General features: G+C 35.6%; 49 protein-coding genes, 1 tRNA gene and 3 pseudogenes. 13 read left to right on the top strand and 40 right to left on the bottom strand.

Translation table 11 applies throughout. From position 1 onward, the window contains the following. Positions 1 to 282: 282 nt before the first annotated feature. Positions 283 to 429: a helix-turn-helix domain-containing protein gene (locus tag G577_RS11965; protein WP_155988475.1), complete on the bottom strand. Its 147-nt coding sequence runs from the start codon at positions 427 to 429 to the stop codon at positions 283 to 285. Positions 430 to 842: 413 nt separating this feature from the next. On the opposite strand from G577_RS11965, the pseudogene G577_RS11735 reads away from it, so the two are divergent. The 4 genes and pseudogenes from G577_RS11735 to G577_RS12405 form a co-directional block, all read left to right on the top strand. Then, positions 843 to 1,253 (top strand): annotated as a pseudogene (locus G577_RS11735) (sigma-70 family RNA polymerase sigma factor); the annotation flags it as partial. Further along, entirely contained in the window at positions 1,233 to 1,466 is a 234-nt protein-coding gene (locus G577_RS12410; RefSeq protein WP_342341848.1) for a helix-turn-helix domain-containing protein, read from the top strand. The pseudogene G577_RS11735 and the gene G577_RS12410, both read left to right, overlap by 21 nt. A 20-nt stretch (positions 1,467 to 1,486) precedes the next feature. Then, positions 1,487 to 2,428 (top strand): site-specific integrase, encoded by a 942-nt coding sequence (locus G577_RS10925; protein WP_231556833.1) that lies wholly within the window; start codon positions 1,487 to 1,489, stop codon positions 2,426 to 2,428. Then, a complete protein-coding gene (locus G577_RS12405) occupies positions 2,429 to 2,926 on the top strand; it encodes a tyrosine-type recombinase/integrase (RefSeq protein WP_280453004.1) in 498 nt (165 codons plus the stop codon). A 279-nt stretch (positions 2,927 to 3,205) separates the two neighbouring features. Here the strand turns inward: G577_RS12405 and G577_RS0102755 are convergent. From G577_RS0102755 to sfsA, 9 genes and pseudogenes are all read right to left on the bottom strand, one after another. Next, positions 3,206 to 3,279: transfer RNA gene (locus G577_RS0102755), tRNA-Arg, on the bottom strand. A gap of 148 nt (positions 3,280 to 3,427) precedes the next feature. Beyond that, positions 3,428 to 4,597, bottom strand: a complete 1,170-nt coding sequence (locus G577_RS0102750; protein WP_028789861.1) for a GNAT family N-acetyltransferase — start codon at positions 4,595 to 4,597, stop codon at positions 3,428 to 3,430. Between the two features lie 71 nt (positions 4,598 to 4,668). Continuing rightward, positions 4,669 to 5,392, bottom strand: a pseudogene (locus tag G577_RS11730) (PTS transporter subunit EIIC). A gap of 28 nt (positions 5,393 to 5,420) precedes the next feature. Then, positions 5,421 to 5,741 carry a PTS lactose/cellobiose transporter subunit IIA gene (locus tag G577_RS0102740; RefSeq protein WP_028789860.1) on the bottom strand — a complete coding sequence of 107 codons (321 nt, stop codon included), beginning with the start codon at positions 5,739 to 5,741 and terminating at the stop codon, positions 5,421 to 5,423. A gap of 114 nt (positions 5,742 to 5,855) precedes the next feature. Then, on the bottom strand, positions 5,856 to 6,173 hold the full coding sequence (locus G577_RS0102735) for a PTS sugar transporter subunit IIB (protein WP_028789859.1): 318 nt from the start codon (positions 6,171 to 6,173) through the stop codon (positions 5,856 to 5,858). Between the two features lie 136 nt (positions 6,174 to 6,309). Continuing rightward, positions 6,310 to 9,024: pseudogene (locus G577_RS10915) on the bottom strand (sigma-54-dependent transcriptional regulator). Between the two features lie 19 nt (positions 9,025 to 9,043). Next, the gene (locus G577_RS0102725) at positions 9,044 to 10,312 is read right to left on the bottom strand and encodes a DEAD/DEAH box helicase (RefSeq protein WP_028789858.1); all 1,269 of its coding nucleotides are present in this window, start codon (positions 10,310 to 10,312) and stop codon (positions 9,044 to 9,046) included. A 9-nt stretch (positions 10,313 to 10,321) separates the two neighbouring features. Next, positions 10,322 to 11,329: a Gfo/Idh/MocA family protein gene (locus tag G577_RS0102720; RefSeq protein ID WP_028789857.1), complete on the bottom strand. Its 1,008-nt coding sequence runs from the start codon at positions 11,327 to 11,329 to the stop codon at positions 10,322 to 10,324. Between the two features lie 22 nt (positions 11,330 to 11,351). After that, positions 11,352 to 12,083, bottom strand: coding sequence for a DNA/RNA nuclease SfsA (gene sfsA, locus G577_RS0102715; protein WP_028789856.1), 732 nt, complete (start codon positions 12,081 to 12,083; stop codon positions 11,352 to 11,354). 136 nt (positions 12,084 to 12,219) lie between these two features. Here sfsA and G577_RS0102710 point away from each other — a divergent pair, with 136 nt between their 5' ends. Then, complete coding sequence (locus G577_RS0102710; protein WP_028789855.1) at positions 12,220 to 13,509, top strand: serine hydrolase; 1,290 nt, start codon at positions 12,220 to 12,222, stop codon at positions 13,507 to 13,509. A 260-nt stretch (positions 13,510 to 13,769) separates the two neighbouring features. On the opposite strand, the gene G577_RS0102705 is transcribed toward G577_RS0102710, so the two are convergent. Then, on the bottom strand, positions 13,770 to 14,252 hold the full coding sequence (locus G577_RS0102705; protein WP_028789854.1) for a GyrI-like domain-containing protein: 483 nt from the start codon (positions 14,250 to 14,252) through the stop codon (positions 13,770 to 13,772). A gap of 119 nt (positions 14,253 to 14,371) precedes the next feature. Here G577_RS0102705 and G577_RS0102700 point away from each other — a divergent pair, with 119 nt between their 5' ends. Then, positions 14,372 to 15,574, top strand: a complete 1,203-nt coding sequence (locus G577_RS0102700) for a YdcF family protein (RefSeq protein ID WP_028789853.1) — start codon at positions 14,372 to 14,374, stop codon at positions 15,572 to 15,574. A gap of 92 nt (positions 15,575 to 15,666) precedes the next feature. On the opposite strand, the gene G577_RS0102695 is transcribed toward G577_RS0102700, so the two are convergent. Together G577_RS0102695 and G577_RS0102690 are read right to left on the bottom strand one after the other, a co-directional pair. Further along, positions 15,667 to 16,170, bottom strand: a complete 504-nt coding sequence (locus G577_RS0102695; RefSeq protein WP_038023597.1) for an HD domain-containing protein — start codon at positions 16,168 to 16,170, stop codon at positions 15,667 to 15,669. A 115-nt stretch (positions 16,171 to 16,285) separates the two neighbouring features. Then, positions 16,286 to 17,047 carry a TrmH family RNA methyltransferase gene (locus G577_RS0102690; RefSeq protein ID WP_028789851.1) on the bottom strand — a complete coding sequence of 254 codons (762 nt, stop codon included), beginning with the start codon at positions 17,045 to 17,047 and terminating at the stop codon, positions 16,286 to 16,288. A 96-nt stretch (positions 17,048 to 17,143) separates the two neighbouring features. Between G577_RS0102690 and G577_RS0102685 the strand changes: the two genes are divergently transcribed. The 3 genes from G577_RS0102685 to G577_RS0102675 all read left to right on the top strand — a co-directional run bounded on the left by G577_RS0102685 (position 17,144) and on the right by G577_RS0102675 (position 19,469). Then, on the top strand, positions 17,144 to 17,416 hold the full coding sequence (locus G577_RS0102685) for an acylphosphatase (RefSeq protein WP_028789850.1): 273 nt from the start codon (positions 17,144 to 17,146) through the stop codon (positions 17,414 to 17,416). A gap of 106 nt (positions 17,417 to 17,522) precedes the next feature. Further along, on the top strand, positions 17,523 to 18,455 hold the full coding sequence (gene yidC, locus G577_RS0102680) for a membrane protein insertase YidC (RefSeq protein ID WP_028789849.1): 933 nt from the start codon (positions 17,523 to 17,525) through the stop codon (positions 18,453 to 18,455). 66 nt (positions 18,456 to 18,521) lie between these two features. Further along, positions 18,522 to 19,469, top strand: a complete 948-nt coding sequence (locus tag G577_RS0102675; protein ID WP_028789848.1) for an AEC family transporter — start codon at positions 18,522 to 18,524, stop codon at positions 19,467 to 19,469. 61 nt (positions 19,470 to 19,530) lie between these two features. Here the strand turns inward: G577_RS0102675 and glyS are convergent, their stop codons facing one another. The 12 genes from glyS to G577_RS0102615 all read right to left on the bottom strand — a co-directional run bounded on the left by glyS (position 19,531) and on the right by G577_RS0102615 (position 31,597). Then, a complete protein-coding gene (glyS, locus tag G577_RS0102670) occupies positions 19,531 to 21,600 on the bottom strand; it encodes a glycine--tRNA ligase subunit beta (RefSeq protein ID WP_028789847.1) in 2,070 nt (689 codons plus the stop codon). Further along, positions 21,601 to 22,515 (bottom strand): glycine--tRNA ligase subunit alpha, encoded by a 915-nt coding sequence (gene glyQ / locus G577_RS0102665; protein WP_028789846.1) that lies wholly within the window; start codon positions 22,513 to 22,515, stop codon positions 21,601 to 21,603. Between the two features lie 299 nt (positions 22,516 to 22,814). Beyond that, entirely contained in the window at positions 22,815 to 23,582 is a 768-nt protein-coding gene (gene recO, locus G577_RS0102660) for a DNA repair protein RecO (protein WP_028789845.1), read from the bottom strand. A 25-nt stretch (positions 23,583 to 23,607) separates the two neighbouring features. After that, on the bottom strand, positions 23,608 to 24,507 hold the full coding sequence (gene era / locus G577_RS0102655; protein WP_028789844.1) for a GTPase Era: 900 nt from the start codon (positions 24,505 to 24,507) through the stop codon (positions 23,608 to 23,610). Between the two features lie 17 nt (positions 24,508 to 24,524). After that, entirely contained in the window at positions 24,525 to 24,932 is a 408-nt protein-coding gene (locus G577_RS0102650) for a diacylglycerol kinase family protein (protein ID WP_028789843.1), read from the bottom strand. After that, positions 24,910 to 25,389 carry an rRNA maturation RNase YbeY gene (gene ybeY, locus G577_RS0102645; RefSeq protein WP_028789842.1) on the bottom strand — a complete coding sequence of 160 codons (480 nt, stop codon included), beginning with the start codon at positions 25,387 to 25,389 and terminating at the stop codon, positions 24,910 to 24,912. Before ybeY ends, G577_RS0102650 begins: the two co-directional genes overlap by 23 nt. Continuing rightward, complete coding sequence (locus G577_RS0102640) at positions 25,389 to 27,590, bottom strand: HD family phosphohydrolase (protein WP_028789841.1); 2,202 nt, start codon at positions 27,588 to 27,590, stop codon at positions 25,389 to 25,391. The genes ybeY and G577_RS0102640 overlap by 1 nt, the downstream gene beginning before the upstream one ends. A 56-nt stretch (positions 27,591 to 27,646) precedes the next feature. Continuing rightward, a complete protein-coding gene (locus G577_RS0102635) occupies positions 27,647 to 28,606 on the bottom strand; it encodes a PhoH family protein (RefSeq protein WP_028789840.1) in 960 nt (319 codons plus the stop codon). A gap of 234 nt (positions 28,607 to 28,840) precedes the next feature. Next, positions 28,841 to 29,290, bottom strand: coding sequence for a GatB/YqeY domain-containing protein (locus tag G577_RS0102630; protein ID WP_028789839.1), 450 nt, complete (start codon positions 29,288 to 29,290; stop codon positions 28,841 to 28,843). A gap of 29 nt (positions 29,291 to 29,319) precedes the next feature. Further along, positions 29,320 to 29,496, bottom strand: a complete 177-nt coding sequence (rpsU, locus tag G577_RS0102625; protein WP_028789838.1) for a 30S ribosomal protein S21 — start codon at positions 29,494 to 29,496, stop codon at positions 29,320 to 29,322. 226 nt (positions 29,497 to 29,722) lie between these two features. Continuing rightward, entirely contained in the window at positions 29,723 to 31,000 is a 1,278-nt protein-coding gene (locus G577_RS0102620) for an HlyC/CorC family transporter (RefSeq protein ID WP_028789837.1), read from the bottom strand. Between the two features lie 156 nt (positions 31,001 to 31,156). Next, positions 31,157 to 31,597: a Fur family transcriptional regulator gene (locus G577_RS0102615; RefSeq protein WP_028789836.1), complete on the bottom strand. Its 441-nt coding sequence runs from the start codon at positions 31,595 to 31,597 to the stop codon at positions 31,157 to 31,159. A 92-nt stretch (positions 31,598 to 31,689) separates the two neighbouring features. On the opposite strand from G577_RS0102615, the gene G577_RS0102610 reads away from it, so the two are divergent. Continuing rightward, positions 31,690 to 32,553 (top strand): pyruvate, water dikinase regulatory protein, encoded by an 864-nt coding sequence (locus G577_RS0102610; protein ID WP_028789835.1) that lies wholly within the window; start codon positions 31,690 to 31,692, stop codon positions 32,551 to 32,553. Positions 32,554 to 32,585: 32 nt separating this feature from the next. Here the strand turns inward: G577_RS0102610 and thrB are convergent, their stop codons facing one another. The 5 genes from thrB to G577_RS0102585 form a co-directional block, all read right to left on the bottom strand. Beyond that, positions 32,586 to 33,461 carry a homoserine kinase gene (thrB, locus tag G577_RS0102605; RefSeq protein ID WP_028789834.1) on the bottom strand — a complete coding sequence of 292 codons (876 nt, stop codon included), beginning with the start codon at positions 33,459 to 33,461 and terminating at the stop codon, positions 32,586 to 32,588. Positions 33,462 to 33,464: 3 nt separating this feature from the next. Continuing rightward, the gene (locus tag G577_RS0102600) at positions 33,465 to 34,721 is read right to left on the bottom strand and encodes a homoserine dehydrogenase (protein ID WP_028789833.1); all 1,257 of its coding nucleotides are present in this window, start codon (positions 34,719 to 34,721) and stop codon (positions 33,465 to 33,467) included. A gap of 340 nt (positions 34,722 to 35,061) precedes the next feature. Next, a complete protein-coding gene (locus G577_RS0102595; RefSeq protein ID WP_028789832.1) occupies positions 35,062 to 35,355 on the bottom strand; it encodes an ArsR/SmtB family transcription factor in 294 nt (97 codons plus the stop codon). Positions 35,356 to 35,471: 116 nt separating this feature from the next. Beyond that, positions 35,472 to 37,199, bottom strand: a complete 1,728-nt coding sequence (locus tag G577_RS0102590; protein WP_028789831.1) for a phospho-sugar mutase — start codon at positions 37,197 to 37,199, stop codon at positions 35,472 to 35,474. A gap of 121 nt (positions 37,200 to 37,320) precedes the next feature. Further along, positions 37,321 to 38,754 carry a 6-phospho-beta-glucosidase gene (locus tag G577_RS0102585; RefSeq protein WP_028789830.1) on the bottom strand — a complete coding sequence of 478 codons (1,434 nt, stop codon included), beginning with the start codon at positions 38,752 to 38,754 and terminating at the stop codon, positions 37,321 to 37,323. Positions 38,755 to 38,973: 219 nt separating this feature from the next. On the opposite strand from G577_RS0102585, the gene G577_RS0102580 reads away from it, so the two are divergent. Beyond that, positions 38,974 to 39,891 (top strand): MurR/RpiR family transcriptional regulator, encoded by a 918-nt coding sequence (locus G577_RS0102580; RefSeq protein WP_028789829.1) that lies wholly within the window; start codon positions 38,974 to 38,976, stop codon positions 39,889 to 39,891. A gap of 246 nt (positions 39,892 to 40,137) precedes the next feature. Here G577_RS0102580 and G577_RS0102575 read toward each other — a convergent pair whose 3' ends face one another. From G577_RS0102575 to tyrS, 5 genes are all read right to left on the bottom strand, one after another. After that, a complete protein-coding gene (locus G577_RS0102575) occupies positions 40,138 to 40,353 on the bottom strand; it encodes a YneF family protein (protein ID WP_028789828.1) in 216 nt (71 codons plus the stop codon). A 94-nt stretch (positions 40,354 to 40,447) separates the two neighbouring features. Beyond that, positions 40,448 to 41,257, bottom strand: coding sequence for an aldo/keto reductase (locus tag G577_RS0102570; protein WP_028789827.1), 810 nt, complete (start codon positions 41,255 to 41,257; stop codon positions 40,448 to 40,450). 89 nt (positions 41,258 to 41,346) lie between these two features. Then, the gene (locus tag G577_RS0102565; RefSeq protein ID WP_028789826.1) at positions 41,347 to 42,237 is read right to left on the bottom strand and encodes a deoxyribonuclease IV; all 891 of its coding nucleotides are present in this window, start codon (positions 42,235 to 42,237) and stop codon (positions 41,347 to 41,349) included. 29 nt (positions 42,238 to 42,266) lie between these two features. Beyond that, positions 42,267 to 43,181, bottom strand: coding sequence for an AEC family transporter (locus G577_RS0102560; protein WP_028789825.1), 915 nt, complete (start codon positions 43,179 to 43,181; stop codon positions 42,267 to 42,269). A 63-nt stretch (positions 43,182 to 43,244) separates the two neighbouring features. Further along, the gene (gene tyrS / locus G577_RS0102555; protein WP_028789824.1) at positions 43,245 to 44,507 is read right to left on the bottom strand and encodes a tyrosine--tRNA ligase; all 1,263 of its coding nucleotides are present in this window, start codon (positions 44,505 to 44,507) and stop codon (positions 43,245 to 43,247) included. A 144-nt stretch (positions 44,508 to 44,651) separates the two neighbouring features. Here tyrS and G577_RS0102550 point away from each other — a divergent pair, with 144 nt between their 5' ends. After that, positions 44,652 to 47,000: a transglycosylase domain-containing protein gene (locus G577_RS0102550; RefSeq protein ID WP_425314961.1), complete on the top strand. Its 2,349-nt coding sequence runs from the start codon at positions 44,652 to 44,654 to the stop codon at positions 46,998 to 47,000. Between the two features lie 419 nt (positions 47,001 to 47,419). On the opposite strand, the gene ccpA is transcribed toward G577_RS0102550, so the two are convergent. Further along, on the bottom strand, positions 47,420 to 48,421 hold the full coding sequence (gene ccpA / locus G577_RS0102545; protein ID WP_028789822.1) for a catabolite control protein A: 1,002 nt from the start codon (positions 48,419 to 48,421) through the stop codon (positions 47,420 to 47,422). A gap of 191 nt (positions 48,422 to 48,612) precedes the next feature. Between ccpA and G577_RS0102540 the strand changes: the two genes are divergently transcribed. Next, positions 48,613 to 49,716: an aminopeptidase P family protein gene (locus G577_RS0102540; RefSeq protein WP_028789821.1), complete on the top strand. Its 1,104-nt coding sequence runs from the start codon at positions 48,613 to 48,615 to the stop codon at positions 49,714 to 49,716. Between the two features lie 174 nt (positions 49,717 to 49,890). Here G577_RS0102540 and G577_RS0102535 read toward each other — a convergent pair whose 3' ends face one another. The 4 genes from G577_RS0102535 to G577_RS0102520 form a co-directional block, all read right to left on the bottom strand. Next, entirely contained in the window at positions 49,891 to 50,520 is a 630-nt protein-coding gene (locus G577_RS0102535; RefSeq protein WP_028789820.1) for a YtxH domain-containing protein, read from the bottom strand. Between the two features lie 14 nt (positions 50,521 to 50,534). Further along, a complete protein-coding gene (locus tag G577_RS0102530; RefSeq protein WP_028789819.1) occupies positions 50,535 to 50,960 on the bottom strand; it encodes a DUF948 domain-containing protein in 426 nt (141 codons plus the stop codon). Positions 50,961 to 51,146: 186 nt separating this feature from the next. Beyond that, a complete protein-coding gene (gene galU / locus G577_RS0102525; RefSeq protein WP_028789818.1) occupies positions 51,147 to 52,073 on the bottom strand; it encodes a UTP--glucose-1-phosphate uridylyltransferase GalU in 927 nt (308 codons plus the stop codon). A gap of 27 nt (positions 52,074 to 52,100) precedes the next feature. After that, a complete protein-coding gene (locus tag G577_RS0102520) occupies positions 52,101 to 53,114 on the bottom strand; it encodes an NAD(P)H-dependent glycerol-3-phosphate dehydrogenase (RefSeq protein WP_028789817.1) in 1,014 nt (337 codons plus the stop codon). Positions 53,115 to 53,461 lie beyond the last annotated feature (347 nt).

The raw sequence follows: 53,461 nt of genomic DNA, 5'->3' as shown, positions 1-53,461 counted from the left end.
AGAGCACGCGCGTCAAGTGCAAATTCACTTATCAAGTACAAATGTTTACAATACACTTTTTTGGGAAGTCCTTACACGAATTCAGCGATTGAATCTCTAGTTTACTTTTGCCCTTTTCATCCTTATAAAAAAGGCTTGGCTTTCATTCTCTAGGAAGAATTTTATCTTTTTTTAGCGTCGTTCGATTATCCCTTCCTATTCTTGATTAAAAAGTGGCGATAAAAAGGGAAAATAACATAAAAGTCACCTCGTTGATCGGTCGAATGCGTTATCCACAAATTTTTATAAATCATTCAGGTTAATTAAATACCTTGGTGCGATTTTAATGATTTCTCCCACTTGCTTACGGGTTAACCCTTGCCTTATTCGAGCTTCTTTTATTGTATGACCAATGGGACGAAAATCAAAATTGTCTTTTCTGTTTCTCAACACCAACCACCCTATCACTTTGAATGAAATTGTACGTTTAAAATTCTATTCGTTATTTTAGAATAATTCAACAACCGAATTTATCTTTGCCTGCATAATATGGAATTATTGAGGTTAACGCTTATGTTCTATTTGTGCTTAACTTTAAATAGACATTTTACAGTGTCGCTAAAAAAAGAATAAACACTCAAAAAGAGAGGAATTGTAAAAAAAGTAGTTTTTTAGTTCCTACGAAGAGAATTATAAAGTCATCTAAACAAATGAAAGTTTTTGTTTGGATGACTTTTTTTGTGTTTATACAAACTTTTTTTCAAAAAATGCAATTTTTTCCCCTTTCGTGTCGGGACATAGTGCGAAAGGGGATAAAAATACTCTTTACCTCCTTTCCACGGATGAAGGGAGGTGAAAACAGAATGAAACCCTCAACTTTTCAAGAAACCACCGAAAATCAATTTGATTACATCTGCAAAAAGGTTATAGAAGATGAACGAAAGGATTATTTTAAGCACCTCACTCGCCTGAAAAAGAAGGAAATCTCTTTTTCTGAAATGGGGAATTATGTATTCAATCAATTAGCTACCAAAGATCAATATACCGTGGATAAACAATTTTTTGAGTTAGATGACGCTAAAATCGGTATCGAAAACGAAAAATTAGGCGCAGCGTTAGATCTTTTGTCGGAGAAAAAAAGAAAGATTATTCTACTTTATTACTTTATGGATATGAATGAAGGAGAAATTGCGGAGGTAATGCATGTAAGCCGTTCAACGGTCAACCGTCAACGAACACAAGCCTTATCTTTAATGAAAGAGTGTATAGAGGAGGTTTATCATATGAAAAGCATTGAAGGAGAAGACACACTGACATTTACAGAGCCTGCTAAAAAAACGTATACGATTAGTGAAATTGCCAGAATATTAAATATAAGTAAAAAATCCGCCTATCGTTTAGTCCAGCAGGAAAGTTTTCATTCCGTTAGAGTAGGTAGATTGATTCGAGTATCTAAATTCTCTTTCGATAAATGGTTAAGTCAATAATCATTTAAGGAGAGATAAATATGGCTTCAATCATTTCTAGAAAAACAAAATATGCTGTTGTTTATTGGTATTTGAATGAAAGCAATATACGGAAACAAAAATGGGATACTTTAGAAACCAAAAAAGAAGCTCAAGCGCGTAAAGCTTTTATCGAATACTATCAAAAAAAGAATGGTTATTGTCTTGTTCCTCATGAGCAAGAAATCATTGGTGTACAAAAACAAGCAGCCGAACAGAATACAACAAAAGAAGATGAAGACATCACAGTACGTGAATTTTTAGAAGTCTTTGTAAATTTATATGGTCCATCGAAATGGTCGGTTTCAACTTTCAGTACAAAACTTTCGCAAATTGAAAATTACATTTACCCACTCATTGGAGACTTGAAACTAAAAGACCTAACAACCAAGAAACTTACGCAATATTATCATGATTTGTTAAGTGTCCCTGAAGTTCCAAGGGGCAATCGTAAAGCAAGTGGGCGCATGGTGCAACCGGCTCTAGTCAAAAAGATTCACAACACCCTTCGTTGTGCACTAAATCAGGCCATTCGCTGGGAGTATTTGGATACAAAAATGCGGAACCCTGCATCCCTAGCTACCCTACCCAAAAGACAAAAGAATAAGCGAAAAGTTTGGTCGATAGAAACCTTCACCGAGGCAATTCAAGTAGCTGAGGATGAGCTATTACTTTTAGCCATGCAGCTTGCTTTTTCTACATCTCTAAGAGTCGGAGAAATTACGGGCCTTACATGGGATAATCTTGTGATTGACGATGAGTCGATTAAGAATAATATGGCTAGACTATCAGTGAAAAAAGAGCTTTCCAGAGTCTACCTATCCGCTATGCAAAAATTGCAGGAAAAAGATATTATTCGTGTCTTTCCCGTACAAAAGCCGCATTGTAAAACAAGACTCGTCTTAAAAACGCCAAAAACAGAATCTAGCGTACGAACAGTATGACTGCCACAAACGGTCGCTAATCTTTTTAGACAATATCAAAAAGATCAAGCGGAGCTACAAGAATTTTTAGGAGATGCTTATAATGATTATAATTTGGTCTTTGCCTTAGATAACGGGAATCCAGTAGAAAGCCGCATTATCCGAGACCGTTTAAAATTATTATGTGATGGACATGGTTTTGAACGAGTGGATTTCCATAGTTTGCGTCACTTGAGCACGAAGTATAAATTAAAAATGACCCAAGGAGATATTAAATCGGTACAAGGTGACACGGGGCATACAGAAGCTGAAATGGTTACCAACGTTTACGCCGAGATTGTTGATGAAGATCGTCGATTTAATGCTCAAAAACTTGAAGAAGCTTTCTATCACAATTTAGGCAAAGCAAAAACCTCAGAAATTTCTTCAACCGAGTTATCAGAAACCGACAAACAACTGATCGCTTTAATAAAAAAATTACCGTCTGAATTAAAAGAAAACCTTTTAAAAGACTCTTAAAACTTCGTAGTTAATGATGCGCTAAAAAGCGAATCTTTTTCTTTGTTAGCAAAGGCAGTAGTTCTGACTATAAAAATCTTGCTAACAAAAAGTGTTAGCAAATTCTTAAAAAATCACAAATTTTTCTTATTTTAAAAGCGAGTGTTAGCAAACTTTAAAAGAAAATAGAATGTTAAAATTCTTATATCAGTAATTTTTATTTTCGTTAACTTGGTTTTACTCCATCTCAATAAAAGAGCTGAATCTTTTGTCAGTCAAAAGATTCAGCATTAACCTAAACGTCCCAGACAGGAATCGAACCTGCGACGTACCGCTTAGGAGGCGGTCCCTCTATCCTACTGAGGTACTGGGACATATAAAATTGGGCCTTAGTTGTAACTACTGCTTAGGAGGCAGTCGCTCTATCCTGCTGAGCTACAGGGACATAAAAAAAGCCACAACCCATTTTATCGTTTTGTCTTAAAAAGAGCAAGGCAATTTAACGACAAAATAGGTTGTGTATTAAAAATAATCTTCTAAAATAGGTGCTTTTTGCGGTGTTAACTGTTTAATGGACTCGATAATTTTTTCATCTACTGAAACAAATTCATGAAAAATCAGGTCATCGATCGAAACATATCCCAAAAGTAATTGAGCCAAACGTTGTACGCTAATTTTTAGTTCCGGTAGTGAGGTTGAAGTAACTTTTTGAATTTGTAACTGTTCATTTTTTTTAAGTTCAAAAGTTCCTTCATTCCAAGGTGCATAGGGATCATTTTCAACTGTTATCGCAAAAGACTCTTTTAAGTTTTTTAAAGGATACTTTTGTAAGAAAGTTTGTACATCAACGATTCTAGCCATCATTTCAGGTCGAACGATCGCCTGAGCTACAGGTTTATCATGGATAAAAAATCCTTCATTTCTGTCGTAACCTTTTTCAAAAGTAATCCGTTCGGTTGAATCTTTATGAGAAAAAATATATCGGTTTAACCCTTTATAAGCTTCTACTGTTAAATTTAGCCAACGGATACAAATAAATTTTCCACTTTCGATTTTGTAGATTAAATAGCCCTCAGGTTGATCTTGTTGGTTATAATAAAGCGCAAAGTAAACATTGGTTTTTTCTTTAAATTTATAATCATACCACCAGTCTTCGCATAATAAGCCACCATATTTATGTTTATCTGATTGTTGATCAATTTGTTTAACGCCATCCTTAGCATCTTCCCAATTCATGCGGTAAACATAGCCTGCAGCTTTAGCACTATCTGGCCACTTTGAACTTTCTAAGTCATAACAAATTCGTTCAAATGTTAATTCGTAACCATATTTTCGATAAAATGGATAGGAAAAGGGATCTAAATAAGAAAGAGTAACTCCGTTTTGGTAACAATCTTCCAGCATTTGTTGCATTAATTGGTCAATATTTCCTTGGCCACGAAATGATGGATCAGACGAAACAAGACCAATACCTGCCATATCAAACACTTGATGAAATAATTGAACTTTAAGTGGAGTAGCAATCACTTGACTAGCTAATTGTTGTTTATAAAAAGCTCCGTATATAGTCGAATGTTTCATTAATTGATAAAATCCGTTACGATGTTGTTGATCATCCGCAAAGCGAAAAGCATACTGAGCTAATTGATAGCTTTGGTTAAAGTGTTCAACAGAAAGTTTTTTTAGTGTCATGAATTTACCTCATTTTCATTTTAAAATGAACGAAGATAGATGTATGAAAACATCTATCTTAGCCTATCTTATTATTGTTCCGTTTCTTTTTTTAATTCTTGATCTACTCCTAGTTTAACAAATGGAATATAAATAACAACGGATAAGATGAGATTTATCGCAGCAAGAATGGCTCCTGCAAAACTTTGTGTTGCTAAGAAGCCTCCAATAACCGGTGGAGTTACCCAAGGAGGCATGAAAGTAGCCACGGGAACAATTCCTAAACTAGTAGAAAAATAAGCAACGGTAACTAAAACTATAGGAACAATAATAAATGGGATAAACATAATGGGGTTTAATACAATAGGTAACCCAAACATCATTGGCTCGTTGATATTAAAGATCCCTGGAGCAACACTTAAGTTATTCACAACCATTCGTATCCATACCTGTAGCTCCGCCAATTGTAAAAAATGAAGCTAAAGAAACAATCCCAGTTGCTACAGGATCTTTACCGTAATCTTTAGCTAAGTTACTAGCTACTAAATAAGCAATCATTACAGATAATACCGCAAAAGTCCCTTCCCAGATCGAATCGCCCACGCCTTTCCAAGATTCATTAGCAAAAATTGAATTCATCAATTCTTGGAATCCAGGGATAGGCAAGTTATTGATCATGGTTGCTAAACCACCAAGGATGAGTAAGGACATAGTAACCATAAAAGCATCGCGAATGGCTCCAAGATGACGTTGTGACCCAATTTTTGAAGCAACGGGGACAAACTTTTCTTCCATAAAACGTACAAATGTATTCATTTTTTCCTCCTGCTACTCAAATTATAGATTATTTATCTTCCAAACGACGATACAAATCAATAATTTCCGTTGCTAAATCTTTAAAAGCAATTGCAGTCATCAGATGGTCTTGTGAATGCACAGTGAGTAAATTAATATCCATATGTTTTCCTTGAGCTTCTTCAGTAAGCATGCTTGTCTGTGATTGGTGAGCTTGATTTAATGATTCATCAGCGTCTTTTAGCTTTTGATCTGCTGTTTCAAAATCTCCCTTTTTAGCAGCAGCAATGGCTTCCATCGCATCGCTTTTAGCATTGCCTCCATACATAATTAATCCCATCACTGCTTCCATATTTTCTTGCTCATCCATATAAAAATCCTCCTCATAGTTTTTCAGAGAGCAGAAATAGTTTTTCCTCCCCATCTTTCTAATCACAGGGAGTAGATTTCTATTCCTTTCCCTAATAGTTTGTAACTATAGCTATCATTCCATCAAATTTTCCGCTTGTTGTAAGACATTTTCACCGTTCATCATGCCATAATCAGACATATTAATCACATCTAATGGAATTCCTTTCGGTGCTAAGCGTTTTTCAAAATCACCTTTCATAAAACGTACTTGCGGTCCTAATAATAGCACATCGACAGAACAGTTCTCTAGGTTTTGATCCGCTTCAGAGGATGAGCACGCAAAAATTTCTGCTTCCATTCCTTTGTCATCTGCTGCCTTTTGCATTTTAGTCACCAATAAGCTGGTACTCATTCCAGCTGAACAAACTAACATAATCGTTTTTTTCACCATTTTCTTCACTCCTTAGTTTTACTTTACATCTTTATAATAAGCAATAAACATGCCAACAAAAAATAAGACCAATTACCTATATCATAAGAATTTGGTCTAATTTTTAACATTACACACTAAAAACAAATCTTACACACTAACTTTGTGTGTAAAGTCTAAAAGGGGTATCCATTTGGTTTTTGATAAAAGCTTCTGTTAAATAAACTATTTCATCCTCTGGAATGTGTATATTGTAATTTTTTTCAATAGAAATCATCGAAGTTTTTAAAATATCAATTTCTAAACGATATTTCTTTTGAAAAACCGCTAAATTTGAAAATTGTCTATTCATACCTGTTGTACGCAGCGTTTCTACTAAAAAAGCCAGATGAATGACTAAGCCTGACTCTACATCAGCTTCTAGAATTATATGCATCTGAGACTGTACTTGTTGCACGATTGTTTTTAACGTTTCTACTAAAACAGGTAAGGAATCTACATGCTTAATACTGCCTTCAAGTGAATTCACAATAGTTTCAGTCGCTATTTCGTCTTTTATAATACTTTTTAATACTTTTAGCTTTTCGTCGTCGAAAACATCGTACGCAGAAAAGAAAGGGATATTTTGATATTCAACTTCTACTGTGCCCGCAATAGCCTTAATTTCATATTCTGCTAATAATTCATCGATATGTTTTTTAAAAGTCTCTCTTTCAATAAATTGCATTGGAATAATTTCAACTTTTGCTTGGTCAACAAATGCTGCAATGCGCTCGTATAATTTAGCTGCAACCCCTTCTCCTGTAAAGCAAGTTACCACGATTGCTTTTTTGCTATGTTTATTATCCTTCAGATCCGTTTGAAACTGTTCACGAACAATCGTTTCAAAAGAGGTTTGGATGTTTTGGTAAATATCTTCTAGACTGCGTCCCATTTCAGACATGCGCAAGGCTTCAATCACAATCATTGTACTTGTCATAGAAACTGCTTTTGTCCGTATCCCTGTTTCTTCATACAACAAAGTTGCAAATGAATTCAAGGAACCCATATCCGTTAATAACAAAAGTCCATTCAAAAACATCGATTGGTTCTCTTGCACATAATTTAATAATTTTTGATACATTTGATTCACTGAAGTGTCTAAGGACATATCCATCGCAATACCTTGAGAAGAGCCTAACAGTTCTTGAGAAGCTGATAAAATACTAGAAGCCGTCGAATTGCCATGCATCAAGACAATAACACCTACTTTATTTTGAGGGAATTGTTCTTTTTGTCCTAGTTGAATTGAAAGAAACATGCTGATAAAACCGATTTCATCAAAAGGAATTTCAAGTTGCATTTCTTCTTCGATTAAAGTAGACAAATCAAGTGCCACTTGAAATTCCGTTTTTAATTTTTTTCTGACTCGATTTAAATCCGGGTGAACAATGGGCACTTCTTTACGAATACGATCGAATGTAAGTTGTAAATGCAAAGCAAAAGCAAAACGTGCTTTTTTATTATAAGTACGATCTAACCTTTGTTCGGCTATATCATATAATCGATCGGTTAGCTCCCAAATGTTTGCAGCAATCAGATCTTTTTGTGTAGAAGTTTCCGCTAGCTCTTCTACATAGCTAGCGAAATAAGCATCTACATCTTGAGAGATCGCTTTTTCCAAATCTGTACTGGCTATATTTTCTCGGTTGAAAGAAGATACCTTATCTTCAATTTCGTGATAAACTTCCATATTTTGTTCTAAATCTTGCGACCAGACAACCTCGGTTCCTTGTGGTTCAAAGGTTAAATAATCGCCTTTTCCTTCAAGAAAATGCTCAAGTCGCTCAGAAACTTCTTTGATTTTAAGTAACCCTTTTTGAACTTGTAAAGGGCAATCTCTTTTTCGAATGAATAGTTCCGACTTCTCCCGTGTACGATAATGTAAAAAGGACTTTGCACAAACAAGTTTTAAGTCGCGTTTTACTTGGCCAATATTGGCTTTTGCGTCATATAACATAAACGCAATCATGGCATCTTTTTTTACCTTAATGGATTGGTTTAAACGATCGGCTTCTTGCCTAATAAAAAGCGAAACCAGTTCATAACGCTCATCTAAAGAACGCGTGGATAAATTAGGTAAAGTAATCGACATAGGGATTCTGCGATTAAATGTATCTAAAAAAGTATCAGAAGTCGCAGTGGTTGCGCCTATAATTTGCACAGAAGCCTCTTAGGTTTGACTACTTTCGCCTAACGGTCGATAAACTCCTTTATCAATAAAGCTAAATAACATTTCTTGACCTTCTGGAGGTAGACGGTGAATTTCATCTAAAAATAAAATCCCACCGTCTGCTTTGGCTAAAAGTCCTGTACTATCAGAATCTGCACCTGTATAAGCTCCTTTTTTCACTCCAAAGATATGCCCAAACAGTAACTGCGGGTTTTGAGCATAATCTGCACAATTAAATGAAATAAACGGAGCACTCTTAGCTATAGATTTAATTTGAATAGCGAACTGGTACATACATTCTGCAAACATTGATTTTCCTGTGCCTGTTTGACCAAAAATAATGGTATGTAGGCCCTTAGGTGGATATAACATCGCTGCTTTGGCCTGCTGAATACTCACTTTTAAAGAAGCGTCCGCACCTACTAAATGATCAAAACGGACTTCATTTGTGGAATTTAAATTTTTTTCTTCAGATAAGATCGGACGATAGATTACTGGACGATTCGTGGATTTTTCAATATTTCCATTTTGGGCCAGCTCATTTAGATAACGACTCACATTACTACGATCAACTTCTAATGTTGTCGCAATTTGTTGAGCTGTGAGCCCTTGAGTATGGTTATTTACCAGTTGCAAAATTTCCTGCTTTCTTGGATTCATAAAACCCTCCTACATCATTTTAACGTCGGGCAGAAGAAGTCTTATTTTTAGGAGCACCTTTATCTTTTTGTTTTTTCTTCTTTTTTTTAGGCTTCTTCGTTTGATCTTTCTTTTTTTGCTGAGTCTTTGGTTTTGTTTTTACTTTTTTCTTAGGAATTTCAGACTTTGTGGGTGCTTCAGTCGTTAATTGACCTTCATACAAGTAGATTTCTTGTAGTGAAAGTTCCAAATTGTTGGCTATTTTTTTAAGGTCCGATAACGTGTCTTCTTGTACAATCGTAATGACTGCCCCAGCCTTTCCCATTCTACCAATACGTCCTGCTCGATGTAGATAGCTTTCCTTAGAGTTAGGCACTTCAGTATTTACCACATAATATAGATCCGCAATATCTAGGCCACGAGAAGCCACATCTGTTGTCAATAATTCAACAATTTTTTGCTGACGAAAATTTTCCAAAGCTTGCTTACGGTCTTGTTTGCCTTGATCAGAAGCTAAACTAGCTACCGGTAAGTGATGATATTGTAGTTTTTCTACAGCACTGCCTAAATCTTGCACCTCATTAAAAAAGACCAGCCCTTGAAAGTTATCGACATGTCCTAGTCTTCTTAAAACATCTACAGTTCTTCTAGCAGGATAAACTAAATAGTAATGATCCACTTGTTGAAGATGATGATCTTCTTTTGTTACATCAATCACTGGTAGCTCTTGTTGAAATAACTGCTTAATTTCTGGCAAAGCGTTAGTCCCTGTAGCTGAAAAGAAAGCATATTGGCTCGTATTAGGAACACTTTTTATAATTGATTGCATAAAACCGAGCGCTTCTTTTTGTAACAATTGATCCGCTTCATCCAATATAACTGTCTGGATGTGTGCTGCTTTTACTTTTTTTTCTTGGATTAACTCAACGAGTCTTCCGGGCGTTCCTACTAAAACTTCTGGTTTTGCTTTTAACTTTTCCATTTGTCTTTTTTTATTGGCTCCACCAATAAGTGATTGCACCTGTAAACCAAGATTTCCAGTCCAAGCTTTAGCAACATTGGTTACTTGCACGCCTAATTCTTGCGAAGGGACAAGGACTAATAACTGATTGCCTTTTTTGGGTTGAACGTTTAATAAAGTAGGCCATAAGTAGGCTAATGTTTTTCCCGTTCCAGTAGGTGCTACACCTACTAAGCTTTCGCCTTGATTTAACTGAGAAAAAACTTGTTCCTGGATAAGCGTTGCTTGACTAAATCCTTCTTCTTTTGCTCTTTGCTGCCATTTTTCTGGCAGAAAATCAATTCCCATAATTCTCCTCTATTCTTGATCGGCGTCAAACACAACGCCAGCTTGTTTTCTTAATTCGTAAATGACATGACTAACATTTCGGGCTAATTCTACCCATTCCTCATATCTTTGGCCATAATTTACATTTGTTGGATTTTGAATAATTTTGGCAAAATCCTCTGCTTCTTCGATCATCGGGTTTTCTTTAGCCGTTACTTCAATTTCAAGAGGCCCTTTTTCATCCGTATGCTTATATAAACTTGCTTGGTTGATCGAATTGACTCCATCAAGCCATAGCGTGCCGTCATCAAAATAAATTTCTGAAGGCAAATGTGCATCGCCAATCTTTCCGTGTTGTAACGTGACATCAAAGTTTTCGTAACGCAAAATAATCACACCCATACCATCAACTCCAGTAGCGATTTTTTGCGCAAAATGATGCACTTCATTAGGAACGCCAAACCAAGCTAAAGCAGCATAAACAAGATAAACACCTAAATCAGCTAAAGAGCCTCCTGAAAATCGCGGAGAAAAGATATTAGGTTCTTCTCCTTGTTGAACTAAATCGTAGCGAGAAGAATATTTCATGTAACTGAAATTAGCGCCAATAATATGATTAGGCGTCGGTAAAAATTCTCGCACTTTTTTGAAACTTTCTTCATGAATATTACGAGCTGCTTCAAAAAAGAAAACTTGGTTTTCGTTGGCTAATTGAATGATTGTGTCCATTTCCTTAGGTGTAGAAAAGGCTGGTTTTTCTACAATGACATTTTTCCCAGCTTGAATGGCTTGTTGAGCTTGAACAAAATGCAGACTATTAGGTGATGCGATATAGACAGTGTCCATTTCTTCTAAAGCAAAAAATTCTACTAAATCATCCATATAATGATGACTTCCTGTATATTGCTCACCAAATTCTTGAGCTTTGGCAAGCTTTCTAGAGTAAACAGCAGTCAGCTCATATTCTTCAGTAGCTAATCCTGCTTGTACGAATTGGTGGGTAATCCAGTTTGTCCCTATAATTCCTAAATGGATCATTGTCATTCCCTCTTTCTTTTTATTATTTTAATGGATCTTTAAACGGTATATCTAACACAAATGGCACTTCTTTTGTCAATTCAAGTTGCGTGGCGCTAACATAAGAGGCGTAACAAAGAAAGTGAACACCGGCTTCTATAGCCCGACGAACAGTCCTTTGCAATTCAGGTTGCATGTCTTCGTGAATGGTGGCAGCTTCAATTAAAGCAAATTGCGCGACAAAAATGACGTAATTTTGCATTCCTTGTGTTTGGGATTGTAACAACTCACGTACATGTTTTAGTCCACGTGCTGTTGGAGCATCAGGAAAAGCGCCCACCCTTTCATTTTCTAAAGTCATTCCTTTCACTTCAATAAACCCTTTTTCTGCTTGTTCGGTCTCAAAATAAAAATCAATACGCGAATTGTCATAAGTGGCTTCTCTTTTAATGAAAGCAATCGAACCTTTTAATCCAGGTAAAACTATCGTTTGGTTTAGTAAGGCTTGATAGACAATTTCATTAGGTGCGCTACTATCTATATTATACCAATAGCCTTGCTTTTTGACCGCAACTAAATCATAAGCCGTTTTTCTTTTTATACTAGAAGAGAAATTTAAAGCAACTATTGCGCCAGATACTAAGACTTCTCTTCCGCGTCCAGTATTTTTCACATGAACATCCACAACTTCATTATTTTCTATTAAACGACAACATGCGACAAAACGATTTTTTCTTTGTAGAAAATAAGCCAATTGAATCTGTTTATATTCCATTATATCACCTGCTAGTAGAATTCTACCATATCTTTTTAACTATAACTTAAAATATCTCTTTCTTTCGCTTTTTCAATTTGAATCTTCTTTGCACATTTGATAAAATGCTCTTTGATAAACACAAAGGAGATTACTCATGAATAAAAAATGTTCTATTCCCTTTATCATAGGGATTATTTTTTTACTTTTTTCACCACTTTCTACGAATGTATCCGCGTCAGAAAGTCCTGATATCAGAGCTGAAGCAGCCATTTCACTGGATTACGATACAGGTAAGATTTTTTATGAGCAAAATAGTGATGAATCAATGGGAATCGCTTCTACCACTAAACTAATCAGTCTTTATCTAGTTCAAAAAGAAATCCAAGATGGCAATCTTGATTGGGATGAGGAAGTTCCTATTTCCCAAGACGTGGCAGAATTAAGTGAAAACCTTGATCTTTCAAATGTTCCATTAGCTGAAAATGAATATTATACAGTACAAGATTTATTTGAAGCAGCTGTTATTCAATCTGCTAATGCAGCCACGATTGCTCTGGCAGAAAAAGTCGCAGGTTCAGAAGAAGAATTTGTCGATCAAATGCGTCAACAAGTAGAAGATTGGGGTATTATTGATGCTAAAATCGTCAATAGTACAGGATTGTCAAATGAATTTTTAGGAGATAATATTTACCCTGGTACCACACAAGAAGACGAAAATGAACTATCTGCTAAGGACTTAGCGATTGTCACGCGTAACTTGTTGCAAGACTTCCCTGAAATTTTACAAGTAAGTCGTATCCCAGAAAAAGAATTTGCTCCGGATTCTTCCACCCCTTTTGACATGGAAAACTTTAATCAAATGTTACCAGGACTGTCTGCTCAAAGAGATGGTGTAGACGGATTGAAAACAGGCACCACTGATTTAGCAGGCGCTTGTTTTGTCGGAACAATTGAACAAGATGGGAATCGTCTAATTACTGTGGTTTTGAATGCAACAGATCATGATGAAATCGAAAATCCGAATGCTCGTTTTGATGAAACAAATAAACTGATTGATTATTCCTTTGACAATTGGAAGCAAGAAACGATATTAGAAGAAAATGATTCGATTCCTAATACATCTTCAATTACGGTTCCTCAAGGGAAAAGACAGTCCCTACCGATTGTGGCTCAAGATGAAGTAAATCTTTGGCTACCAGAAAATAAAAGCAGAGAAGACGTGTCTTATAACGTATCTTTAGAAAATGATGAAGTAGAAGCCCCAATTGAGTCAGACACCACCGTGGGTACTGTCCAAGCACAAGATGAGGACGATGATTTAGGTTATTTGGATAATGAAGAGGCTGAAGAATACTTTGAAAGTCCTCTTGCGACAACCGAAGGTACTGAAAGAGCAAATATTTTCACAACCATTTGGCGCAATATTAAAAATTTCTTTCAATAATTGAAACGAATATTATATAGAAAAGTTATAAAATGTTTTATAATATAGCAATGCTGATTTTTCTTTTCCAACTTAAGCTCCCAAAAAAAGACGAAGCTGGGACATAAATAAAGACAAGACAAAAATACCCGAACGATATTTGATAAGATTTTCTAATTGTCGTGAATTTGCGACAAGGACCTGCTGGACCGCAGGAGCAATCTCTCTTATAGTTCGGGTATTTTATTATTAAGGAGACTTTTGTCCCAGCCTCGTCTTTTTTATAATAGATTTACCGGAAAATATAACTCAACTTCTCCTGCAGTAAAATCTGGTAAGTAATGTTCTTGAATAGCGCCTACTAAATGAAGTTCCTCACGCGGTAAGATTTCTTCCAACATTTTTTGTGTCATCGAATCTAGATTAGGTGCGTCTGTTTTCACAACCAAGTATTCCATAGCAGGTAGTTCCCAACGTTGCCACCCTTCTGGCGGTTGTACAGATGATGGAAGCTCAATACCCGCTAGATATCTTCCTTGATCTTGCCAAGGCTCAAGCCAATATTTATCATCAGACATTACCCCCCATAAATCTGCTTCACTCGACTGTTTATTCACAAATTCATCTAATTGATCCAAATCTTGATAAACAGCTTTCCATAATTCAGATACCCATTGGGGCGCATCATCTGCTGGTCCTTGCCCTTCTTTTCCTATAACAGTAAAGGCAGGTTTTTTTGTCTGAATGACTTCTCCAAGTTCCAAATAATCATCTCCTTTGTTTTGCGTCCTCTTTATTGTAACGAATTTTTTACAAATGAGCGAATATTATAAGTATTTTTCCAAAAAATTTGCTATACTTATTTCTATAAGGAGTGAATTTTATGGTTTTTGGGCATGTTCCCTGGTTTATACTTGCTTATTTATTACTTATTTTTATTTTAACTAAGCGGTATAAAAAACAACACAAACCTAGGTTATTTTGGAATTTTGTTTATTGGACCTTTTTATATCTGTCCCTTTATTTGGGAATGATTGAAGTTCAAAATGGAAGCTATTTTTTTCTTGTACCCTGCCTTTTTTTTGCTATTTTTGCTTGGGTATTTCAACGTGAAAAAGCGCGTGTGATAAATGGCTTTCTTTTTAATTTTTTTATTGGAATTTTCGGACTTTACTTACTCTATAACTTTTTTATTACTAGCGATATTATTGTTTTTAGTTTAATATTTCTCGTTGGGATTTTATTTTTCGCTGTCGCTTTATTTGGATTCATTGGCTTGATCATTCTATTTTACTGGAATGCTTTAGTGGTTATTAGAAGAGAAACTCATTCATTAGCAAATTTATTAACCTTAATTTTGGCCGTTTTAATGACCATTTGGCTTATCTATGACTCATTCATTATTCAAATGTTACCAGAATGGGCAACACTACTATTGTCGGTTTTACCAGCTATGTTTATCTACTTTGTGATCGCCTTTTTAAATTTTTTCAGCGCTTCAGTTTTATATCAATTTAACCAACCATCTTACAGTCAAGATTTTATTATTGTTTTAGGCGCTGGTTTAGTTGGTGGAGACAAGGTTTCTCCCTTATTAGCGAACCGTATTCAACGAGCAATTACTTTTTATTATCAGCAACGCAAAAATACCCGGCACCCAGTAAAATTTATTATGTCTGGAGGCAAGGGTCATGATGAAAAAGTAGCTGAAGCTGTAGCAATGAAAAAATATGCATTACAGCAGGGCATTCAAGAAGAGGACATTTTAATTGAAACGAATTCAACCACAACTCTAGAAAACATGCAATTTTCAAAAGAAATTATTGATCGTTCAGAAATTACTGATCCTAGTGTCATTTTCTCCTCTAATAATTATCACATTTTTCGTGCTGGAATATTTGCAAAAATGGCGCATTTAAAAGCTGAAGGAATTGGCTCAAAAACAGCATTTTATTATTTACCCAATGCTTTTTTACGTGAATTTATCGCAATCATCGCAATGAAACGAAAATTCCATTTTACTATGGTTACTTTACTTGGTTCAGGATTATTATTACTATCTATTATATCGCAGTTTTCTTCTTAATTTATATTTTATTATTGGAGACAAGCTGATGAAGTTGCCTCCAATACAACTTAGAATAAAAAACTTGGGTTTGAAATTAAACCCAAGTTTTTTTATACTGATTGTTTTTTCTTAAATGTAGTGTTCCAACGATGTTTAATCCGTTCACTCATTGGAAGACTTGCTTCTTGTACAGCACAATATTTATCAACCATCGTCACGATATAACTTTCTTTGTAACGTGGAGGTGCAATGGTCGCACCAAACATGTGCTTGATAATAATATCTTTTTCCATATCAGACAATTCAGTTAATTGCTCAGCGTTTTTACAAGCGACGCGTGGATGTACATAAGCATGACTTCCTTCATCAAACTTGGTTGTACGCCAATCATAATAAAACAAGTCATGTAGCAATCCAGCACGAGCGCAAGCTTTAGCATCTCCATTGAATCGCTTTGCTAATTTATAACTGTTATAAGAAACACTAATTGAATGATCTAAACGTGTCGAATGTCTATGTTGAACAAAAGCACCTAATTTTTGAACTTCTTCTGTTTCAAGCAAGTCCTCTACATAAGACACATATTCCGAATCTTCTTGCCAAGTTATTTTCATATAATTTGATTGCCACCTTTTGACTTTTATATATTTACACTTTCCAGTATAACACGTTTTCATTCATAAACCAGCCACACAATAAAAAAACGCTTAATTTTAAAATTTCCTTAACCTACGAAATAAGTGCATATATCAAAATACCCGCTGCAACCCCAACATTAAGCGATTCAGCATCACCATAAATTGGAATATATAAATTTTGATTAGTCAACTGTAAAATATTTTCCGCTACTCCTTGGCCTTCATTTCCTAAAATAAGTACAAAATTGTCTTTTGTTTCAACTTCCTTATAAGAAATAGCTTCTGGATCTAATTTAGTTCCGTAAATTTTACTTCCAATGCTTTGGAATTCAGCGATCACTTCCGTTAATTCTCCGCTAAAAATTGGCAAATGGAACTGACTCCCTTGCATACTGCGCAACACTTTTGGACTATATTTATCTGCTGTCCCTTCACCTAAAAAAATTCCATCAAACCCTGCTGCATCAGCTGTACGCACGATTGTTCCAACGTTGCCGGGATCTTGGACATTATCTAAAAGCAACCATTTCCCAGAAAAGTCGCTAGGATAATTATTCGCCTTTTGGACTAAAGCAATAATACCTTGTGGCGTGGGTTGCTCTGACAAAGACTTCATCGCCTCATCAGAAAGTACATAATAAGTAAATTGATGATGTTCTACCCAGTCTTGCCATAGATCCATCCCTCGCTTATCTAAAAAAACCTCTTTGATGTTAGCATGAGCTTTTGCTGCCTCTTCTATCAGATGGTATCCTTCAAGTAGATAATCTTCCGATTGGTTACGATACTTTCTTTGATGTAGCTTTTTTAGTTTTTTTATTTTGTTATTTTTTGCTGCTTGAATCTCTCTCACAATTTCACCTCAGATGTATTATAACATAAAAAATTCCTTTACTTGTTCAATTATTCAAAACGCGCTATTATAGAATTAAAAGAGGAGGGATACAACATGAGAAAAGTACGTATGTCGGTTGAAGGCAGAGTGCAAGGCGTTGGCTTTCGTTATTCTACCAAAATGGTAGCAGATGAGTTAGGAATCACCGGCGTTGTAAGAAACGAAATGGATGGTTCAGTTTCAATGGAAGCTTGTGGTGAAGATGATGCCATTAAGCGTTTTATCCAAAGAGTCAAAGAATCACCTTCCCCTGCTGGTAGCGTGACAAATATCGAAGTTGAAGATGACCCGTCCATCAAAGAGCGTAAGAAGTTTATAGCGAATTAAATTTTTTCTTTTCTTTCTTCTTATTTTGTTATTGTTCATTGAAAAAAGACTGTTTTTTTAGTATAGTTAATTTTGTGCAAATTTAAGAAGAGTAAAGGAAAATAATATGAGAAAAATAAAAAAATGGCTAATTACCTCTGGCCTTTTAGGCGTAGTTATTACACTAAGTGGATGTGTAAGACGGCTGGATGATGGCTCTCCTGACCCTAACGGTCTCATTTATCGTTTTTTAGTAAACCCTTTGGGTAGCTTTTTAACATATATGGCAGACAATTGGGGTCTAGGTTTTGGCTGGGCAATCATTGTTTTAACAGTGATTATCCGTTGTATTTTAATGCCTCTAATGATCAACCAATCGCGTAAATCCATGTTTCAATCAGAAAAAATGCAATACTTGAAGCCACAAATTGAAATTGCTCAAGCGAACATGAAAAAAGCGACCACACAAGAAGAACAAATGCAGGCACAAAAAGAGATGCAAGAAGTCTATAGAGCAAATAATCTTAGCATGCTTGGTGGAATTGGTTGTTTACCCTTATTGATTCAAATGCCTATCTTTTCGGCTCTGTTTTTCACCGCTCGTTTTACACCAGGTATTGAATCTGCCACTTTTTTTGGTATGAATTTAGGTCAGCGTAGTATAGCTCTTGTCATTGTTGCCGGTCTTGCTTATGTAGCCCAATCTTTCATTTCAATGATTGGCGTCCCTGCGGATCAGAAAAAACAAATGCGTAGCATGATGATTATCTCACCAATGATGATTGTATTTGTTTCCATATCTTCGCCGGCTGGTGTTACATTATACTGGGTTGTCGGTGGTTTGATCGGTTGTATCCAAACGTTTATAACAAATGTTTTAATGAAACCTCGAATTAAAAAACAAATTGCTAAAGAAATGGAAGAAAATCCACCTAAAACTGTTGTTACTGAACGAAAAGATGTCACTCCAGAAACTGAAACAAAGCAGAAAAAGACAGCGCAGCCAACAGATAAAAATAGAAACAGAAACGCTGGTAAACAGCAACAACATAAAAATTGATAGAAAAGAAGCGAAATGGGATATTCTTCTTCCTTTTTCGCTTTTTTTAAGGAGGTCTCTTATTCATTGCTAGAAGCTTATTTAAATATTTTAGTTATTTTTTCATTAATGTTTGTCGGTTACGTTCTCTCTTATAGACAGTGGTTTTCTAATCATACGGCTGATGTATTTTCAAAATTAGTATTGAACTTGGCCTTGCCGTTTAATATGTTTTTAACAATCACTTCTAATTTTTCTAAAGAAGAATTCCTAAACCTTTTTCAAGGAATGATTATCCCTATCATGTCAATGCTTTTAACCATGGCTTTAAGTATCGGTTATCGACGCGTTTTTCACGTTAAAGAAACTCGTAAGGGAATTTTTACCACCATTTTTACTTGTTCAAATACTATTTTTATAGGCTTACCAATTAATTTAGCTATATTTGGTGAAGAGGCTGTTCCATATGTTTTACTCTATTACATTATCAATACTACAGTGTTTTGGACGATTGGAGTTTATTTTATTGCTTTTGATGACCCTCGAACGAAAGAAGCCACAGTCACTTTCCATCCTTTAGCTGTTTTAAAGAAAGTTTTTTCACCAGCTCTATTAGGTTTTTTAATCGGTTTAGTATGGATGTTATTGAATATAGAAATTCCAGCGTTCTTAGCTGACTTTGGTACATATCTAGCGAATTTAACGACACCATTGTCTATGTTTATTATAGGAATTATTGTCTATTTCCATGGCGTAAAAAATCTCAAACTAAATAAAGATATTATTGGGGTGTTACTCGGGCGTTTCGTATTTTCTCCATTAATTGTTTGGGGCCTAGGTCAATGGATTCCTGTTCCTAGTTTAATGTTACAAGTATTTATTATTCAAGCTGCCATGCCAGTACAAAATTCGATTCCTATACTTGCCCGTAATTATCAAGCTGATGAAGAATTTGCAGCTTCTAGCTTAGGTTATTCGGTCTTGTTATACCTCTTGTATATTCCATTTTTATTAAAACTTATCTATATGGTTTAATAATAAAGAAGCTAATAAAATCAGCTTTGTTTCCTGATTTTACTAGCTTCTTTTTATTCCCTTACTTTGTTACTAAATCATTCAAACTTGCAACAGCAATGGCCATCTGAGTAATTTTTCTTAATTGAGCTAAACGGTTATTACGTAAAGTTTCATCTTCAGCCATAACCATCGTTTGATCAAAATAATCTTCAATTAAAGGTCTTAGCTTTGTCAAATCTTGATAGTTCTGTTCCACTGTTTGTGAAGTAAATTTATCTTCAATTTCTTGAACGGCTTGATATAATTTTTCCTCTGTTTCGTTTTCAAATAGCGAGGGATCGACTTCATTTGTACTGTGATCTTTTTGCCCCAAATTCATTACACGAGTTAAAGCTTCAATGGAAGATTTAAAATCTTCATCGTTTAGATGCTTATTTAAAGTCATTGCCGCTTCAAGTAATTGATGAATATCTTCTTGAGCAGCATCAATAACCGCCTCAACAATATCATAACGATGGTTTTGGGCCAATAAAAATTGGCGTAAACGTCCCTTCAAGAAATGTCGAACTTCAACCGCTTGATCCGCTAAATGAATACCGTAAAAGTCCACATTTTGATTAATTGTCCTAGTAATTTTCTCTTGTAACTCCTTAAATGGAAAGGACCACTGTTTATTAGCTAAAATTCGTACAATTCCGTAGGTTTGCCGTCTTAACGCATAAGGGTCGCTAGAGCTCTTAGGTTTTAACTCAGCAGCAAAAAAGGTCAATACACTATCTAACTTATCAGCAATGGCCAAAACTGCTCCAATATTGGAAAGAGGTAATTCTCCTTCACTAGCGATAGGTAAATAATGCTCACGGATAGCTTGTGCGACATCTGATTTTTCACCTTTTAATAAAGCATATTTTTCTCCCATTATCCCTTGCAATTCAGGAAACTCATCTACCATATTGGTCACTAAATCAAACTTATAAATTTGCGCTGCCCGTTGTAAATCCGCTAATTCTTCGGTAGATAAATCTACGTAATTGCCGATAATACGAGCAATCTCTTGTACACGCTGCATTTTTTCATACATCGAACCAATTTTTTCATGAAAAGCCACACTCTTTAACTTTTCAACACATTCATCAATACTTAATTTCTGATCTTCTTGGTAAAAGAACTCCGCATCCTCCAAGCGTGCCACTAACACTTTTTCATTTCCTTGGATGACATTTTCAATTTTGGTTTGGTTCCCATTTCTAACTGAAATAAAATGGGGCAAAAGTTCCCCATTTGTCGCTTTTACTTCAAAATAGCGCTGGTGTTCTTTCATAGAAGTAATTAATACTTCATCTGGCAACTGCAGATATTTATCCGCAAAATCTCCAACAAAAGCTGTAGGATACTCTACTAAATGATTTACTTCAGCTAATAAGTCTTCATCCTTATCAATTTGCCAGTTATTTTCTTGTGCAATGGATTGAATTTGGTCTGTAATCATTTCTTGTCGTTTAAAATGATCGGCAATAACATATTGTTCTGCTAAACGCTGTTCATAAACATCTGCGTTTTCTAATGCAACAGCATTACCTAAAAAACGATGTCCATAAGTTATACGGTCTGTCGTAACATCCAAAATTTTAAAAGGTACAATTTGATCACCTAATAAGGCGACTAACCAACGAATCGGGCGAATATATTCAAAATCATATTTATTCCAATGCATAGTCACCGGAAAAGTCAAACTAGTAAGGACTTCTTTTAATCCTGGAAGAACATCTATAGCTTTTTTCCCTATGGTTTGTTTTGTTACATAGACATATTCAGTATCTTTCATTGTTTTAAAATAAATATCTTCTGTACTTAAACCTTGCCCACGTACAAAGCCTTGTGCCGCCTTACTCCAATTGCCATTTTCATCCATTGCGATCTTTTTAGCAGGACCCTTAATTTCTTCTTGAGTATCCGCTTGTTTTTCCGCTAATCCCTGTACTTGAAGAGCTAAACGTCTAGGAGTAGAAAACATATTTACTTGCGTAAAAGTCAAATGGTTTTCTTCTAGAAATTGTTTAGTTTTTTCTTCTAATTGTAAAACACTCGGCTCAACCACATAGGCTGGCATCTCTTCTAACCCGATTTCAACTAATAAATTTTCCGTCATTTAGCCTTCCTCCTTTAATAATTTTTCTGCCTGTGTACGGTCTAATAAAGGATAACCTAGCTTTTTGCGTTCATTGACAAATAGTTTGGCCACTTCTCTTGCCATATTACGGATACGTGCCAAATAACCCGCTCTTTCCGTTACTGAAACCGCACCCCTAGCATCTAGCAAATTAAAGGTATGACTGCATTTTAAAATATAATCATATGCAGGATGAACAAGACTTTCGGTAATGCAGCGTTGCGCTTCATGCTCAAATTTATCGAAGTTTTCTAAAAGCATCTCTTGGTCACTTATATCAAAAGAATAACGTGAATGCTCATACTCAGGTTGTTTAAAAATCTCTCCATACCTAATCCCTTGGGTCCATTCTAAGTCAAAAACATTATCCACTTCTTGAATATAAGAAGCCAAACGTTCTAAACCATAAGTTAGTTCCGCGGTCACTGGATAACAAGCTAATCCTCCTACTTGTTGGAAATAAGTAAATTGCGTAATTTCCATACCATCTAACCAGACTTCCCAGCCAACACCAGCACAACCCATAGAGGGATTTTCCCAGTTATCTTCAACAAAGCGAATGTCGTGTTCTAAAGGGTCAATCCCTAATAAAGTCAGACTATTTAAATAAAGTTCCTGAATATTTTCAGGCGAAGGTTTCATTACTACTTGTAATTGATGATGTTGATATAAGCGATTCGGATTTTCCCCATATCTCCCGTCAGCTGGACGTCGTGAGGGCTCAACATAACAAGCATTCCAAGGCTCTGGTCCAATAGCTCGCAAAATTGTATACGGACTCATTGTACCGGCCCCTTTTTCTGTATCATAGGATTGCATGATCATACATCCCTGATCAGACCAATATTGTTGTAAACGTAAAATCATTTCTTGTAGCGTTACTTTTTTTGTCATACAATTGCTCCTTTCAAATTTTTCATAAAAAAATCCCTATATTTATACAGAAGGTGTATAAATATAGGGACGAAGATTTCGCGGTTCCACCCTACTTCCGATATCTATCGGCAGCTTTTTATTTGTGCTCACTTATGCCTACGGTAAAAGGGCTTCTATCTGGCTCTCACTTTCCCAAATTCGCTAAAAAAAGCTTCCTTTTCCTTTAAAAAGATCTCCGCACTATTTTATTAATACCATCATAGTTGTAAAAATACACATTTGTCAAATAAAAATTGATATTTTTTGGAAAAGTTTCCTTACTTCGACTTTAAAACATCGCCCCAACGATGCATCTGATCAATAAACTTCTTACTTTTTAAATTTAATCCCACGTACTCTTCGTATAATTGGTCAATCGTTTGCCGAATAGCGCTTTTTGTTTCTTCTTTTAATTCAATGGAGTGGATTTTATCATAAGAAATGTGGGAAAAAAGACGAATAAAATGCACCGCTCGTGGATCTGCATGGTAGCGGTGGAAATCCCGATCCCAATGTTGCTGACATAAAATACCGTTATACTTAGAAGAAAAATCAAACTTTCCTTGCGTACGTCCACAAACAGCGCATTCTCGCCAATTAATAGTAATACCAAAACGTTGTAAAATTTGAACCTCAAAAATATTTGTCAAAATTTGACCCTCAATTCCTTGATCTAACATTTCGAGTGCTTGATATAAAAAGGTATAAAGATGAGGGTCATAAACTTTATCTTCAATCGCCGCGTCTGCCAAATTCATGATATAAGTCGCATAACCAGCAGCAAAAATATCTTCTTGGATATGGGTAAAAGGATAAATATATTTCGCACTATTTAAAAAAGACAGACCCTCATTATTTAATTTCCCAATATAAGTTGCTTGCGTATAAGGCAAGATCGCTGGTGTTAAAGGATTATTTTTCCTATGAGCTCCTTTGACATAAAACATTAATTTTCCGCTAGATTCGGTAAATATCTTAACCAGCATATCTTTTTCTTTATGATCTTTTCGAAATAGAATAATCCCTTTGGTTTCAGCTTGGTTCATATCCCCATCTCCTTTGAACAAAAGGCTAAAGTGTTTCTTTTTTATAACCAAAATTATTTAAAGATTGTTGTTTATCACGCCAATCTTTTTGAACTTTTACCCAGAGTTCGAGATACACTTTATCTCCTAGCATTTTTTCAATATCTTGTCGAGCTTTTGTCCCAATATGTTTAAGCATTTGTCCGCTTTTCCCAATAATAATGCCTTTTTGACTATCACGTTCGACAAAAATCGTCGCTTGGATATGAATTTTATCATTTTCATCTCTCGATACTGAATCAACTATTACAGCAACAGAATGAGGAATTTCTTCCCGTGTTAAAAGCAATACTTTTTCTCGAATAAACTCTGCAACAATAAAATACTCAGGGTGGTCAGTTATTTGTTCTTCAGGAAAATATTGAGGGCCTTCTGGCATTTGTTCTTCTAATAGCTGTGTTAAAGTTTCAAAATTATTGCCTTGTGTTGCTGAAACAGGAACAACTTCTTTAAAAGGCATTTGCTCAGAATAATCTTGTATTACCGGCAACAAATCGTCAGGATGAGTTTTATCAATTTTATTGACTACTAAATAAACAGGAACGGATAATTTTTGTAGTCGTTCTATAATCAAATTATCTCCTTTTCCACGCTTTTCATCTGCACTAACCATAAATAATACAGCTTCTACTTCTTGTAAAGCATCATAGGCTTCATTGACCATGTAATCGCCCAAACGATGTTGTGGCTTATGTATCCCTGGTGTATCAATAAAAACAATCTGTGTATCTTTTGTGGTATAAACTCCTTGGATTTTATTACGTGTTGTTTGGGCTTTATCGCTCATAATAGCAATTTTTTCTCCCACAACACGGTTTAATAAAGTTGACTTCCCAACATTGGGACGACCTACAATGGCAACAAATCCAGACTTATGCTCTGTCATTTCCTATTTCCTCTCTTCTAATATAAAATCAATTGATAAATTTTTGGCAAAAAAATGAGCGCACCAACGACTACCGAAAAAATGGTAGTAAGTAAAACGGCACCTGCTGCAATATCTTTTACTTTTTTTCCTAATGGATGAAAATGTTTATCTGTCATCATATCCACAATATTCTCACAAACCGTATTTACCATTTCCATTGCAAGTATCAAAAAAATACATAACCCAATCCAACACCATTCAAAACGATTGAGTTGTACCACGAAACCTAAAATAACAACTAAAAACGCACAAAAAATATGAATTTTCATATTTCGTTCGTCTTTGTATACTGTTCTTAGCCCCGTAAAGGCAAACTCAAATGAATTGACTAAGTTTTTGCTTTTTGTTGTGTTATGTTTCTTATCGTTTGAGTCCATAGGCATTTAAAATTTCCTTTTGTAAACCAAACATCACTTTTTCATCTTCAGGAGTCATATGATCGTATCGGTTAATATGCAAAAATCCATGTAGTGCTAAAAACCCGACCTCACGTTCATAGCTATGTCCATATTCTTTTGCTTGCTCTTGGGCCTTTTCAATGGAAATCATAATATCGCCTAATTCATTGGGAAGACCCTCCCACTCTTCTTCAGCAAAGAAGATAGGCAATTCTTCTTCTCCTTCATCTTCGATCGCAAAACTAATGACATCTGTCGGAGCATCCTTATCGCGATAATCGCGATTAATCTCTTGAATGCCTTGGTTATCCATAAATGTAACTGACATTTCCGTATTTTCTGGAAGTTTTAGATAGTCTGCTGCAAACTGCAGCAGCTCTTCGATCTTAGACATTTCTTCTTTCGTTACTTGTTTTGTATCGTCAATAAAAGTGATTTCCACTATTGCCCACTTCTTTCTTGTTCTTCTTTCATTTTTTCAGCTTCAGATTTCATTTTAGGATATTTGATTCTTGAATGGAAAGTGCTACACAAACCATTAATAAGGGATTTTTTTATAATTTTTAGTTCTTTTAACGTTAATTGCGTATCATCTAACTGGCCATCGAGCATGCGATCTGTTATTAAATTAGAAACAAACTCATCAATTTTTTCATTCGTTGGATTTTCCATCGCCCGAACTGCCGCTTCACAACTATCAGCTATACTAACAACACCTGCTTCTCTTGTTTGCGGGTTTGGTCCTGGATATCGAAATTCCTCTTCCGTTACTTCAGAATTACGTTCTTTTGCTTTAGAGTAAAAGAACTTCATTAACGTTGTGCCATGATGTTGCTGACAAATATCAATAACCATTTGCGGCATCTTTTCTTGTTCCAAAACTTTTACACCATCGGTCACATGTCCAAAAATTATTTGTTTACTATCTTCAGGCAACAAAAAGTTATGCGGATTTTCAGCCTCTTGAGGCAAATTTTCAACAAAGAAATTCGCATGCTTTAATTTTCCAATATCATGATAATAACAAGCGACTCGTGTTAATAAAGTATTCCCACCAATTTCAGCTACGGCATTGGCACTTAAATTAGCAACCATCATACTATGATGGTAAGTTCCTGGAGCTTCTTCTAATAATTTTTTCAATAACGTGTGATTCGGGTTGCTTAATTCATTTAAAACAATATCGCTATCATCAGTGATCATCAATTCGATAAATTGATACAACCCAACACCCATTAGTAAAGACAACACGCTACCAGTTAAACTACAAGCCAATGCGATCCAAGTCTGACTATCAGCGAAGTTTACCCCTTGCAATACAAATATTGTAAGACTTATCAAAAATGGAAAAACGACAATCCATAGCATCGACTGCTTTCCTTGATGTGAAATTCGTCTTCTTGGAAGTAGTGTTCCCATTAATCCCGAAAACATATATGAGAGCAAAATAATAGGTAAAACGTTCGTTCCAGCAGCTTCATAAAAAATAAAGGCAGCTAATACAACTTGAAAAGCAGCAGCTAAAATACCTGAACGTCGGTTAACAAACAAATTTAAAACTACTGGAATAAAAGCCGCTGGGAAAAAGAGTGGAATGTAAGCCATCACTTCTGTTTGAAACAGTTGAAAAAATTTCATAAACAAAAGACTTAAGGTCATTGCCACTACATAAAAGACTACTTGATTTTCTCGTTTATCTTTATTTTTTACAGAATGTGTAAAGTAGTACAATACAGCTATTTGTAATAAAGCGACTAAAATAATCGCGATAAAAGGAAAGAAAGATTGAGTCTGTTCGGTCATTCCTAAGACATTAAGCTTTTGAATAGCATTAGAATCAATTTGAGAGCCTTCCCGTACAATAATCTCCCCTTGGTAAATCATGACTGGCTGCACAGAATCCTCTGCTTCTTGTCTTAATTCCTCTGTTCTTTGTTCATTTAAGAAGGTATTTACAACAATAACTTCATTCATTAAATCAGACACTGCTTCTTTTTGCTCATTTGATATATCAAGCGTTTCAACTTGTTCTTGTGCATCCTGTCGGGCCGTATTCAAATCAGCTTGACGCACTTGTTCAGTCATTCTTTGCTCTACGATATCCAAAGTTTCCTCTTGAACTTGTGTTAATTCTTCTTGATCCAAAGAAAAAACAATCCGATAAAAGTTGCGAGGAATCTGTTGGTAGAAGCTTAATTCTTCCTCTTCTGTTTGTTCTATTTCTTCATTCATTGCGGCCACTTTTTCATCCTCTGTCACTTCTTCGACAGCATCATCATCAGTAGCTTCTTCTCTGCGCCTTTCGTTTTCTTCTGCACTATCGTCTCTCACTTTTTCTACCATATCAAATAAACGGTTCACAAGTTGCTGTTGCTCACTAGCTATTTCCTCTTGATAGGTATACTCAGGACCTACAGCTTCGGCAGCTAACTCTTGTTTTTGTTGAGTTGCAGGTGTATCTTCTATGGTTTTATTCGCCCGAATATTTTCTTCTGCCACTTGACCTTCTCTATAGTTAGTATCAGTTTGATGCACACTAGAATAAAGAATCCCACTTGTGATCAAAAAAAAGAGCAGCAATAGAACTGGGAGAAAATACCTTCCCATTTTGTTTTTTAAGCGTGTTAAGGGTCTAATGATCATACATTTCCTTCCTCTCCAATTGTTTTTCAACAACTCGAGGTTTTAGGGTATTCCTTTTAATTTTTCTGCTCGTAAGCTGCAATAATTTGTGCTACAACTGGATGTCTTACCACATCATTCGCATCAAAATGAACAAAGGCAATATCTTTTACATTACTTAAAGTTTTCTTTGCGTCCACTAAACCACTTGTTGCTCCTTTAGGTAAATCAATTTGACTAATATCCCCATTAACAATCATTTTAGAATGAAACCCTAATCGAGTTAAAAACATCTTCATTTGTGCTATTGTGGTATTTTGTGCTTCATCCAAAATAACAAAAGCATCATCCAATGTACGTCCTCGCATATAAGCTAAAGGAGCAATCTCAACAACCCCACGTTCCATTAAACGGTTGGTATGTTCTACACCAAAGATTTGATAAAGCGCGTCATATACCGGTCGCAAATAAGGATCGACTTTTTCTTTTAAATCACCAGGCAAAAAGCCAAGACTCTCGCCAGCTTCAACAGCTGGTCTAGTCAAAATAATACGTTTGACTGATCCTTTTTTTAAAGCATTTATTGCTAAAACAACGGCCAAAAAAGTCTTCCCAGTTCCTGCTGGGCCAATACCAAAGGTCACCGCACGTTTATTTATCGTGTCTATATATTCTTTTTGTCCTAAATTTTTTGGCCGAATGGAATGACCATTATAGTCTTTAATGATTTCTTCTTCATACATTTCAATAAATGAAGATAAGGCACCTTGTTTAGCTAAGTTTAAGGCAGAAACGACATCAGGGGTTGCAATCTGAATACCTCGGTTAATCAATTCTTGCAAAGACTGTAGAATATCAATAACTAAGGTGCCATCTTCTTGACTTCCTTGAACTTGAATTGTTTCTCCCCGAGCATGTATTCTTGTATTGGTTGCCTCTTCTATTAACTTTACATGCTTATCATGTGTACCCAATAGCAAATCCATATCTTGTGGTTGCGTTACTTTTAATTCAAAAGACGTAAAATCTTCCGTCAAAAAACTCGCTCCTTTTATTGCAGCGAACAACAATGCTCTATTCTCATAAAGAATTTTATTTTCTCGCTGCTTTTCTTACGTTTAATTATCTATCTTCACTATCAACTAGGAAGAAGTCGCAATCTTACTATCACATAATACCATAGAAAATTCAAAAGAAAAATTGCTTTTATTTAAGATAAACAAATAAAGCTGCTGTAAGCACTTTGTTAAGTGTCACAACAGCTTTTATTTTTAATTTTGATTTAATTGCTCTTTCACGATCGCATTGACTTGTTTACCATCGGCTTTGCCTTTCACTTTAGGCATCACCACACCCATAACTTTACCGAATTCTTGAGAAGAACTAGCTCCCGTTTGCTTAATGGCGTCATTAACAATTTCGCGGAGATCTTCTTGAGTTAATTGAGCAGGTAAATATTTTTCAACAACCGCAATCTCTTTTTCCGTTTTTTTAGCTAAATCGTCACGTCCATTTTCTTCAAATTCAGCTAAAGAATCACGACGTTGTTTCATTTCACGTGACATAACTGTCATTTCTTCTTCCTCAGTTAAATCACGGCCAAGGTTGATCTTTTCGTTTTGCAACGATGCTTTGAGCATGCGAATGACTTGTAAAGACTCTTTATCCTTATTCTTCATAGCAGCTTTCATATCATCGTTCAACTTCGTAAGCAGTGTCACACTATCAGCTCCACTTCTTCACAGATGAATTAATATTTTTTGCGTTTTCTAGCTGCTTCGGATTTTTTCTTACGTTTCTCGCTTGGTTTTTCATAGAATTCACGTTTACGAGATTCTTGTAATGTGCCTGCTTTTGAAACGGAACGTTTGAAGCGACGAAGAGCATCATCAAGAGATTCGTTGTTATGAACGACTGTTTTTGACATATAATTCCCTCCCTCCGAGCTCAAGTAGTAACCGTTTTTGTTATGAACAAATAAAAAAGTTCATAACAACACTGTCCAATAAAATTATAGCTAAATCGAGAAAATGTGTCAAGCAGTTTTCGCAAAAGGGCTAGCTATTTTTTATAACGTGTGCAATTTTTATTAAATCTTTGAAAAGTCCATATTCGTTATACTTTTATTGTAGCCTTACCTATTTGGTGATTTTTTAACTGTTCTCTTCAGAATGAAGTTTTTCAACGTAAATTTCATTGACTCGACGTTTTTGTATATTAAGCACTTTGACATACAAATCACCAAAAACAAATGAGTCATCAACTTCAGGAACTTTTTCTAACTGTTCAATAACAAATCCACTAACCGTATTGGAAAGCCACTCCTCGTTATTATGGATATTAAATAAGTTAAACAATTTATCTAATGAATACGTTCCTCTAATTTTATAAGCTTCCCCTTTTTCAACAGTCTCTACTTCGTTTTGCACAATATCTGTCTCATCCCAAATTTCTCCGACTAGCTCTTCTAAAGCATCTTCCATCGTAGCTAGACCTAACGTCCCCCCATACTCATCCACGACAGTTGCCATATGAATTTTATCTCGCTGCATCTTCTTTAATAAAACAGATAATTTCATGGTAGGAGGAACAAACAAAACTTCAGAAAGTAAGCCAGCAATCGTGGGAACCTTCGATTCACTTCTTTCCTTTGCCCGTAAGTGTCTGTGAAAATCTTTTTCATGTAAAACACCGATCACATTATCAATTGTTTCTTCATATACGACTAAACGCGAATAAACGTTATGTTCAAAAATTTGTTCAATTTTTTCATCGGGCTCTTCGATATCTACTCCCAACACATCTACCCGCGGCGTTAAAATCGAAGAAACATCGACATCATCAAATTCAATAGCGGCTTTGACCAGACTATGCTCATCGTTTTCAATACTTCCTTCAGTTTTAGCTTCATCAACTAAAGAAAGCAATTCAGCTTCACTGATAGATTGGACAGTATTCACTGGGGTAAGCTTTTTAACTAACTGCTGCCACTTACTCAATAGCCAAACAAGAGGGCTAAAAAGAAACATGGCTAAACGTAAAATAGGTGTCGAAAATTTGGCCACCTGTTCTGGAGCTAATTTTGCTAATAGCTTGGGTGCAATTTCGCTAAATAATAACATTAAAATCGTAGTAATAATCGTGGCAATTGTTGCACCGTATACAGGAAAAATATTGACAAAAAACACTGTAGCAATCGCTGAACTAGCAATATTAACTAAATTATTTCCAATTAAAACAGTTGATAACAACGGTTCAAATCTTTCTTGTAGTTTTATTGTTTGCTCTGCCCTTTTATTTCCTGCTTCTGCTTGATTTTTTAAACGAACAACGCTTAAGGAAGTAAAGGCAGTTTCTGAAGATGAAAAATAGGCTGAAAATAATAAACAAATAAAAAACAAAAGAATACTTGTTAACTGACTCGAATCCATAAAACGGATAATTCCCCCTCAATTCATAAAATAAAACATCCCTTCAAACAAACAGATATGAAAAACCTGTTGTTTGCAAGGAAGTTAATCGACTCTACAATATTATAAAATATATTCTAACAAAAATTACTCAAAGTTTCAGTGTTTTTTAGCTTTTTAAGCAACGTTCTGGCAATCTTCACAATGACCATAAATTTCAAACCGATGATCTTCAATGCTGCACCCTGGAAGCTGGTCTTGAAAATATTCCATCGGACAAGTGGTTATTTCTTTTGTTTTACCGCATACCGAGCATATAAAATGATGATGGTGATGATTGGCTCCTTGCATGGAACAGTTAAAACGAAATTTCATCTCACCTTCTAGCTCTGTATCTTCCAAAATACCAATAGTCGCAAAATCATGAAGGTTACGATAAATGGTGTCATAACTAATGCCAGTGTATTTTTGACTTAAAAAATCATGTACTTCTTTGGCAGCTACGTATCGATTCGCTTTAGCTAAATAAGAAATGATTGTTTCTCTTTTTTTGGTATATTTAAAACCATAATCTTTTATTTGTTGCATAGCTTCTTTAATCGCTGCTTGATTTTTCATTCCATTTCCCCTCCAAACCAGAACTATTACGATTTCATTTTTATATTTATGTTATAATAATGATATATAAAATGCAAGTAAGGAGTCATATTATGTCAGAAGAAAATAATAGATCAAATGTTGTCATATTCGTTATTTCCGATTCAGCGGGTGAAACTGCTTCAAAGCTAGCACAAGCTACAATGGCACAATACCCTTCAGTCGAATTCACTTTATTTAGACGCACGTTTATTACAACAGATGAATCACTACTTAAAACCTTAAAAGATGCAAAAAAATATAATGCTATTATATTGCATACATTGATTAATAAGCATTTGGTTGAAATTACCAATCAATTTCGCCAAGAAGCGCAACTCTATCAATTTGATATTTTAACGCCTCCTGTATCAGAAATTACTAAACGGACAGGCGTAGAACCATTGAATGAAGCTGGAGCGATGCATCATTTAGATGAAAATTATTTTAGACGAATTAAAGCGATGGAGTTTGCAGTGAAGTATGACGATGGTAAAGATCCACGAGGCTTTTTAGAAGCAGACGTGATCCTACTAGGAGTATCACGTACCTCTAAAACTCCTTTGAGTTTATTTTTAGCAAATAAAAATCTTAAGGTAGCCAATTTGCCAGTAGTTCCCCAAGCACATATCCCTAAACAAATTTGGGAAGTTGATCCAAACAAAATTGTAGGATTGACCAATGATCCGGAAGTACTAAATACCATTCGTAAAGAACGCATGGTAGCTTATGGACTAAACCCTGAATCTGCCTATTCAGACATTGACAAAATAAAAGAAGAATTAGTTTTTGCCAAAGATCTTTATGAAAAGCTGGGGTGTATTATTATTAACGTTGCTTCATTATCCATTGAAGAGACAGCTTCTATGATCATGAATGAACTAAACTTAGAAGACCATGGATATTATGGGGCTGAAGAAGAAATCGATGATATCTAAAAAAGTTTTGGCGGATATCCGCCAAAACTTTTTTAGAATACTTGAACACCTTCTCGATCGTGAGACAATTGTTCAATGTGAGCTGTTCCGCCCATTTTTTCTAATTCAAGCGTAATAAAATCTGCTTTGTCTTCACTTGTTAAAATCAAAACAGTAGGCCCAGCACCGCTAAGAAAAGCGCCATAACCGCCATTTTGTTTTACAATCTGACGAATAGAAGATAAATGAGGAACAAATTTCTCTCGGTACCCTTCATGCCAATGATCTTCTTGCATCATCTGTCCAGCAAGCACTAAATCACCATTTAACACAGCTGCAATCATTACATTAGCAATAGAACTAGCTTTAACTGCTTCATCATAAGGCAGTGTTTCAGGCAAAACACTGCGACTTTCTTTAGTTAATATCTGAGAATTAGGAATATAAGCGATAATGCAACATTCTGGAAAATAATGTTTTACATAATGAATTGTGGGCTTCCCCTGATTAAAAAAATAACTAGCCACGACAAAATCACCACAAATCGCAGGGGCACAATTATCAGGATGACCTTCAATCGAAGTTGCAATTTCCAATTTTTGTCTTTCAGTTAAATTTAAATTTTCTACACGATTAGCCAACTCTATGCCTGCAACAATCACTGAAGAACTACTCCCTACTCCACTTGCAATTGGAATAGTAGAGCTCATTTTTATATGTTGTGGCTTCATCATAGGCGCCACTTTTTGTGCTGTTTGAACGAGTAGATTTTGTTCATCATGTGGGATACTTTCACCTAATTCATGATCTACTGTCCACTTTGTATCTTCTTCTATAACTTCGATCGTTAAATATCTGGATAAAGCAAGACCACAAGAATCAAAACCAGGTCCTAAGTTGGCGCTTGTCGCTGGCACACGAATTTTCATTTCCTAATCCTCCCAAACATTTAATATTTGTTTGATATTACTGATTTGCTGTAATTGTTTTTTTAATGAACATTTTTCTTCTTCAGTTAGTTTATCCGTAATAAAAGCTGCTTCAGTCTTTTCTAATCGTTGCTGTATCATTAATGGCTTTATTTGATGCTTCGCTAAAAATGTTTCAATATCGACGGTGCAATTTGTAATTAAGAAATAATTGTTTGTCACATCTCTTTTGGCTAATTCACCTTTAGGTAACTCCGAGCAACTCATTTGTGTTGCTGGGCCTTCCTTCTCTTTGCCTTGAACAATTCTTAAGATATCCGTAAGCACACTTACTGCAGTCGGTGACGCGCCAGCGCCAGGACCGTAAAACATCGAACTTCCAATAAGCTTACTTTCAATAAATACACCATTCATTTCGTTTCTAACTAACGCTAAAGGATGAGTTTTAGGTATAAGAACCGGCGTTACTGCAGCATAGACTTTTTCTGCTTTTTTTTCAGCTTGAGCTAACAACTTGATTTGATAGCCAAACTCTTGCGCATAAGTCATATCCCTTTGAGTTATTTCTCGAATTCCTTGAGTTTCAATATCAGTTAACGAAAGGTTTTTCCCTAAAGCTAGCCGAGCTAAAATGATTAATTTATAAACAGCATCCCAACCATCGACATCATTTGTCGGATCTGATTCCGCAAAGCCTGCAGTTTGGGCAGTTTTTAAAGCCTCTTCATAAGACTCTTCTTGCTCAGCCATTTGAGTGAGCATAAAGTTCGTCGTACCATTTAGAATCCCTTGTATACCTGTAATTTCATCTGCAATAAAATTTGTATTTAAATTTTGTAAAATAGGAACACCACCTGCTACGCTGGCTTCATAGAACAAGGAAACGTTATGGTCTTTAGCAATAGCTGTTAATTCGTTGCCAAATTGAGCGATTAAATCCTTATTAGCGGTAACGACATGCTTTCCTTGTTGCAAAGATTGGGTGATCCACTTTTTAGCGTCACTTACCCCTCCGATCAACTCTACAACAATGTCAATGGTGGGGTCCTCAAGAATTTCATCAATTTCAGTCGTAAATGTCAATTGATGTTTTTCAGCTTGAGCTCGTCTTTTTTCTTTGGAACGTACCATTACTTTAGTTATCGAAAGAGCCACACCTGTTTGTTGCTTGATTTTTTCTTTAGCTATAGTTAAGTTTTCAATAAGGCCACTAGCTACCACGCCTAAGCCTAAAACAGCAATGTTTACTTCTTTTTCCATACCTGCTCCTTTAAATGATACTAAACTAAATCGTAAAACTTATGTCCTGAATAATATTTCAAGACATAAGTTCGCTTGATTTATGTCCTGAGTTTTATTTCAGAACATAAGTTAACTTGATCTATGTCCTGAATAATATTTCAAGACATAAGTTCGCTTGATCTATGTCCTGAGTTTTATTTCAGTACATAAGTTTTCATATGTTATGTGCTAAAAGTCTAAATAGAACATAACTATCAAATTCTTTTGTCTTATGAAGATTTCTACCCTTCTCATTACTTGTCTAAGCATAACAAAATTTCATCAAGAAAAAAAGAACTTTCTGCTTGAAAGTCCCCTTTTAATGGTGTTGTATGTGTTTGAAGGTTTGTTCTAAAATATCTAAAATATGTGCGTCATCCACACTGTATAGAATTGCTTTGCCTTGTCTTCTTGTTTTTACTACACGATTATCGCGTAAAAGTTTTAATTGATGAGAAACAGCTGATTGTTCCATGTTTACCTCATTAGCAATAGTTGTAACATTCTTCTCGCCTGTTTTTACTGCTAGCACAATTTTTAAACGTGTAACATCGCTCAATACTTTATAAATCTGACTAACACGGTCAATATCTTCAAATGATACTTTATCCATAGCGTCTTCCCCTTAAGTTTTTTCGTGTAAAAAAATCTAGGACAAAGATCGCAACACTTTTTGTCCTAGATCTTTTTTATTTTTCAATTTTAGCAAAAGACATTCCTATTATACAACTATTGGCTAGTGATTTCATTGATAGCTGCTTGCAGTAACTCAATTTTTTGTTGGGCCCGTTCATCGGAATCAGCTTTCACACCAATATAAAATTTAATTTTAGGTTCTGTTCCTGAAGGTCGGATGGCAAACCAACTTTCATCTTCTAAAGTATATTTCAAAACATCAGCGGAAGGTGTCGTCATTTTTTCTGTGTTTCCTGCTGAATCTTTTCGAATTTGCTGTTTAAAATCTTCTGTTTGAACTACTTTAATTCCAGCAAATTCAGCAGGCGTTTGTTCTCTGAAGGATTTCATTAGTGCAGTAATTTTAGCTGAACCTTCTTGACCACTCATCGTCAAAGAAATAGTTTTTTCGGCATAATGACCATATTCAACAAAAATTTCTTGCAATGCATCATATAAAGTTTTGCCTTCTTTTTTATAAGAAGCAGCAACTTCTGCTAATAAAACAAGAGCTTGCACAGCATCTTTATCCCGTACAAATGGTTGGGCTAGAAAACCATAACTTTCTTCAAAACCAAAAATGAATGTATGGCTATGATTAGTTTCAAACTCTTTGATTTTTTCAGCAATAAATTTAAATCCTGTCAAGACATTCATCATAGGTACTTGGTAACTTTGTGCAATCGCTGTAGCCAATTCGCTTGAAACAATTGATTTTAAAATAACTGCATCTTCAGGCAATGTATTTGTCTTTTTCCGTGCTTCTAAAATGTAACGAATAAGCAAAGCTCCGATTTGGTTACCAGTTAGCACTTTGTATTCTCCGTCGGGCATACGTACTGCTGCTCCAAGACGATCTGCATCAGGATCAGTAGCGATTAACAAATCAGCATCTTCTTTTTTTCCTAAACGTATAGAATATTCAAATGCGGAGTATTCTTCTGGGTTCGGCGATTTTACGGTTGAAAAATCTGGGTCAGCTTGTGCTTGCTCTGGTTCTACGATAAATTCTTTAAAACCAGCTTGCCTAAGTGCCTTTTCTCCTAACATTTTTCCCGTGCCGTGTAATGGCGTATAAACTAATTTTAATTGATCCCCCATCTGATCAATGACTTCTTGGTCGATCGTTACTTTACTTAACTCTGCAAGATAAGCTTGATCAACTTTATCTCCGATCATGGTAAGGAGCCCTTCATTTTGAGCAGCATCTTCTGACATAACAGGAATAGTTAGTGGATTTTCTACTTCTCGGATCAAAGCTGTAACAAGATCAGCATCAGCTGGCGGCATTTGTCCACCATCTTCACCATAGACTTTATAGCCATTATATTCTGGCGGGTTGTGCGAAGCCGTAATCATAATTCCCGTATAAGTTTCTAAATGACGAACCGCAAAAGATAATTCCGGTGTGGGGCGTAAACTTTCAAAAACGTAAGAAGGAATGTTGTTGTATGCCAATGTTTTAGCTGCTTCCAGCGCAAAAGTTTGGGAAAAATATCTTGAGTCATAGGCAATAGCGACGCCTCTTTTAGCCGCATCAAAGCCTTGCTTTATCATAAATTGCGCTAGTCCTTGCGTTGCTTGTCTTACCGTATAGATATTCATACGGTTAATTCCCGGGCCTAAAACGCCACGCATTCCTGCTGTGCCAAATTCAAGCGGCGCATAAAAGGCATCTTCAAGTTTTTCTTCATCCCCTTTAAGCTCATCCAATTGTTGTTTTAAATGTTCATCCAGCGTATCTTCATTTGCCCATTGTTCATAAATCTCTTTCCAAGACATAATCAAACCACCTCGTTAATATTTTTCTTAATTCTATTATACCATAATCAGTATATTGTCAGACAATTAGAATAAAAAAAGTATCGCTGTAAGCAAAATTCTTACAGCGATACTTTTTCCTTTACTCGTTGGATAAATCTTCTCCATTAGAAGCGATAACTTTTTTATACCAATCAAACGATTTTTTCTTCGAGCGGTCTAGTGTGCCGTTTCCTTCGTTATCTAGGTCAACATAAATAAAACCATAACGTTTTTTCATTTCGCCACTACCAGCTGAAACTAAATCAATACAACCCCAACTAGTGTAACCCATTAAATCAACACCATCAATCTCTACGGCATCTTTCATCGCTTGGATATGTTTGGCTAAATAATCAATACGATAGTCATCTTCCACATAGCCAGCTTCATCGGGTTGATCAATCGCGCCTAGCCCGTTCTCTACGATAAATAATGGCTTTTGATAACGATCATAAATATCATTCATTGTGATACGCAAACCTAATGGATCAATTTGCCAGCCCCACTCACTTGAGTCTAAATAAGGATTTTCAACAGAGGCAAAAATATTTCCTTGTGTTTGCTTCAATAATTCTGGATCATTTGTAGCCACACGAGAAGAGTAGTAAGAAAATGAGATAAAGTCTACAGTATTTTCTTTCAAGATTTCTTTATCGCCCTCTTCCATTTCTATTTCAATACCACGACGTTCTAAATCTTTTAAGAAGTACGCAGGATATTCACCACGAGATTGGACATCAATGAAGAAATAGCTTTCGCGATCTTTTTTACGTGATTCAAAAACATCTTCTGGACGACAATTATAAGGATAATAAGAGCCAGAAGCCAACATACAGCCTACTTGGTTTTTAGGATCAACTTCATGAGCAATTTTGGTTGCAATAGCGCTTGATACCAATTCATGATGCGCTGATTGATATTTTACTTGCTCCTCATTTTCTCCTTCTTCAAAATATAACCCAGCGCCCATAAAGGGGGCATGTAAGATCATATTAATTTCGTTAAATGTTAGCCAATATTTTACCAAGCCCTTATAACGGTTAAAAAGAGTGCGACAAAGACGTTCATAAAAAGTAATCATTTTCCGATTACGCCAACCGCCATATTCTTTAATCAGGTGCATTGGGCAATCAAAGTGCGTAATCGTTACAAGAGGTTCAATGCCGTATTTATGACATTCGTTGAATAAATCTTCGTAGAACTGTAAACCTTCTTCGTTAGGCTCTGTTTCATCTCCATTAGGAAAAATTCGTGTCCAAGCAATCGATAAACGATAGGTTTTAAAACCCATTTCGCCAAACAAAGCAATGTCTTCTTTATAACGATGATACATATCAATCCCTACTTTTGCAGGAAAATGATGCTCGTTGTCAAAGTCAAACATTTTCTTATGTCCTGCGATAATTTCTGCGCGATCAGGGCCATTAGGTACAACGTCAACGTTCGCTAATCCACGTCCACCTTCATTATATCCGCCTTCGCATTGATTTGCAGCTGTTGCACCGCCCCATAAAAAGTCTTTTCTAAATCCCATCTTATTTCTCGCTTTCTTTTTTATTTAAATAATTTGAAAATGTTTAAAAGCTTTATTTTCGTTTCAAATCTATTTACAAAGTAATTATCTATAATGAGAACTCGTTTAGCAAGTTTATCCTGAATTTTCAATTATTATTTACAGATAAAATAAAAGTATCGACAAATATCGTAAACATCGTTTACAATATATATTAAAACTATGTAAATGAGGTGTTCTATGTTATTAACAGAAAAAATCGAAGAAATTTCTTTTTCTCCTGCAGAAAGAGAAGTCGTTCGTTATATTCTTACAGACTATACAAGAATTGAAAATACTACAGTAAAAGAGATTGCCGAAAAAAATTACGTACATCCCTCAACTTTGATTCGGGTTGCTAAAAAAATAGGATTTCACGGTTGGAACGATTTCAAAGACGCTTTTTTAAAAGAACAAGACTATTTACACAATCATTTTGTACAAACAGACGCTAACCTGCCTTTTACAGAAAATGATAGTATTCTAACGATCGCGCAAAAGATTGCTTCTTTAGAACAAGAAACGATTTCTGATACCCTTTCTTTGCTTGAACATAAAGAACTTCAAAAAGCTACCGATCTATTATATCAATCAAAACAAATTAAGATTTTCACTTCAAACGCAAATCTTCTAATTTCACAAGATTTTGCTTTAAAAATGCGTCGGATTAAAAAGCAAACGAGCGTGGCAGAAACTATTGGAGAACATGTCTATGAAGCCTATAGCACAGACAAAAATACTTGTGTCCTAATGATTTCTTATACAGGTGAAAATGAGATGCTTAAACGAATTTTGCCTATTTTAAAAGCACAAGGAGCAACAATTATTGTTTTAACAGGAATTGGTGATAATACCTTAGCGAAATTTTCTAATTGTCATCTACGTTTAGCTACAAGAGAAAAACTGTATTCAAAAATTGGTAGTTATACAACCAGTACTTCGGTTTCTTATCTATTAGATATTTTATACAGTACGGTTTTTGCTAAAAATTATCAAAAAAATATGGCCCATTTAATTGCTATTGGAGAAGAGTACGATAATCGCACCAGTACATCGCCAGTGATGCATGAAAATAATTCTCCGAAAATTCAAGTGACTGATGCAATTATTCCAAATTAACTCTTTAAAAAATCTAAAGCTTCTAAGAAAAACTTGTTCTAGATTTTTTAGATTTTAGACCTACTTAACGATTTCAGCTCTAGTTTTTCTCATTTCTTGACCTACTTATTAATTTCAGCTCTAGTTTTCCTGATTTCTTGACTTACTTTCCTTTTTCAACTCTAGTTTTTTTAATTTCTTGACCTACTTTTGTTTTGTAGCTCTAATTTTCCATAAAAAAAAGCGAATCACCACGATCCGCTTTTTTTATTTCTGATTTTTCATCTGTTGCATCATTTGACGAATTTTCTTTTCAGAAGGTTTTTGTCCCATTGACATCATCATTGTACGTAACATATCTTCATTAATGGGTGGATTTTTTTTCATATAGTTTTCCATATATTTACGTGCCAAAAAGAAACCGCCAACAGCACCAATAATTAAAGCGAGCACCGCAATCAAAATTACATAACCGATTGACATTTTATACTCTCCTTTCCTCTAAGCTGTCCACAAAGTATTCTACTAGAAAAATAACGAAAAGAAAAGATAAAAGTGAGCCTTTTAGGTAATTGCCTTATAACCGATCTAATTCTTCCATATCTTCTTGTGTTATGGAAAAATCGACCTTCGCATTTTCTGAAATATATTTTTCATGAACGGATTTAGGTAATGGCAATATATCTTTTTCCAACAAATAACGGATGGCAACTTGTGGAATAGATTTACCATACTTTTCTGCTATTTTTTGGATACGTTTATCTTCTAAAATTCCTCCAGTGGCTAAAGGAGAATAACCTTCCACTAAGATTGAATTGTTTTGACAAAATTCTATGGTTCCTGTGCTTAAATTCCCAATGTAGCACTTGATTTGATTGACCATAGGTTTAACATTCCCATTTTCAATAATATTTTTTAAATCATCCACATTAAAGTTTGAAACGCCGATAGCTCTCGTCTTTCCGTCTCGGTAAGCATCTTCTAAAGCTTTCCATACTTGAATATTTTTTTCATCATCTTTTTCTCGTACTTCGCCAATTCTACTCCAAGGCCTTGGTGCGTGGATCAACAACAAATCAACTTGAGCTAATCCTAAGCGTTGTAAAGATTCATCAATATTGTCCATCGCTTGAGTATAAGAATCTGTTTCCGCTGGAACTTTGGTAGTCACAAAAATTTCATTACGATCAACAGAAGCATCGTTTATTGCTTGTCCAACGTTTGTTTCATTGCCATAAACATAAGCCGTATCTACGTGTTTATAACCATTATCTAACGCATATTTCGTTGCACGATACGCATCATCAGGTGGCGTTTGCCAAGTTCCAAAACCAATCTTAGGAATTTTTACATCATTGACTAGTTGGAATGTTTCATCTAAAATCATTTGCATCCCTGCCTTTCTACTTTTATTATACAAAAAATCCAAGGAGTATACAAAAAAGCAGAACTATTAAACGTTCTGCTTTTTGTCATTTATTGTTGTTTAACTTTTTCCAACATATCAGAGTCAAATTCTCCCTGATGAAGCATAGAAATTTCGTATCCGTAGGGCGGTTTTTTATCTTTTTTATCTTCACCTACCCAAGGAGTCTCTAAGATTTTAGGCAAATTAACTAATTGATCGTGATGGACCACTTTATTTAATGCATCAAATCCAATGGTACCAAAACCGATATTCGTATGCCTATCCTTATGGGAGGCAAGTTCATTTTTAGAATCATTGACATGAACAACTTTCAAACGATCCAAACCAATGATTTGATCAAATTCTTCCAATACACCATCAAAATCTTCACGAATGTTATAGCCAGCGTCGCTAACATGACAAGTATCAAGCGTTATCGAAAGTTTATCATTTAATGTAACACCCTCAATAATACTTGCAAGTTCTTCAAAAGAGCGTCCAATTTCAGTCCCTTTGCCGGCCATCGTTTCTAATGCAATTTGCGCTTTTTGGTTTTTATCCAACACCTCATTTAAACCTTTAACGATTTGAGCGATACCGGCCTTGGCACCTGCACCTACATGAGAGCCAGGGTGTAAAGTAATCTGGTTGGCCCCTAGTGCTTCTGCACGTTGAATTTCATCTTTCATAAACTCAATGGCAAACTCAAACATTTGTGGTTTATTCGTGTTCCCCAAATTAACAATATACGGCGCATGGACGACAATATTAGATAATCCGTGTTCTTTCATATAATTTTTTCCTTCTTCAATACGCATATCTTCAATCGCTTTTCTACGTGTATTTTGCGGTGCACCCGTATAGATCATAAAAGTTGAAGAATCATAACTAGCAGCTTCTTCTGCGGAACCTAAAAACATTTTTTTACCTTTCATAGAAACATGCGAACCTATTAACATAGTATTCCTCCTAAATTTTTCAATTTTCTCTAAATCGTAGGAGCCAACAACAATAATATAAGTGTCATTAATGGTAAACTTATTAAGAAACTTATAGATGAAGCAACACCCACGCTTTCCTCTTTGACACCGGCTATGACTGAGTTAACAACACCAAATAAAGGAACAGGCGTTACACAGAGTAAACACAATATCATTTTAGCAAGAGGTTCCATTGGCAACAAATAAAACAATCCCACAAAGGCCATTCCCATAACATAACGTAAAGTTAACAATTGAAATACCGTATTACGATCTTGAGGAGGTAACCGTAACTCCAAATACAGACCTATCATAAACATTGACAAGAAAACATTCGCATTTGCCACTGGTTCTAAAATCGTTAAAAAGGCCGCAGATAAATCCAAAGAAAGTAAACGCAAAGCTAACATTACTATATAACAAGTAAAAGGGATAGAAGAAAATAATTGCCGTAATACATCTTTGAAGGTTACGCCGGTATCTTGACCTGTCAAGCGATCACCGAGCACTTTCGTTCCTCCAGCAAGCATAATACTATTCCCTGTATCAAACATAGAAAGTAAAGGGACTCCTAAAGGTAGGAATCCTTGCACAAAGGGTAAAGTGAAGTTTCCTATATTAAAACCGGTAGCACAGTATATAAAAAATTGCTGCTCTGTTTTTGTTTTGTTTTTCGTTATAAAATAGCTAATAAAAATTTGTAAAATAGACCAGAAAAATCCAATCAATACGAACAATAATAAATTACCTTCAATATCTAAATTGACTAAATTAATAATAATGACGGCTGGCAAGGTAACGTTCATAATGATAATAGACAAACTAGAACCATCTGCTTTATGTAAAAGACCAATTTGCTTTAAAAAATAAGCCAATACAATAATGAGAAACAATCCCACAGCTTGTACAATAATTGCCCCCATAAAAAACTCCTTTTGAAATAATGAAATCACAAGAAAGCAAGTCTCTTGTGATTTCCTCTTCTTTTAAAAGCGTAATATAAAATACCTTTTTTTCCCACGACGAATAACGGTCGTTTCCCCACCTAATTTATCTGCTTCTTGAATTTCATAATTCGTATCTTGAATACGATCACCATTAAGATAAATTGCTCCATTATTTATGTCTTCTCTTGCTTGTCGTTTTGAGGATTCAATACCAGCAGTAATCACTATGTCCACTAAGTTTAAGGAATCTTCAGTATTTACTTTGTAGGCTGGGACTCCATTGAAAGCTTGGTCTAATTCCTCTATACTTAGCTCTTTAACAGATCCACTAAATAATGCTTCTGAAATTCGCTTTGCTTGTTCATAACCTTCTTTTCCATGAACTAAAGTAGTTACATCTTTAGCTAAAGCTTTTTGTGCAGCTCTTGTTTCAGGCGCTTGATTAAATTCTTCTTCGATTTTTGCAATTTCATCCAAATTAAAGAAAGTAAAGTATTTTAAGAACCTAATGGCATCACGGTCATCCGTATTTAACCAAAATTGATAAAATTCATACGGGCTTGTTTTATTAGCATCAAGCCAAATCGCGTTGCCTTCTGTTTTACCAAATTTTTTCCCATCGGCTTTAGTAATTAATGGAATAGTAATACCAAAACCTTGTACATCCTCTTCACGATGTAACAGTTCAATTCCTGAAGTAATATTTCCCCACTGATCACTACCGCCTAACTGTAAAAGACAACCATGTTTTTGATATAGCTTTAAAAAATCATAAGCTTGTAGTAATTGGTAAGCAAATTCCGTATAAGAAATCCCTGCTTCAATACGACGCTTTACACTTTCTTTACTCATCATATAATTAATTGTAAAGTTTTTGCCTACATTTCTTAAAAAATCAATTAAAGTCATTTCGCCTAACCAGTCATAATTATTGGCTACAATTGCTGGATTCTTTTCATTATCAAAATCAATAAACTGAGATAGCTGCCGTTTAATACTATTAGACCAGTCTTGGACGGTTGCCAAAGGATTTAATTGTCTTTCTTGGTCCTTAAATGAAGGATCTCCGATCATTCCTGTCCCACCGCCAACAAGTGCAATGGGCATGTGACCATTTTGTTGAAAACGTCTAAGCATCAAAATCGGCAACAAATGCCCAATATGTAAACTTTCTGCAGTAGGATCAAAGCCTACATATAATTTTACAGACTCTTCGTTTAATTTTTTTTCTAACGCTTTTTCATCAGTAATTTGATGAATCAGACCGCGTTGCTTTAGCTCTTGTAAAAAGTCTGATTGCATGGTATTTCCTCCTTATAATTTATACTCAATGTAATGATAACCGAAAAAAAAGTGAAATAAAAGTCTTAGTTTTATCTTAAAAGAATCAAACTATTCAAGTTGCTTTTTTTTTGCTATAATCATACAGAAGTAAAAATAAATGAGGTGACGTGTTTGTCGCAGCAGAAAAAAAATTCTCAAAAAACAAATCAACAGCAAGGTTCTGGCTGGTTTTATCTCCATATCGTAATAAGAGTCATCCAGTCGCTTCTGTTAACCCTTGTCTGTTTGGTCTTATTATTAGGTGCTCTTGGTGCAGGTATTGGCGCAGGTTATTTTGCTTATCTAGTCCAAGATACTGAAATACCTACCAAAGAAGAGTTAGAAGGAGATCTTGAAGACGTTGATGAAACTTCAAGTTTAGCTTATGCAGACGGTAGCAATATTGCAAATATTGACACAGAGTTACATCGCAATAGCGTAGAATCAGATCAAATATCGGATACATTAAAACAAGCCGCTATTGCTACAGAAGATAAAGATTTCTATCAACATGATGGCGTCGTTCCCAAAGCAGTCTTACGAGCCCTTGTCTCTGAAGTAACTGGCATCGGTTCAAGTGGTGGATCAACCTTAACACAGCAAATTGTCAAACAACAAATTTTGTCTGATAATGTAACATTTGAACGGAAAGCAAATGAAATTTTGTTAGCACAGCAAGTTGAAAATAATTTCTCTAAAGATGAAATTTTGACAATCTATTTAAACGTTTCTCCTTTTGGACGAAATAACCAAGGGGAAAACATTGCTGGAGCTCAAGAAGCTGCTCAAGGAATATTTGGCGTAGATGCCAATGAGTTGAACTTACCGCAAGCTGCATTTATCGCCGGCCTACCACAAAGTCCGATTGCTTATAGCCCTTATACGAATTCAGGTAAACTACAAGACGACTTAGAATCTGGGCTAGAACGAAAAGACTATGTTTTATTTAGTATGTATCGTAATCACGACATTTCAAGAGAAGAATATGAAGATGCCCGAGATTATGATTTAACTTCAGATTTTCTAGAAAGAGAAGATCCTGCTGAAAGTAATGATGACCAAAGCTTCTTATACGATACTGTCATGAATGAGTCCTTAAAAATTATTGCTAGGCAGTTAGCAAATGAAGATGATGTAAGTAGCGATGAGTTCTCTCAAGAAGAAACTTATCAAACTTATATCCAAGAAGCTCAACAAAGATTAGTAAACGGCGGTTATACTGTCAATACCACGATTGACCAAGATATTTACGATGCTATGCAAGATACAGCGGAAAACTATGGATACTTATTAGATAATAACAACCAAGTTGAAGTTGGTAATGTGTATATGGACAATGAAACTGGAAGAATTCTTGGCTTTGTTGGTGGACGAGATTATGAAGAAAATCAATTTAACCACGCATTTAATTCTACTAGACAAGCTGGTTCAGCGATTAAGCCTGCATTAGTGTATGGACCAGCTATCGACCAAGGGTTAATCGGTACTGAATCTCGTGTTTCAGATTACCCAGCAGATTGGCAACAAGGGGAAAACGAAGGCGATCCTATTGTCAATGCAACTAATGAAGGAACAGAAACTTTCCAAACCATCCGCGAGTCACTGGAATATTCAAGTAATATTGCTAGTTATCATATTTATCAAGAACTTTTAGATGATAAAAACGATGCTTCTTTTGTTTATGATAATTACTTACAAAAAATGAATTATCCAGAGACAGATGCGTGGACTTATGAATCAGCATCTTCTGGCGTTCCTGAAGTAACCACATTAGAACAAACAAATGGATTCCAAACATTAGCCAATGGAGGAGTCTCCCAAGAAGGATATCTGATTGAATCAATTACCGACTCTAGTGGTGAAGCATTGTATGAACACGAAGAAAATCCTGAGCGCGTTTATTCTAGAGCGGCTGCCTCAATCATGAACGACTTAATGCGTGATGTTCTCGATAGTGGATACACGACGGACTTTATATCGGGTGTTAGCAATTTAAATTATAATCTTGCCAATGCTGATTGGGTAGGAAAAACAGGTACGACTGATGAGTACAGAGATTCTTGGCTAGCCGTTTCTACTCCAAGAGCAACTTTAAGTAGTTGGTCTGGGCGTGAAGATAATGAAGGAACCGACCGTAACGCTAGTGATCGTACCGCTCGCTATATGGCTCAACTTGCTAATTCGATTTATCAAGCTGATCCAGACAGTCTAGGAGTTGATGAAGAGTTTGAATTAGACGACGATGTTAATGAAGAAGAAGTCTCTGAATTTACGGGAACTCAAGTCGATGATGACGATACTGTTGAAGTCGATGGTTCAACAATGCGTGTTCCTAACGATACAACAACTTCTTATTGGGCTCAAGGAACTCCGCCAGGTCCAAGCTTCCGATTTGGCATTGGTGGTAGCGAAGATGATTACGAAGACTACTGGCAAAATGGGCCTGATGACAACGATGATGATGACGATTAATAAAAGAACCAAGGACGGTTATAATAGCCTTCCTTGGTTTTTTTATATTGATTGTTACGTCAAATTCAACCATTCTAAGTATTTTAGTATTTCTTCAATATTTTTTGAATATAATTGTTTTTCTAAATTTACTGTTCTAATTAGGTTACTTTCCAAGTCAAATTCTTCAATAAGTGTTTTATCTTATTGGGTATAAAGTAACCACTTTAGTTTGAAACTGTTCTAATAGCCCTTTTTCACTTGTCACCCACTTTCTAGATTCTTCCTTCACAAAAAATGTTATTCATTTGCTCTACATTGTGATGAACGGTGAAAAAAGTTGTCAATGTGATAAGTAAAATACTCCTATCCTAGTTTTTGGCCATAAAAAAACGCCTCAGTAACTGAGATGTTTTTTTAGTATTTCATTTGTCCAATATTTATTTGGTTGATTCTTTTTCCATGATTGTTGACGGAAGTTCGATCGTTTTTTGTTCGATTTCTTCTCTATTCATCAACTTCGTTAATAGCCGCATAGCTACAGCTCCAATATCATAAAGTGGCTGTGCAATACTTGATAAACGTGGACGTGCTACATCAGTCAATAGAGAATTATTACTAGTGATAATTTCAAAATCTTTTGGAACATCCACCCCTTGGTCATAAAGACCATCTAAAACACCAATAGCTAATTCGTCATCCGTAACATAAGCAGCTGTTGCTCCACTATTTAACACACGCTCTACTAAAGCTAGACCATCTTTAAAATTATATGGTGATTCAAAAATCAACCCTTCATTATAATCCAAGTTATTTTCTTTTAACGCATCTTTATATCCAGTGAGGCGATTTTGTCCATTAATCGCATCAATTAATGCCCCACTAATAAAAGCTATTCTTTCATGACCATTTTTAGCCAATAGAGAAACTGCTTCTTTCGCTGCTTCTTTATAATCGATATTTACACTACCTACTTGCTCATCTGGATCAATTGAACCAGCCAAAACTACAGGGGTTTTCGAACGAGAAAACTCTGCACGAACTTTATCTGTAATACGATGACCCATAAAGATAATGCCGTCTACTTGCTTAGCTAATAGATTATTTAACACTTGTACCTCTTTAGCACTATCACCATCTGAATTGGCTAAAATAATATTGTATTTATACATAGTAGCCACATCATCAATACCACGTGCCAAAGAAGAAAAGAACATATTGCTGACATCTGGAATAATCACGCCAATCGTTGTGGTTTTTTTGCTAGCTAATCCACGAGCTACTGCGTTTGGACGATAATCAAGACCGTCAATCACTTCTAACACTTTTTTGCGAGTTGCTGGCTTTACATTGGGATTCCCGTTAACAACCCGTGAGACCGTTGCCATGGAAACATTTGCTTCTCGGGCTACGTCATAAATTGTAACTGTCTGTTTTTCCATATTTAAATCTCCTATCACTTTTTATTTTCTGAAAATCTCTTTTTCATTTCTTTTCTAGAATAGCAAATTTAAATCAAAGGTGCAACCGTTTTACTTCATTTTCATGAAAATGCTTTTTTCTTAAACAAATTTTAGAAATTCTCTTATAAGAATGCTAAAATAAAATAAATAAGTTAGAAAGAAGGCACTATATGAACAATGAAAAGATAAATGAATTAACAAAGTGGATGAAAGCAAACGGGACAGAGCTAGCTTATATTACGGATCCTAACACCATCGCTTATTTTACAGGTTTTGCTAGTGACCCTCACGAGAGAATCTTGGCTTTGTTCTTTGCAGTTGATAAAGAGCCATTCTTATTTACACCCGCATTAGATGCTCAAGCAGCTAAGGAAAGTGCCTGGAAATATGATGTTATAGGTTATCAAGACTCACAAGATCCATGGAAAATGATTGCTGAAGAAATACACAGACGTTTCGGCGAGCCTTCAGATATTGCTATCGAAAAATCTTCTTTGAATTTAGATCATTTTGAGGCATTTGCAAATCATTTCCCAAGAACAGATTTTTCTAAAAACTTATCGCCAGTTATTGAACGAATACAATTATACAAAACACCAAATGAAATTAACACGCTTATTGAAGCCGGCTCTTGGGCAGATGTGGCTTTTGACATTGGCTTTTCTGCTATTAAAGAAGGAGCTACTGAAGCTGAAATTATTGCTGAAATTGAGTATCAACTAAAACGTAAAGGCGTAGCTAAAATGTCATTTGATACAGAAGTATTAGCTGGGGCTAAAGCTGCTAACCCTCATGGAACTCCCGGAGAAGCTTCTGTTCAAAAAAATCATTTTGTCTTATTTGATCTAGGAGTCATTTGGAAAGGCTATTGTAGTGACGCTACACGTACGGTAGCTTTTAAAGAACCGACAAAATGGCAACGGGATATTTATAATATCGTATTAGAAGCTCAACTAACCGCCCAAGAAGCTGTAAAACCTGGCGTCAAAGCAAGTGAGTTAGACAAAATAGCACGGGAAGTCATTGAAAATTATGGATATGGCGAAGCGTTTAACCATCGTCTAGGACATGGTATTGGTACGACAATTCATGAGTACCCTTCATTGGTTGCCGGAAATGATTTAGTGCTTGAAGAGGGAATGTGCTTTTCTATTGAGCCAGGAATTTATTTACCTGGGGAAGTTGGCGTACGTATAGAAGACTGTGTTTATGTAACTAAAGATGGCTGCCAACCATTTACTAAAACCAGCAAAGAATTACAGATTATTGAATAAGTATTTAAATAATCCATTTCTTTAAATAAAGGATGGATTATTTTTCTATATAGTTTATTATGATCTACCTTAGTTTTGAGCGTTTCTAAGGTGCCTCCTACACATCCAAACACAATAAAAAAGCCGAGTAAGAGCAACGACAAAATTGCTCTACTCGGCAAAAGCTATAAATATTTATTCTTCACCCGGATTATTCTTTTCAACTTCATCTTTTAAGTCTCCTACTGAATCATCAAAGTCTTCTTTGATATCTTCATGTTCGGCAGCTAAATTATCTTTGGTTTCGCTGGTTACTACATCAGCTTGATCTTTAGCATCTTGTGCAATCGAACTTCCCTCAGAAGCTCCTTGAGCTACTGTCTCTTGCACTGCGTCTGAAGTATCTTTGACATCAATAATGATATCTTCTGCTGTATCTTGAACTTCATCAGACACCGCTGCAGCTGTGTCTTTTGCGTCTTCTGCCATATCACTTGCTAAATCAGCGTAATCTGAAGCGGCATCGGAAACTGTATCTTTCACATCTTCTGCTGTATTTTGGGTCTTACTTTTCATAGATCCTGCAAGATCGCTAGCTTGCTTGCTGAGATCGTCCGCTTTTTCCTTAGCAAGGTCCGTTAAATCGCTGCCCTTATCTTTTGCAATATCTGTATAATCTGAAGCAGCATCTAAAGCATGGTCTACCTGCTTTGCTAATTTCTCGCGCAATTCTTTACCTGATTCAGGTGCTAATAACAAAGCTGTCACTGCAGCTGCAGTGCCTCCAACCACAGCACCTAGTAAAAATCCATCTTTTTTTCCCATGAAAATCCCTCCAATTATTTTTCTTTATTCCGTTGTTTAAAAAATTTCATTGCGGTTTTTCCTACCTTGCCAGCAACTGTTGTTTGTGCTGTTGTCTTTCCTAAATCATTAATTCTTGAAACAAGACTTTTTCCAGAAGCATTTAACTCTGAAATGCTAGTACTTAAATCAGCAATGGCGGTAAATAGTGGATCGATAGTAGCCACTTTTTTGTTCACATCTGAAAATAATTCATTTCCCTTTGTTAGTAGTCCTTCCACTTCTCGTGAAAGTAAATCAACATCTTTTGTTACTACCTCTATCGTATTATTCGCTTCTTCTACAGTTTTTTCTACGGAAGTTACGGTTTTTTCAACTTTCATCAATAACCTTATCAGGAAGATGACGAGTACTGCAAATGCGATAGCGGCAATTAAACCGGCAATACCTCCAGCAGTCATACCAAAACCCCTTTCCTATTTTCTTAATATATATAAGCATATCATTTTCAAAATTTTAAAACAAATAATAATCGTTCTAATTACTGAATTTTTTTCGGCAATCCGATGATCATTCAATTTCCTAGGCCGCTTACTTTATTGAAAAACATTGCTGATAGTTAATCGCTTAAAAGAGAAAAATAGCTATCATTCTTCTTCCCTAGTTGTTGTATCTACTGAAGATTGATTAGCTTGTTTCTTTTGACTCAATTGATTACCAAGTTCAATAATATAATCCGATAAATCATCTTTAATTTGTGGGTGAACAAGGCCATATTCAATACTTGTCTTCATAAACCCAAATTTATCCCCAACATCAAATCGTTTGCCTCTAAACTCACGGGCAAATACACGCTGCGTTTTGTTTAAAATATCGATAGCATCCGTTAACTGGACTTCTCCTCCAGCACCAGGGGCTAGATTTTCTAGGATGGTAAAAATCTCTGGTGTTAATAAGTAGCGTCCAATGATCGCCAAGTCACTTGGAGCCACTTCTGGTTCGGGTTTTTCAACAAAACTATTCACATTGTACAAGCCGTCTTCAACTTGTCTTTCCGGATTGATAATTCCATATTTAGAAGTATCTTCATGAGGGACGTCCATTACTCCAATAGTGGATGCATGCGTTTTTTCATAATCATCTATCAATTGTTTACTAAGTGGAATTTGATCTTTCATCAAGTCATCTCCCAGCATAACCACAAAAGGCTCATTTCCTACAAAAGCTTTTGCTTGCAAAATGGCGTGGCCAAGCCCTTTGGGGTGTGATTGCCGAATAAAATGTAAATTAACGTCAGTGGTTTCTTCCACTAACTTTAATAAATCGTCTTTTCCTTTTTCTCTTAAATTCATTTCTAATTCTAAATTAGCATCGAAATGATCTTCAATCGGGCGTTTCCCCTTACCAGTAACAATTAAAATATCTTCAATCCCAGAATCTAATGCTTCTTCCACGATAAATTGAATCGTTGGTTTATCAACAATAGGAAGCATCTCCTTAGCCATTGCCTTTGTCGTAGGCAAAAAACGAGTGCCTAAACCAGCGGCTGGAATGACTGCTTTTTTTACTTTCATTCGAAAGGTCTCCTTTACTTTTTGTTTTTAAGAAAATTCGTTTTCTATTTTACCATCACGCATCATAATATCTTTAGCTGCTTGGCGAATATCCTTATCTTCATAAAGGACGCGATAGATTGTTTCAGTTATAGGCATGTCCACATTCAATTGTTCTGCTAATTCCATAGCTGCTTTTGTTGTAGACACACCTTCAATAACCATTCCCATGTTATCTACTACATCTTGTAGTTTTTGTCCTTTTCCAAGCATGTTACCTGCACGCCAGTTCCGTGAATGAACACTTGTACAAGTCACAATTAAATCCCCTACACCACTTAAACCACTAAATGTTAATGGGTCTGCGCCCATCGCTACACCTAAACGGCTAATTTCAGCTAGCCCTCGTGTCATAATTGCTGCTTTAGCGTTATCTCCAAACCCAAGTCCTGCAATTGCTCCAGAACCAATGGCAATAATATTTTTTAAAGCGGCGCCTGTTTCAACACCTACTACATCGTTATTTGTGTAAATTCGTAAATAGCCATTCATAAAGGTTTGTTGAACATATTTCGCCGCTTCATCATCCGAACTGGCAGCAGTAATTGTAGTAATATCATGTACAGCGACTTCTTCCGCGTGACTTGGTCCAGATAAAACAACAAGTCCTTTTCTTTTTTCTACAGGAAACTCTTCATCAATTACCTCAGAAATTCGTTTATGGCTCCCTTGTTCTAAGCCTTTTGAAGCATGTACAATATAAGGTTTATTTTCAACAATCGTAGCTAATTGCTTAGCCACACTACGAATCGCTTTTGTAGGTACCACTAATAAAATAGCATCGGCATCTGTGACCGCTGTTTTTAAATCTTTCTGCCCTTTAATATTTTCTGGGAGTTTTAAATCGGGCAAATAATGTCGGTTGGTATGATAAGTATTAATTTCATCAATTTGAGCGGGGTTATCTCCCCATAAATTCACCTCATGTCCATTTTCAGATAACACTTGGGCTAAAGCTGTCCCCCAAGAGCCAGGGCCTAAAACAGTAATTTTTTGTTTCAATAGTGAAACCTCCTCGTAAAATATATTTATAAGCATCATCTCTGATGCAAACATTCTGGTTCTTTGAAAATAAAATAAATAACATTCATCAATAAAAGCTTTAAGCAACACAATGTTTCCCTTTTGTTAAAGCGAGCTTTGCTCGCCAAGGCAAGGAGCGGAGCTCCGCGCAGCTCGTGATTCTTGAACGAGCGGAGGGCGTTTGGGATCTTGTTTCGATATTGTGTGGTTCCTGAGATATAATAGTCAGTGGAAAGGATCCACATGGGATTGTGCTATTTCCTCCTGTAGTTCTGTCTACGCGTTTAAGCATGCAACCCAGACCGTTGTTATCATTACCAACACAC

Origin of the sequence: Tetragenococcus muriaticus DSM 15685, from assembly GCF_000423785.1 — a bacterium.
GTDB classification, from domain to species: Bacteria; Bacillota; Bacilli; order Lactobacillales; family Enterococcaceae; genus Tetragenococcus; species Tetragenococcus muriaticus.
The sequence above is the reverse complement of the archived record's forward strand: the minus strand, read 5'-3'. Positions and strand labels throughout refer to the sequence as shown.

What these genes read in the sequence shown, in the direction of transcription:
- recO (WP_028789845.1), bottom strand. Translation starts at nt 23,582, where the DNA reads ATGAACCAAGCTGAAACCAAAGGGATTATTCTATTTCGAAAAGATCAT.
- G577_RS0102575 (WP_028789828.1), bottom strand. Translation starts at nt 40,353, where the DNA reads ATGTCAATCGGTTATGTAATTTTGATTGCGGTGCTCGCTTTAATTATT.
- G577_RS0102695 (WP_038023597.1), bottom strand. Translation starts at nt 16,170, where the DNA reads ATGAAAATAACTTGGCAAGAAGATTCGGAATATGTGTCTTATGTAGAG.
- G577_RS0102600 (WP_028789833.1), bottom strand. Translation starts at nt 34,721, where the DNA reads ATGGAAAAAGAAGTAAACATTGCTGTTTTAGGCTTAGGCGTGGTAGCT.
- tyrS (WP_028789824.1), bottom strand. Translation starts at nt 44,507, where the DNA reads ATGCAATCAGACTTTTTACAAGAGCTAAAGCAACGCGGTCTGATTCAT.
- G577_RS0102580 (WP_028789829.1), top strand. Translation starts at nt 38,974, where the DNA reads ATGTTATTAACAGAAAAAATCGAAGAAATTTCTTTTTCTCCTGCAGAA.
- G577_RS0102735 (WP_028789859.1), bottom strand. Translation starts at nt 6,173, where the DNA reads ATGGTGAAAAAAACGATTATGTTAGTTTGTTCAGCTGGAATGAGTACC.
- G577_RS0102535 (WP_028789820.1), bottom strand. Translation starts at nt 50,520, where the DNA reads ATGGGAAAAAAAGATGGATTTTTACTAGGTGCTGTGGTTGGAGGCACT.
- rpsU (WP_028789838.1), bottom strand. Translation starts at nt 29,496, where the DNA reads ATGTCAAAAACAGTCGTTCATAACAACGAATCTCTTGATGATGCTCTT.
- galU (WP_028789818.1), bottom strand. Translation starts at nt 52,073, where the DNA reads ATGAAAGTAAAAAAAGCAGTCATTCCAGCCGCTGGTTTAGGCACTCGT.
- G577_RS0102650 (WP_028789843.1), bottom strand. Translation starts at nt 24,932, where the DNA reads ATGCCTATGGACTCAAACGATAAGAAACATAACACAACAAAAAGCAAA.
- G577_RS0102595 (WP_028789832.1), bottom strand. Translation starts at nt 35,355, where the DNA reads ATGGATAAAGTATCATTTGAAGATATTGACCGTGTTAGTCAGATTTAT.
- G577_RS0102750 (WP_028789861.1), bottom strand. Translation starts at nt 4,597, where the DNA reads ATGACACTAAAAAAACTTTCTGTTGAACACTTTAACCAAAGCTATCAA.
- G577_RS12410 (WP_342341848.1), top strand. Translation starts at nt 1,233, where the DNA reads ATGAAAGAGTGTATAGAGGAGGTTTATCATATGAAAAGCATTGAAGGA.
- G577_RS0102710 (WP_028789855.1), top strand. Translation starts at nt 12,220, where the DNA reads ATGAATAAAAAATGTTCTATTCCCTTTATCATAGGGATTATTTTTTTA.
- G577_RS0102615 (WP_028789836.1), bottom strand. Translation starts at nt 31,597, where the DNA reads ATGAAAAATCAAGCAGCGATTAAAGAAGCTATGCAACAAATAAAAGAT.
- ccpA (WP_028789822.1), bottom strand. Translation starts at nt 48,421, where the DNA reads ATGGAAAAACAGACAGTTACAATTTATGACGTAGCCCGAGAAGCAAAT.
- G577_RS0102740 (WP_028789860.1), bottom strand. Translation starts at nt 5,741, where the DNA reads ATGGATGAGCAAGAAAATATGGAAGCAGTGATGGGATTAATTATGTAT.
- glyS (WP_028789847.1), bottom strand. Translation starts at nt 21,600, where the DNA reads ATGACGGAAAATTTATTAGTTGAAATCGGGTTAGAAGAGATGCCAGCC.
- sfsA (WP_028789856.1), bottom strand. Translation starts at nt 12,083, where the DNA reads ATGGAATATAAACAGATTCAATTGGCTTATTTTCTACAAAGAAAAAAT.
- G577_RS0102560 (WP_028789825.1), bottom strand. Translation starts at nt 43,181, where the DNA reads ATGGGGGCAATTATTGTACAAGCTGTGGGATTGTTTCTCATTATTGTA.
- G577_RS0102590 (WP_028789831.1), bottom strand. Translation starts at nt 37,199, where the DNA reads ATGTCTTGGAAAGAGATTTATGAACAATGGGCAAATGAAGATACGCTG.
- G577_RS0102725 (WP_028789858.1), bottom strand. Translation starts at nt 10,312, where the DNA reads ATGGGAATTGATTTTCTGCCAGAAAAATGGCAGCAAAGAGCAAAAGAA.
- G577_RS0102700 (WP_028789853.1), top strand. Translation starts at nt 14,372, where the DNA reads ATGGTTTTTGGGCATGTTCCCTGGTTTATACTTGCTTATTTATTACTT.
- glyQ (WP_028789846.1), bottom strand. Translation starts at nt 22,515, where the DNA reads ATGACAAAAAAAGTAACGCTACAAGAAATGATTTTACGTTTACAACAA.
- G577_RS0102720 (WP_028789857.1), bottom strand. Translation starts at nt 11,329, where the DNA reads ATGATCCATTTAGGAATTATAGGGACAAACTGGATTACCCACCAATTC.
- G577_RS10925 (WP_231556833.1), top strand. Translation starts at nt 1,487, where the DNA reads ATGGCTTCAATCATTTCTAGAAAAACAAAATATGCTGTTGTTTATTGG.
- G577_RS0102620 (WP_028789837.1), bottom strand. Translation starts at nt 31,000, where the DNA reads ATGGATTCGAGTCAGTTAACAAGTATTCTTTTGTTTTTTATTTGTTTA.
- G577_RS0102640 (WP_028789841.1), bottom strand. Translation starts at nt 27,590, where the DNA reads ATGATCATTAGACCCTTAACACGCTTAAAAAACAAAATGGGAAGGTAT.
- G577_RS0102565 (WP_028789826.1), bottom strand. Translation starts at nt 42,237, where the DNA reads ATGTTAATAGGTTCGCATGTTTCTATGAAAGGTAAAAAAATGTTTTTA.
- G577_RS0102570 (WP_028789827.1), bottom strand. Translation starts at nt 41,257, where the DNA reads ATGATTTTAGATGAAACATTCCAACTAGTCAATGATGTAAAAATTCCT.
- yidC (WP_028789849.1), top strand. Translation starts at nt 17,523, where the DNA reads ATGAGAAAAATAAAAAAATGGCTAATTACCTCTGGCCTTTTAGGCGTA.
- G577_RS0102585 (WP_028789830.1), bottom strand. Translation starts at nt 38,754, where the DNA reads ATGGGATTTAGAAAAGACTTTTTATGGGGCGGTGCAACAGCTGCAAAT.
- G577_RS0102610 (WP_028789835.1), top strand. Translation starts at nt 31,690, where the DNA reads ATGTCAGAAGAAAATAATAGATCAAATGTTGTCATATTCGTTATTTCC.
- G577_RS0102685 (WP_028789850.1), top strand. Translation starts at nt 17,144, where the DNA reads ATGAGAAAAGTACGTATGTCGGTTGAAGGCAGAGTGCAAGGCGTTGGC.
- G577_RS0102540 (WP_028789821.1), top strand. Translation starts at nt 48,613, where the DNA reads ATGAACAATGAAAAGATAAATGAATTAACAAAGTGGATGAAAGCAAAC.
- thrB (WP_028789834.1), bottom strand. Translation starts at nt 33,461, where the DNA reads ATGAAAATTCGTGTGCCAGCGACAAGCGCCAACTTAGGACCTGGTTTT.
- G577_RS0102530 (WP_028789819.1), bottom strand. Translation starts at nt 50,960, where the DNA reads ATGACTGCTGGAGGTATTGCCGGTTTAATTGCCGCTATCGCATTTGCA.
- era (WP_028789844.1), bottom strand. Translation starts at nt 24,507, where the DNA reads ATGACAGAGCATAAGTCTGGATTTGTTGCCATTGTAGGTCGTCCCAAT.